This window comes from Leifsonia sp. 10L418 (assembly GCF_056395445.1).
Map to the genome: position 1 here is coordinate 1 of NZ_JBFTJN010000008.1, position 55,896 is coordinate 55,896.

Genomic DNA, 55,896 nt, shown 5'->3' on the forward strand with positions numbered 1-55,896 from the left:
CCCGACGGGATGGCCTGGTTGGGGATGGCCTGGTTGAACCTGTTCGGGCCGGCCGCCGACGTGCTGGCCGCGTTCACCCGGGTCGACGAGATCGCCCGGCGCCGGCAGCACCCGACCGACCCGCGCACGCTGGCCCAGCTGCGCGCCGATGTCGCGGTCGAACTGCTGCACGACGGGGAACTGTTCGAACCGGGCGAACTCAATGCCGAACTGCAGGCCCTGCTCGAGGAGGCCCGCGCCGACCGCGCCGGCACCGGGGCCGGCGGGACCGTCGGCAGTGCGGGTGGCCGGAAGCCCGTCCGGGCCACGCGGCGCCGGAGGCCGGGCCGCGGCATCCGCCCCACCGTGATCGTGACCGTGCCCGTGTTCACCCTGCTCGGTCTCAGCGAGGAACCGGCCACCCTTGACGGCTACGGCCCGATCGATGCCGACACCGCGCGGGAACTCTGCGCGCAGGCGCCGTCGTTCCTCCGGTTGATGGTGCACCCCGAGACCGGCGTGCCGCTCTCTCTCGGAACTGAGCACTACCGGGTGCCCACAGATTTGAAAATCTGGTTGCACACCCGCGACGGCACCTGCCGGGGCGTGAACTGCGGCCAACCCGCCGCGACCAGCGAGATCGACCACACCATCGCCCGCGCTTTCGGCGGACCGACAGACGCCATCAATCTCGCCCACCTCTGCACACCCTGCCACCGGCTCAAGCACGCCAGCACCTGGCATCCGGTCCAGCAAGGCGACGGCATCATCGCCTGGACCTCACCCACCGGCCGCGTCTACACCACCCGGCCCGCGCTCGATCTGCCCGGCACCAGCCTGCCTCAAGCCGGGTTGCCCGAAGATCGCCCGTCCAGCGCCAGTGGAAGTGACCTGCCCACAGAAGTAGATCGTGAGCCGGAGCCGCCGCCTTTTTGAATCCTCGCTCCGTGAATCGTGAGGAATTCAACCATTCACGCGCACCCCACGTCAGCGCACCGCACGTCAGCGCGCCACGAGTCCGCGCCGCAATCTCGGTCTGCAGCGACGGGCGCCGGCCGCGGCCGACAACTCGCCGTCATTCTTGCTCCCTTCCGTTCGACCGAGGCTGCGTAGAGTGTCAGCATGACTCAGCGACGCGCACTGTTCGGGTGGAAAGTCACCCGTCTCCTGTTTGCCAGCGGTGTGTTCGCGATCATGCTGGGAGCTCTGCGGCTCGTGCTTGAGCAATCTCCGGCCTACTTCTGGCTGATCCTGGCCGGGATCGCCTTGATGACACTCGCGACGCGAGGCCAATGGGACAGCCGGTCGAGCGGCCGCAATCGGTCCGTTCTGGGATTCCGTGCGCGCCCCGCTGATGACGACCGCCGCAGCGTTCCGCCGAAGAACTGATCCGGTCAATCCGCTCCAAGCGGCAGACGCCCGATTCCGTAAACTGTTCAGGTGGCTGAGACACTGAACACAGACGACATTCACGATGCCGAGTCGACGGGCGCCGAGTTGCACGCAGCCCAGAGCGAAGCGGTGCAGCTGACGACACGAATTCTCGAGCTGCGCGAGGCGTACTACGAGAAGAGTGCCGCCATCGCCTCTGATGAGGAATACGACACTCTCATGCACCGGCTCGAAGAACTCGAGCGACTCTTTCCCGAACTGCAGAGCCAGGACAGCCCGACTCAAACCGTCGGCGGCCGCGCCCAAGCCCTGTTCGACCCGGTCGAGCACGCCGAACGGATGCTGAGCCTGGACAACGTGTTCAGCATCGAAGAATTCGAATCCTGGGCGGCCAAGGTCGAGCGTGACGCCGGTCGTGCGGTGCACTATCTCTGCGAGCTCAAAATCGACGGCCTCGCGATCAACCTGCGCTATGAGAACGGCATCCTGGTCACCGCAGCGACGCGGGGCGACGGCGTCGTCGGTGAAGACGTCACCGAGAACATCGCACTCGTGCCGGGGATTCCGAAGCGATTGAGCGGCAGCGGGCATCCGCCCCTCGTCGAAGTACGCGGCGAGGTTTTCTTTCCCGTCGCATCATTTCGCGAGCTCAACGCCGAGCAGGCGGCGGCCGGTGAACGCGTGTTCGCCAATCCGCGCAACGCCGCAAGCGGGTCGCTGCGCCAGAAGGCTGAGAAGAAGAATCCAGATCAGCTGCGCATCATGCACGCTCGCCTCGGTCGACTGCGGATGCTCGTGCACGGCATCGGTGCCTGGGAGCGTCCGCCGGTCAGCGCGCAGTCCGAGGTCTACGAATTGCTCGCCACCTGGGGTTTGCCGATCAGCACGCACTACCGCGTGACGGAGGCGGCCACTGAAGCCGCAGAGTTCATCGCCTACTTCGGCGAGCACCGGGGGAGCGTCGAGCATGAGATCGACGGCATCGTCATCAAAATCGACGAACTCGCCCTGCACGCCGAACTCGGAGCGACTAACCGTGCGCCCCGCTGGGCCATCGCCTTCAAGTACCCGCCGGAGCAGGTGAACACGAAGCTTCTCGACATCGTCGTTGGCGTCGGCCGCACCGGCCGGGCCACGCCCTACGCGGTGATGGAGCCGGTACACGTGGCAGGCAGCGTCGTTCGGCAGGCCACCCTGCACAATCAGGATGTCGTCAAGGCGAAAGGTGTGCTGCTCGGCGACACGGTGGTACTGCGCAAGGCCGGCGACGTCATCCCCGAGATCCTCGGCCCGGTCGTTGAGCTGCGCGACGGCTCCGAGCGCGAGTTCGTGATGCCCGAGTTCTGCCCGGAATGCGGAACGGCGCTGCGTGCGATGAAAGAGGGCGACGTCGATCTGCGCTGCCCGAATGCAAAGAACTGCCCGGCCCAGGTGCGCGGGCGCGTCGAGCATGCCGGATCCCGGGGCGCACTCGATGTCGAGGCATTGGGCGAGGTCGCCGCTGCGGCGTTGACCCAGCCACTTGAGCCGGCCGAGCCTCCACTGCACACCGAGGCCGGTCTGTTCACCTTGCGCGTCGAAGACCTCTTCCCCGTCACGGTGGTTGTGCGGGATGCCGAGACCGGTTTGCCGAAGCTGGGCGAGAACGGTGAGCCGAAGACGGACACCCCGTTCCGCCGCAAACGCAAGAAGACCGGCAAGGATGCCGACCCGGCATTCGATCCGGATGCCGCCGAGTTCGCCGGAGACGAAGATTCCGTTCCGTCGAAGAACGCACTCGAGCTGCTCGCAAACCTCGAACTGGCCAAGACCAAGCCGCTCTGGCGCATCCTCGTCGCCCTGAGCATCCGCCATGTCGGGCCCGTCGCCGCCCGCGCCCTGGCCGGGCACTTCGGTTCGCTCGACGCGATTCGGGCTGCATCCCGGGAGGAACTGGCTGAAGTCGACGGGGTCGGCGGAATCATCGCCGATGCCGTGCTCGCCTGGTTCGACGTCGACTGGCACCAGGACATCGTTGCCGAATGGGCGAACGCCGGCGTTCAGTTCACCACGCCCGATCATCCGGGCCCCGGAGCTGCAGCGGCAGCCGGCGGTGTGCTGGCGGGTCTCACCGTGGTCGCCACTGGGTCGCTCGAGGGCTTCACCCGCGAAGGAGCCCAGGAAGCGATCATTGCGGCGGGCGGCAAGTCGGCATCGAGCGTGTCGAAGAACACCGACTTCGTCGCGGCCGGCCCCGGCGCAGGGTCCAAGTTGACCAAGGCTGAACAGCTCGGTATTCGCGTGCTCGATGCTGACGGCTTCAGGATTTTGCTGGCCAATGGACCGGCCGGATTGCCCTCGACAGACTAGTCCGTCTGTCCCCTTATATGCCCCCAGGAAGGGGGGCGATGGTGCCGGATTAGGGGTATATTCCCTCACTAGGCTGAGACCACTAGGTGTTGTGCCTGGGCTCGAGCCAATGGCGTGCTCGATGTGTACGAGGGGACGTACTCGAGTTTGCTGGTCAACTTGGCAGCTGTAGTTGCAGTCTCGCTGGCCTTCGGTGGAATGGTCGATGCGGACTCGGTCCCTCGCGTGCTCGAAATTAGGTCATCACCGTCGGTAGCCACCCAAACTCTCGCCCTGCATTCATCGGCGCGCGGTATGTCAGTCGGAGGTTCGCTGGCACTCCCCATCGTCTCTCCGATGCTTCCATCGCGTACCAATGTCGGCAGTGCCGCACTCGGGTCGACCACCGGCGCACGACTCCTGAATGACCTGACGCAACTCGGTGCCAACGGGATCTCCGCCTTCTTGACTGCCTACCCGTCGAAGGTTGACGCACTTCTCGCCTCCCCGCCGGCCGCGGCCGCCGTCAGCGGGTGGTGGCGAGACCTCGGAACCAGCGACCAGAAGGCGTGGATGTCTGCAGCGCCGCGGGTTGTCGGAAACCTGGACGGCATCCCGGTTCGTGATCGCAGCGCCGCCAACCTGCGGTATCTCACGGAGACCGACGCCGACATCCGCGAACAACTGACCAGCGACTTGCCGCCGGGCGAGCAGACCGGATTGACCCGAGAACTGTCAGTACTCGGCCAGGTGAAGCTGGCTGTCGAAGACGGGGCCGGGCACGCGTCCCGCTATCTGATGCAGCTCGATCCGACCGACGGAGGCCGGGCAGCGGTCGTCATCGGCAACCCCGACACAGCGGACTTCGTCACCTACTTGGTGCCGGGGATGAACTATGGCGTGCAGGAGCAGCTGGTCAACTGGTCAGACACGGCCGAAGCGCTCTACGCCGAGCAGAAACGGGTGCTGCGCGAACGTGCCGATCCGACGACGCCGGCCCAGAGTGTCGCCACCATCGCCTGGATCGGCTACGAGACTCCCGATCTCTTCACCGTCGGCGGTTTGGACCGCGCTGAGATCGGGGCCGACCAGCTGGAACATGCGATCAACGGTCTGCGCGACGTCCGCGGAGACAACCAGCCGTTCCTCAGCATCATCGGACACTCCTACGGTTCCGTCGTCTCGCTCGTCGCCCTGGCGCGCGGCTCACTCAGCGTCGATACCTTCACGATTGTGGGCTCGCCCGGCAGCGCGTCGCAATCGGCCGCCGACCTGAATGTGGCTGGGGGCGAAGTATTCGTGGGGGAGGCCGACTGGGATCCGGCGGTCAACAGCGGGTTCTTCGGCAGCGACCCCGGGGCTTCGTCCTACGGCGCCCACCGTCTGGGCGTGACGGGAAACCGAGATGCCGTGACCGGTAAATGGTTGAATGCCTCGTTCGGTCACAACGACTACTTCACGCCCGGAAGCGAGTCTCTGCACAACATGGCGCTCATCGGCACCGGCAATGCGAAACAGGTCACCGGCAGCTCCGAATAGAATTGACGGATTCACTCGACGAACCCGTACGGAGACACATGTCTGAAATCACGGCCGAGCAGGTGGCCCATCTGGCCAACCTCGCCCGGATCGACCTCAGTCCAGAAGAGATCGCGAATCTCACCGCTGACCTTGGCCAGATCGTCGACTCCGTCGCCAAGGTGACCGCCGTCGCCACGCCCGACGTTCCTGCGACCAGCCACCCGATGCCGCTGACCAACGTCTTCCGCGAAGATGTCGTCGTTCCGTCGTTGACCGTCGAGCAGGCGCTCTCCGGTGCTCCGGCGCGCGACGGCGACAAGTTCCGCGTGCCCGCAATCCTGGACGAGGAGTAACCATGACCGACCTGATCACCCTCTCCGCCGCAAACCTCAGCGATCTGCTCGCCGACCGTTCGGTCAGCGCCGTCGAGGTCACTCGCGCGCACCTCGACCAGATCGCCGCAGTCGACACCGATCTTCACGCGTTCCTGCATGTTTCCGCGGATGCCGCCCTCGCCTCGGCAGCGGATGTTGACGCCCGTCGCGCCGCCGGAGTCGCCCTCGGACACCTCGCCGGCGTTCCGATCGCCATCAAAGACGTGCTCGCGACTCGCGACATGCCGACGACCTCCGGATCGAAGATCCTCGAGGGCTGGATTCCGCCCTACGACGCGACTGTGGTCGCGCGTCTGCGCAAGGCCGACCTGATTCCGCTCGGCAAGACGAACATGGACGAGTTCGCGATGGGCTCGTCGACGGAGCACTCGGCATACGGCGTGACCCGCAACCCGTGGGGTCGTGACCGCATTCCCGGTGGTTCCGGCGGTGGCTCGGCCGCCGCAGTTGCCGCCTTCGAGGCGCCGCTCGCCCTCGGAAGCGACACCGGCGGATCGATTCGTCAGCCCGCGGCTGTCACCGGCTCCGTCGGCGTCAAGCCGACCTACGGCGGAGTCTCCCGCTATGGCGCGATCGCGCTGGCCTCCTCGCTCGACCAGGTCGGCCCGGTCTCCCGCACGGTGCTCGACTCTGCACTGCTTCACGATGTGATCGGTGGGCACGACCCGCTCGACTCCACCTCACTCACCGACTCCTGGCCGTCGATGACCGCTGCGGCTCGCGCCGGCCTCGTCGACGGTGCCCTCAAGGGCGTCAAGATCGGCGTGGTGAAAGAGCTGAACGGTGAGGGTTTCCAGGCCGGTGTGAAGCAGCGCTTCACCGAAACCCTGGCGTTGCTCGCCGCCGCCGGCGCCGAGATCATTGAGGTCAGTGCGCCGAACTTCGAATACGCCGTCGCAGCGTACTACCTGATCCTCCCGGCCGAGGCTTCGAGCAACCTGGCCCGTTTCGACTCCGTGCGTTTCGGCATCCGTGTCGACCCGGGCGAGGGACCGATGACGAGCGAGCGCGTGATGGCCGCCACCCGCGAGGCCGGCTTCGGCCCCGAGGTCAAGCGCCGCATCATCCTCGGCACCTACGCCCTGTCGGCCGGCTACTACGACGCCTACTACGGCAGTGCGCAGAAGGTGCGCACGCTGATTCAGCGTGACTTCGCCGCAGCGTTCAGCCAGGTGGACGTACTCGTCTCCCCGAGCGCCCCGACCACCGCGTTCAAGTTCGGTGAGAAGCGCGAAGACCCGATGGCCATGTACCTCAACGACGTGACCACCATCCCGGCCAACCTCGCCGGCATCCCCGGCATGAGCCTCCCGATCGGGCTCGCGCCCGAAGACGGTCTGCCGGTCGGCCTGCAGATCATGGCTCCGGCCCGCGAAGACGCCCGTCTCTACACGATCGGCGCGGCAATCGAACGGCTGCAGGAGTCGACCTGGGGCCACACCCTGCTCAGCCAGGCACCGGCGTTGTCCGGTACCACCCTGACCCACCCGGCATTTGCAACTGAAGGGGGAGCCCTCTGATGCGGAAGGCTGAACTGATGGACTTCGACAAGGCACTCGAGCTGTACGAGCCGGTGCTCGGCTTCGAGGTGCACGTCGAACTCAACACCAAGACCAAGATGTTCTGCGGCTGTGCCAACGAATTCGGCCAGGGTGCCAACACGAACACCTGCCCGACCTGCCTGGGCCTGCCCGGCGGCTTGCCGCAGGTGAACCAGAAGGCGATCGAGTCGAGCATTCGGTTGGGCCTCGCCCTGGGTTGCGAGATCGCGGAGACCTCGCGGTTCGCCCGCAAGAACTACTTCTACCCCGACACGGCGAAGAACTTCCAGACGTCACAGTACGACGAACCGATCGCCTTCGACGGTTCACTCACGATCGAGCTCGAAAGCGGTCGTCAGATCACGGTCGAGATCGAGCGTGCCCACATGGAAGACGACGCCGGAAAGCTCACCCACAAGGGCGGCTCAACCGGTCGCATCCAGGGCGCCGACTACTCGCTCGTCGACTACAACCGTGGCGGCGTGCCCCTCGTCGAGATCGTCACCCGCATGATCGAGGGCGGCGAAGCGGACTCACCCGAGATCGCCAAGACGTACGTCGCAGCCGTGCGCGAGATCGTCAAGGCGCTTGGCGTCTCGAACGCTCGCATGGAGGAGGGCAACGTGCGCTGTGACGCCAACGTTTCCCTGCGTCCGCGCGGCTCTGACAAGCTCGGCACGCGCACCGAGACGAAGAACGTCAACTCGCTGCGTTCGGTCGAGCGCGCGGTGCGCTACGAGATCCAGCGCCAGGCCGCTGTGCTCTTCGCCGGTGGGACCATCACGCAGGAGACACGCCACTGGCACGAGGACACCGGCATCACGAGCGCGGGCCGCCCCAAGTCTGACGCCGATGACTACCGCTACTTCCCTGAGCCCGACCTGCTCCCGATGGCGCCGTCCCGTGAATGGGTCGAAGAGCTGCGCGCCACTCTGCCCGAGCCGCCGGCTGCTCGCCGCAAGCGGCTGCAGGCGGACTGGGGATTTGCGAACCTGGAGTTCCAGGATGTTGTGAACTCGGAGCTGCTGGACGCCGTCGAGGCCACCGTCGCAGCCGGCGCCGGAGCACAGTCGGCCCGCAAGTGGTGGACGGGTGAAATCGCCCGCCTGGCTAACGCCGCCGGTGTCGCCTCCGACACGCTTGTCGATCCCTCGCAGGTTGCCGCGCTGATCGCACTCGTCGACGCAGGTACGTTGACCGATCGTCTGGCCCGCCAGGTGCTGGAAGGCGTCATCGCCGGTGAGGGAACCCCGGCCGAGGTCGTGGCCTCCCGTGGACTGGCCGTTGTCAGTGATGACGGCCCGCTGATCATTGCCATCGACGAGGCTCTCGCCTCGCAGCCTGATGTGATGGAGAAGATCCGCGATGGCAAGGTGCAGGCCGCCGGTGCCGTGATCGGCGCCGTGATGAAGGCGATGCGCGGCCAGGCCGACGCCGCCCGCGTGCGCGAGCTTGTTCTTGAGCGGGCCGGGAGCGCCGAGTAGCAATGTGGAGACGAAACGGCTCGACTGATTCGAGCGCGGCAACGCCCGCCGGCACCGGTTTCGGTGTCGGCGTGCAGGTTGTGGTGCACCTCGACCGCACCCGCTTTCCCGACTCGGAGATCAGCGACCCGATCGGCGTGATTGTGGCGCCCGGCGAAATGGCCGGAACGGCCTTCTTCGCTGCGGTGAGCACGCGGGAGCCGATCTGGGAGGTTCAATTCCACGAGCCGTTCTTCGCCCTGGACGGATCCGGGCCGCACGAATCGGTCAAGGTGCCGGAAAGCTTGCTGTCGATCGCGCCCGAGGCGTGACTGACGTGATGGCCGACCGTATTCCGAGTTCTGCTGAGATTCGCCGGTGGCGTCGCTATCTGGCCGATGAGCAGGCCGAGGCGGCGGTCTATCGCGACCTCGCCGGTCGGCGCACCGGCGAGGAGCGCGACATCCTGTTGGCTCTTGCCGAGGCAGAGGGCCGTCACGAGCAACACTGGCGAACCCTGCTCGGCGACAACGTCGGTGCGCCACGCAAGGGTGCTGTGCGCACCCGGTTTCTCGGCTTTCTGGCCCGTCGATTCGGGTCGGTCTTCGTCTTGGCTCTCGCGCAGCGCGCCGAGTCACGGTCGCCCTATGAAGCGGATGTCGACGCGACGGACGCCATGGCCGCCGATGAACGCATCCACGAAGAGGTTGTCAGAGGCTTAGCCGCCCGTGGGCGCAAACGTCTCTCCGGCACGTTCCGTGCTGCGGTGTTCGGCGTCAACGACGGACTGGTCAGCAACCTGGCCCTCGTGCTCGGCATCGGTGCGACCGGGGTTCCCGCCTCGACCGTGCTGTTCACGGGAATCGCCGGCCTGCTGGCCGGCGCACTCTCGATGGGTGCGGGGGAGTACGTCTCCGTGCGGTCTCAGCGCGAGCTGCTCGAGGCATCGTCACCGAACCCGGACACGCAGAGTGCGCTTCCGCATCTCGACTTGGCGGCGAATGAGTTGACCCTCGTCTACCGCGCGCGGGGCATGTCTCCTGAGGAGGCGGCTCAGCATGCGGAGGAAGTGTTGCGAAGCGTTGCGATGGCGACCGGTTCAATCGGTGTGACCGCTGGCGGGGCGCCTGCCACGGAGGTCGTCGACGAACACGAAGCGATCGGAACCGGGATGAGCGCCGCTCTGTCCAGTTTCTGCTTCTTCGCCTCCGGTGCATTGCTCCCGGTTCTGCCATACCTGTTCGGTATGCAGGGAATCGCAGCGATCATCGTGGCTGCAACTCTCGTCGGTATCGCCCTGCTCGGTACCGGTGCCGTCGTGGGACTGCTTTCGGGAGCACCGCCATTCAAGCGTGCGCTGCGCCAGCTGGCCATCGGTTTCGGTGCGGCTGGTGTGACCTACGTTCTCGGTTTGCTGTTCGGCGCTGAACTCGGCTAGTCACCCGGCCTGCTCGGACCACACCCGGTCGTCACGCCCGGTCAGGGCCAGCAGCCGAGACTGGAGCGGTGCGTCGTCGGGCAGCGGAACCGGCGGCGCATACAAGCCACTGGCCAGCAACGTGTCCTTTTGCGGTTCGAACACCGTCCACACTGCGGCGACGAGCTGCTCGTCAAGGGTTTCGTCGGCTGCGGTGGCTCGGGCCAGATCCCAGCTGTGGATGGTGACTTCTGACACCTGCTCACGCAGGTAGTCCTCGGCCGTCACCGTGTCATACGCGAGCTGAACCGAGGCATCCGGCGGCGTCGACTGCCACGCTTGGGTCGCAAGGGCGGAGTGTTTGTGCCATTCGGCGGCAAGATCTGCTCCGAGCGGAGCGAGTTCCCGACGTGCCTCACGCTGGTTCAGCCCGCGCAGCAGTGGTGGAATCCACTGTTGCTCGATGATGACGTGCCGCACCAGGTCGCGAACGCTCCACTCCGTGTCGGGAGTCGGCGCGCTCCAATCCGTGATCGCAGCAACGCGATCGGAGAACTCTCGATGTGCTTGCGTTTGTAGTGTCAACCAGTCACTCGACATGGGTGTTTCCTCCGCGCTCTTCTGCCACTCTCGATTAATCTTGCCTGCTCCAACGGTCATCGCGCGCTGGGCATTCCCCCTTTCGCGACTCTCCAGGAGTTCGGGTTAGGGTCGCAGTATGAGCAAACAAGATGGGCGAGGCAGACAGGTCTCTGCGCACTCCGTCGATGACAGCTCCGCCACAATGTTGCACATCGACCTGGATGCCTTCTTCGCGTCGGTCGAACTGCTCGATCATCCTGAATTGGTCAACAAACCCGTCGTCGTCGGACACCGCTCCGGACGCTCCGTGGTGACCGCCGCCAACTACGTTGCCCGCCGATACGGTGTGAACTCGGCCATGCCGATGTCGGTTGCCCTGCGCCGCTGTCCCGACGCCGTCGTTCTCGAACCGCATTTCGAGCGCTACAAAGCGCTCTCGCAGCAGGTGATGCAGATCTTCGGCGATGTGACCCCGCTCGTGGAAGTCCTCGGCATCGACGAAGCATTTCTCGACGTCGCCGGCGCCCGACGGTTGCACGGCAGCCCGGCCGAGATCGGTGCGCTGATTCGACGGCGTGTGCAGGCCGAAACCGGGTTGACCTGTTCGGTCGGGGCCGCATCCACCAAGTTCATTGCCAAACTCGCCTCCGGCCGGGCCAAGCCCGACGGCCTGCTGGTGATCCCCGCCGAAGAAACCCTTGATTTCTTGCATCCGCTGCCGGTGTCGGCGATGTGGGGAGTCGGCGCCAGCACCGAAGAGAGCCTGACCCGGCTTGGGTTGCGCACCATCGGTGACATCGCCAACACCCCGCTGTCAGTCTTGCAATCCTCGCTGGGGGTCGCGTCCGGACAGAAGCTGTTCGAATTGTCCTGGGCGCGCGACCCCCGCCAGATCTCGCTCGAACGCGAAGAGAAGAGCATCGGCCACGAGGTCACGTTCGAACACGACGTGACGGATGTCGACCGGTTGCGCAGCGAGATTCTGCGCCTGTCCGACGAGGTGGCGGCCCGGCTCCGCCGCGCGGGCTTGGTGGGTCGCACGGTCGTGTTGAAGCTTCGGTACACCGACTTCAGCACGGTGTCCCGGTCCCGCACGCTGGCGGAATCAACGAATGTCGGGCGGCGGATCTACGAGCAGGCGGTGGCGAGCTTCGACACCCTTGCGCGTTCCGGCATCCGTGTTCGCCTGATCGGTGTGCGCATCGAACAACTCAGTGACGGAGACGGCACCGGGATGGGCCTGTGGGACCCCGACGAAGACTGGCGAGAGGCCGAGCTGGCCGTCGACTCGTTGACTGCCCGGTTCGGCCGGGGCACTGTGCGACCTGCCTCACAGGTGAAATCTTCACGCCAGCCTGGGCCGAGGGAGTAGCCTGAACCGCATGACTAACCTCGTTGTGAAGCTTGCAGAGAACATCGGCACCATGGGTGTGAAGTCCGCCTACGGCGAGCCGGTCACCATCGACGGTGTCACGATTCTTCCGGTGGCCTTCGTGCAGTTCGGTTTCGGTGCCGGTATCGAGGGTGACGGCGACGCCGATGCTGAGGCCGAATCGGCCGGCAGCGGCGGAGGAGGCGGCGGCCTGTCGGTGCCTGTGGGTGCCTATGTCACCGAGAACGGTCGCGCGCGTTTCGAACCCAACCTGATCGCCCTGTTGGCCGTCGGCATCCCGTTTCTCTGGGTCGCCGGACACACGGTTTCCCGGGTGATCCGCGCCTTCAAGCGCTAGGAGTTCTTTCCCGGTCGACGCAGTCGAAGCAGTCGACGATTCTGCCACCGTTGACGCACCCAAAGCGGAATGTGCCACGTTCCGTGAACCGGGAGTCCCTGGTGCTGGCGACGCCGGCGACGAATGAACGACCGCATCAGCACCAGCATCAGCACGGCCAAAACCGGTAGTACGAGCAAGCTCATGCGGCACGCTCCATCGGAGCGGTGTCGTTGCGCGCGCCCATTCCGACTGACCTCATCTCAGCAATTCTAGGCGGCGGTATAGTGGGGAGTGAACACGGGAGTCCGGTGAGCCGGGCTGAGAGGAAGCTTCTCAAGCTTCGACCGTCGAACCTGATCTGGATCATGCCAGCGCAGGAAGGCTTCTCTAACCCGTGCCCTGTATTAATCTACGGAAAGGGCACGTACAGTGCACGCATCAACAACTCTTCACACCCCGTCGACGAATCGTAAGCCGCGCTCGTTGCGCTGGCGTGTCGTCGACATCGTCGTCGCCAGTGTCATCGGTGTGGCCAGCGGCCTCATCTTCGTCGTCTGGAATCAGGCATCCAACCCGCTCAGCGCAGTGCTCAGCCCGGCGCTACCCGGCCTGCAAGCCCTCCTCGGAGGCGGTTGGCTCTTCGCCGCAGTGCTCGGTGGACTCATCATTCGCAAGCCCGGCGCCGCGCTCTTCACCGAGCTGCTCGCCGCCGTCGTCTCCACCTTGGTCGGTGGAAACGAATGGGGTGTCCTGACCCTGGTCTCCGGCGTCGTGCAGGGCCTCGGTGCCGAACTCGTCTTCGCGTTGTTCCTCTACGCCAACTACCGCTTGTATGTCGCGATTCTGGCCGGTGCCGGTGCGGGCCTCGCCCTCGCCATCAACGACCTGCTGCTCTGGTACCCCGGGGCGAGCAGCGAGTTCAGTGTTGTCTACGTGATTTCTGCTGTTCTTTCCGGCGCGATTTTTGCCGGTTTGCTCTCCTGGCTGGCCATGCGTGGATTGGCCCGAACCGGGGCACTCAACCGGTTTGCCGCCGGGCGGCAGATAACGCGCGAGGTTTAGCGCGCAGCTCATGACATCACCATCGTCACAATCCTCGGTCGCGGGCGCGTCAGTCGACGCCCGCGGCTGGGGTTGGCGTCACGCCGGGCGCCGCGCCTTCGCCGTCTCGGGACTCGATCTGCGGATCGAGCCGGGCGAACGCGTCTTGCTGCTCGGCCCATCGGGTGCCGGCAAGTCAACGCTTCTGCACGCCCTCGCCGGCGTGCTCGGCGGCGACGAGGAAGGCGAACAGACGGGCGAGCTGCGTATCAATGGCAGCCAGCCCGACGCCGCGCGAGGTCAGGTCGGGCTGGTGCTTCAAGATCCTGACTCCCAGGTCATTTTGGCCCGGGTTGGCGACGACGTCGCGTTCGGCTGCGAGAACCTCGGCGTGCCCCGTGACGAGATTTGGCGCCGGGTGGCCGACGCCCTGCACATGGTCGGCCTCGATCTTCCGCTGAATCACCCGACGTCGCGCCTCTCCGGTGGGCAGAAGCAACGCCTGGCCCTGGCCGGTGTGCTGGCCATGCGGCCGAGCCTGGTGCTTCTGGACGAGCCGACGGCGAACCTCGATCCCGACGGTGTGCGCGAGGTGCGCGATTCCGTGGCCCGGGTGCTCGAGTCGACGGCGGCCACATTCGTCGTCATCGAACATCGAGTCGACGTCTGGCGGCATCTGGTCAACCGCGTGATCGTGCTGGATGCCGGCGGGGGAGTCGCTGCCGACGGTCACCCCGATGAGGTGCTCGCGACACAGGCCGAACGACTGGCTGCGGCCGGCGTGTGGGTTCCCGGCATGAAGCATGCCCTGCCGGTGCGGCAACGGAAGCCGAGCAGCAGCACGCTCGCGCCGCTGCTGACGGCTCAGAATCTCGCGGTCTCCCGCGTGAAGGGTGTCGAGGTGGCCAGCGCCATCGACCTCGAGGTGCAGCCGGGTGCGGCGCTGGCCTTGACCGGGCCGAATGGTGCCGGCAAATCAACGCTCGCGTTGACCCTGGCCGGGCTGCTGAAGCCGAGCTGCGGTTCCGTCGTGGCGAGTCCGGACCTCGCCCACGGGGCATCCGCGTCGCCGATCGAATGGAAGTCACGTCAACTGTTGACCCGGATCGGAACGGTGTTCCAAGACCCGGAACACCAGTTCGTGGCGGGGACAGTGCGCGCCGAGCTCTCGGTCGGACCGAAGGCGCTTGGCATTGCCGACGCCGAGATCGCGATACGGGTCGACCGTCTGCTCGGTCGACTGCGGCTCGATCACCTGGCCGAAGCGAACCCGTTCACGCTGTCCGGAGGCGAGAAGCGTCGCCTCTCGGTGGCGACGGTTCTGGCCAGCGCGCCCCGCGTTCTCGTGCTCGACGAGCCGACGTTCGGGCAGGACTTTCGTACCTGGCAGGAGATCGTCGTCTTACTCACCGAGTTGCTGGATGAGGGCACAGCGCTGGTCGCCGTATCCCACGACCCCGAATTCGTCGCTGCGCTTGCCGACGAACAGTTTCGTCTGGGCGCCCCGGTACCGGCGGAGGCCGACCGATGACCGCCATCGCGCCAACGGTCGAGTCACCGACGCTCCGGGCAATCGACCGAGTGAACCCGGTGGCCAAGCTCGCTGCCGCCCTGGTGCTCGCCGCAGTTCTCGTGCTCACCATCGACTGGGTGTCGGCGGCTGTCGCCCTCGTATGCGAGCTCGTGCTCTTTCTCTGGGTGGGTCTCTCAGCCCGAACGTTCTTTTCCCGTACCGCGCTCGTCTGGATCGCTGCTCCCGCCACCGGACTCACCACGCTGCTTTACGGCAAGGCCGCGGGAGCCGAGTACTGGTCGTTCGGTTTGATTCACATCACTGACGGCTCCATCGGTCTGGCGATCGCGACGACATTGCGGGTGCTGGCCATCGGTCTTCCCGCCGTGGTCTTGTTCATCACCGTCGACCCGACTGACCTCGCCGACGGCCTCGCGCAGGTCGTCAAACTTCCCGCCCGGTTCGTGCTGGGTGGTTTGGCCGGATTGCGTCTGGTCGGTCTCTTCATCGACGATTGGCGCGCTCTGGAGCTGGCGCGCCGAGCGCGAGGAATAGCCGACGGGCATCTGCTGCGCCGTCTCGCCGGTCAGGCGTTTGCTTTGCTGGTGCTGTCAATTCGTCGGGGCAGCAAACTCGCCACCGCCATGGAGGCACGCGGCTTCGGAGCCCCGAGCGTGCGCACCTGGGCCCGGCCCTCGCCATTCGGCTGGCGAGAATGGGCTCTGATCGCGCTCGGGTTCGGCATCGCGATGCTGGCAGCCGGGGTGTCGATTGCAACGGGAAGTTGGAACTTTGTCCTCGCCTGATTCACTGTTGCAGTCAGGGTCCGATGCGACAGGGTCCGATGCGCGGCTGGCGGAAACCACCTTCGCGGCCGAGGTGCTCACCTCCGCGGCGACCGCCCCGCCGACGGCGGTGGTGCTCATCGACGGGCCGAGCGGCGCCGGAAAGTCCACCCTTGCCGATCAGGTCCTGGCGGGGTGGCCCGGAGAACGCCGACCGACACTCGTGCGTCTCGACGACATCTATCCCGGCTGGGGTGGGCTGGATGCCGGAATCGAACACCTCGAGCGGCATGTGCTCGCGCCGCGGCGCGCGGGGCGCCCGGCCGCATGGCAACGCTTCGACTGGACCGTCGAGGCGCCGTTGGAATGGCACACCGTCGACCCTCACCTGCCGCTCATCGTTGAGGGGTGCGGAGCGTTGGCCAGAGCCCACACCGCGCTGTCCGACATCAGAGTGTGGCTCGACGCCGAAGACCAGAGCCGCAAACGTCGTGCCATCGCGCGCGATGGCGAGCGATTTCTTGCCCATTGGGACGAATGGCAGCAGGAATGGGAAACCTACTACGCACGAGAAGACCCTGCCCGCCAGGCGACGGTTCAGTTCTTCGCACCCAGCTGAGCAAAGAGAATTCGGCGTGACAGGCCCGTCTGACCCCACACAGGACTAAGTTGGTGCCATGACAGCACCAGATTCAGACAGCGTGGTCTACATCGCCGAGTTCCTCGACGGCCCCCTGGAGGGGCAGACCGATTCGCGCGTCCTCGTGCGGGGGGTCGCCGAGCCGCGCATCAGCATGGTGGCAGCGGTTGACGGGATGGAATCGCTCTTCTGGTACGACAAGGGCGACCAGAGGGATGTTCAGGGCCGACTGCACGTGCGCTACAGCTTCGATCCCGGCGACAGCGACCCGGTCGAATCGAATCACGAGCAGGACTAGGGCGTCGGTTCCGTAGCTCGGCTCACTGCGATTGAACTCATTGTGATTGAAGTCACTGCGATTGACGTCACTGCGATTGAATGAACGCGGTGATCACCGGAATCGGGTTGAGCAGACGCCAACCGGGTCCGGGATCGCGAAGGGTGCCGTCAAGAACCAGCGGCGCAGAGACGTCAGGACTACCGGCGCTCTGCGCCAGTTCGACGGTGCCGACCCGTTGGCCGGCGCGTGCCGTTGTCACGCGGTCGACTGTCGCCACTGCTTCGCCGCTCGCCGACTGCTGCCAGCCGAGTCGCGTCTTCGTTGTGCCGACCACGCCTGAAGCGGTCTCACCCCACGGCGTGTCGAATCGGGCGTAGACGTCGCCGGCACTCACCACCGGCTGCAGGGCGATACCGGTTCGAGCGCTCGTCATCAGGGCCGTGAGGTCGGCCGTGAGCGTGTCGTAGTCAGGCTCGCCGAGAAATGCTCCCGACAGGGTGAACTCGGTGTCGTCGCTGCCGACCGTTGCCGTGAAAAGCAGACAGACGCCGGCAGCATCCGTGTAGCTACGTGACAGGGTGTGCACGCCGTCGACCAGCACGGTTGCGGTCGTGTTGTCGATGCCGCTTCGGTCGGCGAGTGTCGATTCAGGATTCTGGAGAATCTCGGCGATTGTCGGGTCGGCAGCTGCGAGGCCGGCAAGCCGGGCGAGATCGGCGGCCGTGCCGGCGCTGGCTTCGTCGAGTCCGGTGGCGTCGACGACGACGGTGTCATCGAGTCCGTGGGCAGTGAGCCAGTCGGATGCGGCGGCGTGATACTTCTCGAGGGAGCCGAAGGCCCAGCGTGCGAGCGTATCGGCGTGATTGTTGCTGGAGGCCAACAGCACAGCCTGCAGAATCTCCCGCTCGGTCCAGACCTCGCCGGGATAGACCGAGACGGTGCGCGCGCCGGCGGCGGCATAGTCAAGATAGCCCTGGAAGTCAGCATCGGTTGCCGCGAACGAGTCACCGGGTTCTCCCGGTGCGAGCGGATGCGCGTCGAGCGTGACGAGTGCGGTGATCAATTTCGCGGCCGAGGCCATGGGGAGCGACGTCGCGGAGCCCGCGGTTGCGATCGGATCACCGGACGCCGCCGGCGACACTGCCACGATCGCGCTGGCGCCTGCGGCGGGGAGTGCCGGGGGAGAGACGTCAACCGGCGCCTGGGGAGGCGTGACGAGCGTGACAGACGCTGCCGGGAGCGGGCCGAGAAGTGTTGCCGGGCCATAGACGCCGGCGCCCAGAATGACCACGGTTCCGCCCAGAACTCCGAGGAAGCGTCCCACGCGAAAAGTGCCCATGACTCACGCTAACCGAGGAGAGGTCAACCCCAGCCGAGGTCGTGCAGCCTGTCGTCGTCGATCCCGTAGAAGTGAGCAATTTCGTGCACGAGAGTGATGTGAATCTGGTCACGCAGCTCGTCCAACGACTCGCAGAAGGCCAGGAGCGACTCGCGATAGAGAATGATTCGATCGGGCATCTCACCGAAGCCGTATTGACCACGTTCGGTGAGCGCAACGCCGTCGTACAGGCCGAGCACGTCGAGTGTTCCGTCTTCCGGGCGATCCTCGACCACGAAAACCACATTGTCGAGACCGTCGACCATGTCGTCGGGAAGAAGATCGAGTTCGTCGACGACGAGGCGTTCGAATTCGTCAGGCTCAAGCTGCAGCATCCGTTTAGCTTCTCACGATCGGTGCGACGCGCGAACCTGCTTGCATCGTGCTTGCGAAAAACAAAAATCGCTCCTGATTCTCATCAGAAGCGTTCTTTTTTGGAACTTCATTGTTTTTTTGGAACTTCATTGGGGTGAGTAACGGGGATTGAACCCGCGACCTCCTGGACCACAACCAGGCGCTCTGCCAACTGAGCTATACCCACCATGTGTTGTTCTCCACCTCTCGGTGAAGGCAACTCAAGAATACTATTACATCTTTGGAGTGAAGTTGTTCACTACCTCGGCTGAAATGGCCTTCGCCTCGTCAGTTGAGGGTCCGGGATCGCCCACGAACAGGGCTTTTCTGTAATATGCCAATTCTCGAATTGATTCAAGAATGTCTGCGAGAGCGCGGTGACCACCGTCTTTTGCAGGAGCCTGGAAGTACACGCGGGGGTACCAGCGACGCGCAAGTTCTTTGATCGACGACACGTCAACGTTGCGATAGTGCAGGTGATTGTCGAGGCGAGGCATGTAACGCGTCAAGAACGAACGGTCGGTGCCGATCGAGTTGCCGGCCAGGGGAGCCTTCTGTTCGGCCGGGATGAACTTGAGGAGGTACTCGAGCACCTGGTACTCGGCCTCTGCGGTGGTGACGCCGTTCGGAATCTCTTCGATCAGACCGGAGGTCGTGTGCATGTTGCGCACGAAGTCGCCCATCTGCTCCAACGCCGAGGGGTCGGGCTTGATGACGATGTTGATTCCCGGGTCGACCAGATTGAGGTCGTAATCCGTGATCACGACGGCGATCTCGACGAGCTCGTCTGTTTCAAGATTGAGGCCGGTCATTTCGCAATCGATCCATACCAACCGGTCACTGCTATTTGTCATGTCCCCGAGTCTAACGGGGGGTGCAGACAGTCCCGGCGGGCTCGGTGTCACAGTGAGCCGGCGCGCTTCGTAGACTTGAGGTAATGCGGGCAGTTGTTGCCCTCGTCATCGGCTAAGGAGCTGCGATGGACCTGATTCTCTTCTCGTCGTCATTCTGTGAGCCGTGCGCACAGACGCGTGCCGTGCTGGCCGAGGTGGAGCGGGTCGTCCCCCAGGCGACGGTCATCGAGTTCGACGTGGCCCGCGACAACGCCGAGGCCGAAGCGCACGGCATCCGTTCGACGCCAACAGTTCTCGTGCGTGACGCATCGGGTGCCGAAGTGTTTCGAGCGGTCGGGGCTCCCACTCTCGATCAGGTGCTTGTCGCGGCCGCAAAAGCGCTCTAGGAGACGGCAGCCAGTCCGCCGTGGATTCGCTGCAGACTGTGCTGGTAGCGCTCCTTGCGAATCTGCGCGTGCATCCACTGCTCGGCGACTCGCACCTCGTTGAGCGCGCGCACTGAGGCCATGAATTCGTTGAACTCGTGCAGTGTTCCGAAGGTGATCGTGGCCACGATGTCGAAGCGCCCGACCGTGCGCGCCATGAACTCCAGGCCCGGCTCGCCCTCAACGAGAGCAACCAGTCGGTCATAAGAGCCAACGGTGCTGAAACCGAAGCCGAAGACAAGCTCGCCTTCGAGGCTGATGCGGCGGCGCACCAATCCGATTTGCATGGCGCCGGTCTCGGTCAGACGGTTCAGGCGAGTTCGGCATCCGCTGATCGAGAGGCCCACCTGCTCGCTGAGTTCGGCATAGCCCATACGCCCGTCCTGCTGCAGGAGCTCCATCAGGTGCAGGTCTGCTTCATCGAGCCCGAGGTCGACGGTCTGCGGCTCTTCGCCGAGAAAGAAGCTCTTCAGCATTCGTTCATAGATCATCACGTGCACTTCAATCACGCCGGGTAGCGAGCGGATGCTGTGCACATCGGAGTGCAATTCGGCCATGCTCGCGGTGTGCAGCTCGGCGATCAGTTGATAGTTGCCGGCGATCTCGGAGACGAAGACCGGCGAGTTCAGCTCACAGATGCGCTCGGCAAGCTCACCCATATCGCCCTCGGCACGGAGCGTGAGGTGCGCCAGCACCGTGAGCCCGAGGATGCGGGGGTGGATGGCCGCGACAACGCGCACGTCGCCGGAGCTGAGGAGCGGGTTGAGGCGTTTGGCGATGTTTGTGCGATTGGTGCCCAGCTGTCGAGCGATGTCGCTAAACGACGCCCGACCGTCACGCCTCAAGTGCGCCAATGCCTGTTCGGTGAGTTCGTCCACGTGTGAACAGTACCGCACCTCCCGCCGCCATGCGCCAGGTTTACCTGCGAATCGTGATTCAACGGTTGAATCAACGTTGCGTAGCGCTTAATGCGTTGCGGTTTTGCACTTGATCGTTGGTTTTCGTGCAATGTTGTTTTGACAAGTCGGTTTGAAAAACACACAATGGTCGTTACCACCTCACAGCATCAACTTTTCACGGGGTGGATTCCTACGCATTCAATGGAGAAGCAATGAAGAAAACTATGATCGGCCTTGTCGCAGGTGTTTCAGCGGCATTGCTACTGAGCGGTTGCGCCGCAGGTGCGACGAACGACTCGAAGCCCGCGGAGAATTCCGGTGCAGAGTCGGCCGCGCCAACGGGGCTTGTCAACGAGGGATTCTTCACGGCCTGCATCGACCCCGAGTACCCGCCGCTGGAGTACTACGCAGATTCGACCGGTGGTGACATCATCGGCTTCGACGCCGATGGCATCCGTGCCGTTGCCACGCACTGGGGTGTCGAGCCCAAGTTCGAAGTCACCTCGTTTGACGGCCTCATGCCGGGGCTGCAGTCGGGAAAGTGTGACGCAATCTTCGGCGGTCTCTACATGAGCGAAGCGCGCTTGCAGATTGCCGATGCGTCGGCCGTGATGAATGCCGGCCCGGCCGTGCTCGCCGACCCGAAGCTGGCCGCGAAGCTGGAGAAGCCCGAAGACCTCTGCGGGCTCAAGGTCGTCACCCAGTCGGCCTCGAGCAACTCCGCCAGCGTCGCCGCGCTGAGCGAGAAGTGCGTCGCCGACGGCAAAGACGCCATCGCACACACCGACTACCCCAAAACCGCCGAGACCGTTCTTGCCGTGATCAATGGCAAGGCCGACGTTCTGGTCGAGACCAATGTCGCGGCGGCCTACATGGCCACGCAGAACAAGGGCAAGCTCCAGGTTGCCAGCAACGTGTTCCCCCCGGACACCACCTTCGGCGTGTTCACGAAGAAGGACAGCGAGCTCACTCCTGCTGTCGCAGCAGCACTCGACGCAGTTCGCGAGAACGGTGAGTTGGCCAAGGCGGCCGGCAGCTACAACCTCGACGTCTCCATTCTGGACGTTCCCTAACCAGTCCCTTGGGCGGGGTTGCCGGGCAGACCGGCGACCCCGCACCACCTAGGAGTCAATACCCATGCTTTTTGATCCTCAGATCTTCTTCGAGCAGCTCTTCAACCCCGCCTATCTCTGGGGCGCCCTCCTCTCGATCAGCGTCGCAGTGTGCTCGCTCGTCATCGCCACCGTGATCGGATTCTTCCTGGCCGTCGGCCGCACGTCGAAGAAGGTCTACGTGAGCGCACCTTCCGCGCTCTACGTCTGGTTCTTCCGGGCCCTTCCCGCGCTGCTCGTGCTGCTCATCATGTGGAACGCGCTTCCCCAACTGATCCCCGCGTTGCGCGCCGACTGGTACACGCCGTTCATCGCGGCATCCATCGGGCTCGGGCTGGTCGAAGCCGCGTTCATGGCCGAAATCATCCGTTCGGCGCTCAACAGCGTCGATGACGGCCAGGAGCTGGCCGCCCGCGCACTGGGCATGAAGCCCGCATCGGTGATGCTGAAGGTCGTGCTTCCGCAAGCCATCCGAACAGCGTTGCCTCCGACCGGAAACGAGTTCATCGGACTGATCAAGTACTCGTCACTCGCTTCGGTCATCTCCCTGCGCGAGCTGCTCACCACGGCTCAGATCGGCGTGAACATCACGTTCCGCTATGCCGAGTACTACACCGTCGCGATCATGTACTACCTGGTCATCGTGACAATCATCACCCTGATTCAGAACCGTGTTGAGAAGAAGTTCCTCTGGACCTCACGCGGTGTGAAGAAGACCATCCGACCGGTCACGATGAACACTCGGGCCATCGCCAGCCTGAAGATGACCAGCCTCGAAACGAAGGGTGCGAAGTCATGAGCACCATTACATTGGACACCGCGGTCCTCCCGACCCTCCAGGTCGCAGACCTCCACAAGGCCTACCACGGCAACGAGGTGCTGAAAGGCGTCGAATTCGCCGTCAACAAGGGCCAAGTGAAGGCCGTGCTGGGCCCGTCGGGTTCCGGAAAATCGACGATGCTGCGGCTGATGGCTCTGCTCGAGCCGGCCGACCGGGGCACTATCTCCCTCAACGGCACACGGATCGGAGCTTCAGAGCACAGCGGCAAGATCCTGCACCACGCCGAGGGCAAGCTCGCGGTTCAGCGCCGGGACATCGGGATGGTCTTTCAGAAGTTCAACCTGTTCCCGCACCTCACCGCGGTCGAGAACGTGATGATCGGTCTCACCAATGTGCAGCGGGTGCCGAAGGTCGAGGCCCGCGAACGGGCCTACGCGATGCTGACCAAAGTCGGCCTGGCCGATCGTGACGGCCACTTCCCGTCGGAGCTGTCCGGCGGTCAGCAGCAGCGTGTGGCGATCGCCCGCGCACTCATCTTGAACCCACAGGTGATGCTTTTCGACGAGCCGACATCCGCTCTTGACCCCGAGCTCGTCGGGGAGGTGCTCGAGGTGATGGAAGATCTTGCAGCAGCAGGCATGACGATGATCGTCGTCACGCACGAGGTGCGCTTTGCCCGCCGTGCCGCCGACGAAGTGACGCTCTTCGACGGTGGAGTCATTGTCGAGCAGGCCGCGCCGGAGGAGTTCTTCGAGAACCCGCAGCACGAACGCACCAAGAAGTTCCTCAGCCATGTCCACTAACCCGGGCATCCGCCCCCGAGCGGTCTACACCGATCTCGACGACACCGACTTTTCGGCCGGAATCGCCCTGCTCGACAGCCATGGTTTCGACGTCACCTACCTCGATTCGCGCGATCGGGAAGTGATTGTTGCGGGGGCAGAGGATGCCGTCGCCCTGTTGGTGGGGTACGCCGAGATCACCCGGGACATGATCGAACGGATGCCTAGCATCCGGGTCATCGCACTCATGTCGATGGGCTTCAACAACGTCGACGTCGAGGCTGCTGCGGAACACGGAATCTGGGTCACCAACATTCCCGGTGCAGCGACCGAAGAGGTGGCCACCCACGCGCTGGCGTTAGCCCTTCACGGTGCGCGCGGTCTGTCGTTCTACGGCCAGGCGACGCAGGGCGGCGGCTGGAACCTGCGTGACACGATTGTGCCGCAACGACTCAGCGAGACCACACTGGGCCTGGTGGGCTTGGGCAAGATCGGTTCGAAGCTGGCCGAGCTTGCTCGACCGCTCTTCGGCGAGATCGTCGGCTACGACCCGATGCTGCCCGACACGGCCGAAACTCGTGAGCGTTTGGCCGCGATCGGTGTGCGCAGGGCGCCGCTCGAGCACGTTCGCGCCGAGGCTCATGTGCTGTCACTCCACCTCCCGTTGCTCGAATCCACCGCGAATATGGTGGATGCCGAGTTTCTTTCCGCCATGCAGCAGGGCTCGTACCTCATCAATGTGAGTCGTGGGGGACTCGTCGACAGTGCGGCGCTGGCCGCCTCACTCGACGCAGAACACCTCTCGGGTGCCGGGCTCGACGTGCTCGACGTGGAACCGCCGCCCGCCGATCACCCGTTGGTCTCGCATCCGCGTGTGCTGCTGACGCCGCACATCGCGTACTGGTCGGGCCGCACGGATGCCGAGTATGTACGCCAGCAGGCCCGGAACGTGGTCTCGTGGGCCGAGACGGGTGCACCCGACAGTCCCGTGGTCATCGTGTCCGAGCCGAAATCCGCGGCGCCGCTCGTCAGCACGCTCGCTCGCCAGCTAGCCACCTAACTACCCGGGTGGGCCGATAGGCGCCCATCGACCATTTCCTTTCATTTCTTCGACCCGACGTTTGGAGTACTCCCATGCGGAAACTCGCCACATTCGAAACAGCTTTCACCGACTACTTTCCGCGGATTGTGACCTCCCGCGCCGTGCACACTCTCGACGCCGAGAACACCGTTGCCAATGCCTTTTTGATCTTCGCCGGTCAAATCGCGAGGGTGGGCACCCTTGACGAATGCCGAACTGCAGCAGCGGCGATCTCGCCGACGGCGCCGGTGATCACCGACTTCGGAGACCAGATCGTGGTCCCGGGATTCATCGACGCCCATGCCCACCCGCTCATGCTCGGTCAGATGATGAGCTGGGTCGATTGCGGCCCGGAGAAGGCATCGAGCATCCCCGAGATCGTGGCGCTGCTCACCGAGGCGGCCGCCCGCATTCCGAATGGCCTTCCGGTGCGCGGCTACGGCTACGAGCAACGCAACCTGGCCGAGAAGCGGCATCCGCTCCGCAGCGAGCTCGATCTCGTGGCGACCGATCGTGAGGTGTATCTGATGAATGCGTCGGGTCACGGCGGTGTCGTGAACACGTTCACCCTTGACGCCAGCGGAATCACCCGGGACACCCCCAACCCGAAGGGTGGCGAGTTCTTCCGCGACGCCGACGGTGAGTTGACCGGTGAGCTCTCGGATGCCGCCTGCAACATCCTGACCGGCGTGCAGGGGGTGAAAATCGGTCACCATGGCCCCAACTTTCACCTCGGTGATGCACCCGAAGAGCACGTGCGTCAGCTCAGCGTCGCGCAAGAGAATTTCTTGCAGGGCGGCGTCACGACGATCGGTGACGCGCAAGTGACCAAGCGCGAGTTCGACATGTACCTGCGCTTGGCGGAACAGAATCAGCTCAAAACGCGTATCTCGATGTATCTGCTCTCGCACCTGCTCGATGAGGCCATCGACACCGGACTCCACGGTGCGTTCGGAAACTCGCACCTCAGCTTCGCCGGCATCAAGTTCTACGCGGACGGCACACTCGGCGGCTGGACGGCATACTTTCCCGACGGATACGTGGGTGACCCGTGTCGCACCGGACAGCTCTATCACGAACCCGCCGAATACCAGGCGCTGATCAGCCGGGCTCACGCGGTGGGGCTGCAGACGGCGACACACGCCCAATCGCCCACCGCGATCGAGATGGTCATCAGCTCGCTGGAGGCGGCCCTCGCCGAGAATCCGTCGGCTGACGCCCGTCACCGCATCGAGCACTGCGGGCTGCCGACGCCCGAGCAGATCGCGCGCATGGCGGCGGCCGGCATCCACCCGGTCAACCAGCCGCAACACCACTTCAACTGGGGCGAGGGCGTCGAACAGGCCATCGGAACGCCCGGCGAGCGCTTCAACCCGCTCGGTGAGTTCGCTGCGGCCGGCGTGCACGTGACGATCAGTTCGGATGCGCCGGTCGCCGATCCGCGTCCGTTGGAGGCGATTCAGGCTGCCGTGAGTCGCGTCACCCGTCGTGGCAACCAATTGGGCGGTGATGACCTGGCCATTACCCGCGAACTCGCGCTTCGCGCCCACACCATCAACGCGGCGCACACCCTCGGCCGGGAGGCGGAGATCGGCAGTATTGAGGTGGGCAAGCGTGCCGACTTCGCTGTGCTGGAACGCGACCTCTTCGAGTGCGCCGTCGACGAAATTTCGACCATCGCGGTAGCGCAAACCTGGGTAGATGGCGTGTGCCACTACACCGCTAAGTAGAGACAAGGGATCCCGTGAACTACTCGGAAGAATCGGCAGAAACAGCCCTCGCCGCAGGGGTCGAACTCGACAACGCCGGGCTGGCCGTGATGACGGTGCTGCGCAACTACGGCGTCGACACGATCTTCGGCATCCCCGGAACTCACAACCTCGAGTTCTATCGTCCGCTGACCGCATTGGGCATTCATCCGGTCACCTCGCGGCACGAGCAGGGCGCCGGGTACGGCGCTGACGGCTGGGCGCAGCAGACCGGGCTTCCCGGTGTGGTGATCACCACGTCGGGGCCCGGCTTGTTGAACGCGCTGTCGGCAGCCGGCACCGCGTACTGCGAATCGCGACCGCTGATCATCCTCTCGCCCGGTGTGGCGGAGGGCGGTGAGTTCGCCGACAACGGTGCGCTGCACGAAACCAAAGATCCGACCGGTGCCGCCGGTGCAATTGTCGAGTGGAGTCGGCGCGTGCACAGCGCAACCGAGGCGGTGCAAGCTGTGCACGACGCATTCACCATGTTCCGCTATGGGCGCCCGCGCCCCGTGCACATCGAGGTTCCGCTGAACATCTTGGAGGGACAGAGCGACTGCCCACCGTCGATGCTCGCCGCGCACGAGATTCGGGCCGCGGCCGGCGCCGTGTACGCCGATCTGCAGCAGGCGATTGCCGCTCTCGACAGCGCAGAGCGGCCCGTGATTGTGGCCGGGGGTGGGTCGCTCCGAGCGGCTGCGCAGCTGACCGCACTCGCAGAACTCCTGGATGCGCCCGTCGTCACCACTCTCAACGGCAAAGCCGCCGTGCCGGAGAACCACCCGCTCTCGCTCGCCTCCGAAATTCGCCTTCCCTCGGTGCAGAAGGTCATCAATGACTCGGATGCCGTGCTCATCGTTGGTTCGAAGCTGGGCGAGGCGGAACTTTGGGGCGGCGTTGTTCAGCCGGCCGGGATTGTCATCCGCATCGACATTCTTGCCACCCAGGTGCAGAAGAACGTGTGCAGTGACATCGGACTCGTGGGGGACAGTAGTGCTGTTGTCGCTCAGCTGCTCGAAGGGTTGCGTGCTGGGCGAGTCGACGCTGATCGCGTTGGCGCTGCGGGGACTGACGACACGGAGAGCCTCGGGACCACATACTCCTCGGCACGCGCCAATGCTCTGGTCAGCGTGCGTGCCGAAGCCATCGCCGAGGCACGCGAGATTTCGCCCGCCCTCTTCGCGGTCGCGTCGGCCATCGCCGACGTGCTGCCGGCCGACGCCATCGTGGGCGGCGACTCGTCGCAGATCACCTATTTCGGCATGTCCAGTGTCGTGCGGCAGGATGCCCCGCACTCGTTTCTTTACACGCCGGCCTACGCGACGCTCGGTTACGGACTGCCGTCGTCGATCGGCGCGAAGGTGGCGAGTCCCGACCGTCCGGTCGTCTGCGTCATCGGCGATGGCGCGCTGATGTTCGCGGTCCAAGAGTTGGTGACCGCGGTCGAACAGCGGCTCGATCTCACCGTCGTGTGCGTCGACAATGGCGGCTACGCGGAGATCAATCAAAACGAGCGCGACCGGGGCATTGAACCGGTCGGCGTGGTGCTCACCCAACCCGACTGGGCGGCGCTGGCCGACGCCTTCGGCGGAACCGGGCATCGGGTAACCGACCCGAGCGAGCTCAGCAACACCGTCGCCCGAGCGATCGCCTCGACCGGCCTGAACCTGGTGCACGTGCCGCTCCACCTCTTTTCTGCGACCTCATGATGGAGAGAACATTGCTCAACACCCACACCCTCGACCACACACTCGATGCCGTCGCCAAAGGAACCGCCGCACGCTGGGTCGATGAGAATATGCCGCGACTCTCGGAATGGCACACCCACATCTGGGAACTCGCCGAGCCGGCCTGGCGTGAATTCCGCTCGGCCGAATGGTACGTGGAGCGGCTCACCGCCGAGGGGTTCACAGTCGAAGCAGGGTCGGCCGGTATGCCGACGGCGTTCAGCGCCGAATGGACGCACTGCACTGGTGGACCCACCCTGCTGACATATGCCGAGTACGACGCCGTTCCCGGAAACAACCAGTCGGCATCCGTCACCGAAGACAGTCGGGAGGGCATGAGCCGGTTTGCCCCTGGACACACCGACCCGCACTCGGCGCTCGGGATCTCCACCTTGGCCGGCCTGTTGGCGACCAAGCATGCGATGGAGCAGCACGATATCGCCGGAACCCTCAAGTACACGGGGGAGCCGGCCGAGAAGATGCACGGCTCGAAGGTGGTGCACGGGCTGCGCGGATACTACGACAACGTGGATGCCATCGTCAGCTTCCACCCCTTCTACATGCTGCCGCTCTGCAACACCGCGCGCTGGGACACCCAGTGCGGGGCCTACTACAGCAAGGTGTATACCTTCGTCTGCGATGAGCCGGAATCGTGGCAGCTGTCGGCCAACCCCAACTCGCCGATTCCCGCGTCGCACTCGGCGGCTCGCGCGCCGGGCGCCAACGTGGCGCTCATGTCGATGTACACGTCGTCGCGCATCATGCAGGATGCCATGCTGCCGAGCTTCGGCGGCTGGAGCCTGAGTGACGCCATCCTGCTCGACGGCCAAGCGACTGCCGACAATCTTCCCGCCCGGGTGGCGCGCATCCAGTACTCCTGGCGCACCCCCAACGTTGAGATGGCTGAGCACGTTCTGGCCGTTCTCGACCGCAACGCTGAGCATGCCGCGCAGATCGCGCACTGCGCGGTCGATGTCACCTGGGTGGCGCGTAGTCGGCCCGGCCGCACGAACCACGTCATGGCCACCGTGCTTTACGACAACCTGGCCGCCGTCGGCGCTCCGAGTTATGGGCCAGAGGCGATCGGCGTCGCGCAGGAGATTCAGCGAAACCTCAGTATCGAGGTGATGGAGAAGCCGTTTCTTGACGAGTGCGAGCAGCTCATCACGCCGCAGGACGCCGAGGAGGCGTTGCGCCAACATCTGGCTCCGTGGCAGCACAACTGGACGAGCGACGACTACGTCGAGATGACGCACTACGCGCCGACCGTGCGTTTCTACGTGTCACGTCCGGCGCTGAAGTCGCCCGCCGGTGCCGGCGCCTACCCCGGCTGGGTGATGAACGCCCTCGGTGGAATCCCCGCCACGATCGACCCAACGATCGACGTGGCCGGTAAGACGATCGCCGGCACCTTCATCGACCTGCTCACGAAGCCTGGGCTCGTTGCGGATGCACGTGCCGAGTTCGACGCGCGCGTCGCGGCCGACCCGATGCCGGCCCTGCTGGCGGCCGATTTCGAGCCGCCGATCGAATTGCCCTGGCCCGACTACCGCACCCGCAACGACGTGCGCAGTTGGGGGTAGCCGGACCGGCGTTGGCTGCTCGGGTCTACTCGCGCGTCGTCAGCGTGTAGTCGCCGTCGGCGCAGCCCGTCACGTTCCAACCGCCGGGAACCGCGACCGTTTCAACGTTCGTGATTCCCTCGGTGGCGACGACGGGCTGCGCCTCGCCGGGGATCCACACGGTCAGTCCGCAACTGCGCTTCGCCGTGCTGCCGGCGAGCGTCAGGTCCGCCTCGTGCCCGGCAAGCGAGGTGAGAACACCGGGCGCCGACTGCGGATATGCGCGACTCAGGATCCGGAGCAGGTCGGCTTTCGGGGGACCGTCGCCTCCGGTGGCGCAGTCTTGCATCATGAGGGCGTTTCCAACGGGCCCGATGCCGTTCTGCGGGTCGCCGCATGCCTGCTTCCACACCCAATAGGCGCTGCCCAGCCGGTGGGCATCCTCGGCGATGGCGTAGCGGTTCATGCGTGCGAGAACATCCGCATCCTCACCCCAATAGCCGTATTCGCCCGACCAGAGTGGGGCGCTGTACTCGTCGGCGACCCGCTGCGCGAGAGTGAACTGACGTTCCAGCGCCACGATCGGGGGAATCCCGAGGTCACGGTCCATGGTGATCGACTCGGCATACATATGCGGCGAGAAGGCGATGTTGCGATCGCTGGTGAACCCGGGCGTCGGGCCGGCGTCGAATCCGAGTCCTGACCAGAGGATGCTCGGCTCCACGAACACAATCTGCGGCGCGCCCGCAGCACGGATCTCCGTGATCGCCCGGTCGTAGAACCGTCCGAGTTGCACCGATGTCGTGACCGGGGCGGTTTCACCGAAACCGGGCTCGTTGAGCAAGTCGAATCCGGCAACCATCGGCTCGTCGCTGAACTGCGCGGCAAGCTTGCCCCAGGTCTCGGCGAGCGCGGTCTGGATGCCGTCGGTGTCGAAGTAGAAATGCTGGAACGCCCGGTTGCCGGCCGGCGAGATGTCGCGCCCGGTGAATTGGCAACGCGGCGCTCCGTCGGTGATCGTCGCCCACTCGGGGGCTCCGTCATATCCCCACATCGGGTCTGTCCCTGGCCGACAGGTGGTTCCCTCTTCCCACGGCCCGTTCCACCAACCGTCCTGGTGCATGTCGAGCACGGTGTAGATGCCGTGCTTTTTCGCCCAGTCGACCGCGTCGGTGATCTTGCCGAGGTATTCCGGGTCGAGTGTGCCCCGTTCCGGTTCGAGCGCCGACCACGAGAGGTTGAGTCGCGCGACGGTGAATCCTTGCGCTGCCATGTCAGCGAAATCCTGCTCCGTCAGCGGCCGGGTCGCCGGCACATCGGGGCGCGCCTGATAGAAGTCCACGAGCTGGTTCACGTTGACACCGCGCAGCAGCACCTGGTTACCGTTGCCGTCGGTGATGATCGATCCTTCGGCGCGCAGGATGCCCGCGGGTGGCGTAGATTCAGCGCCGGCGGCATCCGTCGACGCGGCAGAAGCGATTCCGGTTGACGGAATGCCAATGGCCGCGCCCAGCGCCAGGACGACGGCGGCCGCGGTGGCAAGCTGCCGGGTCCGGATCGAACGCTCCGCGAGGAGTCGGTCTGCGACAACGGCGCCCAGACCGACTATCCAGCCGGCGCAGGCACCGAAGGCGAGACCGTCGGCGACGGCGACGTAGGTGACCATCAGCGGCCAGATGTCGCCGGTGAAGCCGCCGTCGACGGTGAGCCCGATGAGCCCTTGCACCAGGCCCACGACACCACCGGCCACAACAGCCGCCAGCCATCCACCGAGCACTCCGGGAACACGTGAGCGCATCCAGCGCAGGCACAAGGCTGTGGCCCCGGCGATGAGAATCATGGCGATGACCATCGACACGATGCCGCGGTCGGGGCGGGCAACGGGGATGCCCGGCGCATAGGCCGCACCTGTCCACCACAGACCCGCGATCAATGGCGTGACCGCGGCGAAGAGACTGGCAGGTGCCCAAACCGATCCGGGCGTGAGCGACGTGCGTGTCGTCGGGCCGCCGAGCCAGCGGGTGAAGGCGGCGACAATAAGCGCGGCGGGTACGGCCTTCGCGGCCACGAATCCGGCTGCCCACCCCGCGGACGCGAGGTCCCAAGTCATGAAGAAGCAGGCGGCGCCCTGCGCGAGCAAGACGGCGAGCACGACGCCGGCCGTCAGCGTCCAAAAACGTTCGCCCGCTCGAACCGCGACCCACCAGGTGACGGCGAACAACACCGGCACGAACACAAGGTACGGGGCGAGCGGCCACATGCCCCGGTCGAAGCGCAGCTCTGCTCCCGACAAACCGACCAGGGCGAGTAGGCCCGTGGGATCAGCAATCGCCTGGATCAGCACCAGGATGGACATGCTGGCTAGTGCTACGGCAGGACGTCGAACCGATTTCATGACACTCCATCGTGACAATTGCGGGGGTGATGCTGCCCGCATAGCTTTGCCTGTCTTCCGCGGCAGGTCAAACCCGAGCGTCGTTCGATTTCCGACCGTGCCGCTCAAGTGGGTCAAGTGTCCCACTCGCTGAGTGAAAAGCGCAAGACGAAGTCGGCTGCGACTACTTTGGCACGAGACCATTTCCGTGGCTGTGGAGCAGCCGACGGAGTAGGCCGCGTCTCGAAACCACGCGGGCCGATCTCTGAACCTGGGTTGCGTCTGGGGATTGGCCGGCGGAGGTCTCGAGACGCGGGCTCGCTGCGCTCGCACGCTCCTCGACCACCGGCTACCCAATGTGCCCCCGGCAGGATTCGAACCTGCGACCAAGAGATGAGAAGCACCGCGAGAGCCATGCGGCTGTGCAGTGGGAATTTTGTGTGCCCCCGGCAGGATTCGAACCTGCGACCAAGAGATTAGAAGCACCGCGATGGCTTGTCTTATGTGTGTGCCCCCGGCAGGATTCGAACCTGCGACCAAGAGATTAGAAGGCTCCTGCTCTATCCCCTGAGCTACGGGGGCGACCAGTCGAGACTACTACGCCGCCAGGTGAAGGTTCGAATGCAGCGGCATGTCGAAACTCGCAGGGAGAGTGCTCACCTCGGGCGTCCATACCGATCGTTCCTGTCGCACCTCCGGTAGATTGTGAGCCATGCGAGATCTTCAGGCGCGAATCATCGCGGAACTGCACGTTTCACCCCAGATTGATCCGGCCGCCGAGGTACGCCGACGGGTCGGTTTTCTGAAGGACTACCTGTTGCGCACCGGCGCGTCAGGCTTTGTACTCGGCATCAGCGGAGGCCAGGATTCGAGCCTCGCCGGACGCCTGTGCCAGCTCGCCGTCGAAGAACTTGAGGCATCTGGTCGGCCGACCACATTCGTGGCGATTCGACTTCCCTTTGCGGTGCAGCACGACGAAGACGACGCCGTGCTCGCTCTGGATTTCATCCAGCCGAAGTCGACGATCACCTTCAACATTCAGCGTGCGGTTGAGGGGTTCGAAGCGGAATACGCCGACAGTGTCGCAGAGCCGATGACTGACTTCACCAAGGGAAACGTGAAGGCGCGGTCGCGGATGATCGCCCAATACGCGGTAGCCGGCCAGAACGGTCTTCTCGTGGTGGGAACCGACCATGCCGCCGAGGCTGTCACGGGCTTCTTCACCAAATACGGCGACGGCGGAACCGACGTACTTCCGCTGTCGGGCCTCACGAAACGCCAAGGACGGGCGCTGCTCGTCGAGCTTGGCGCTCCGGAGCGCCTCTACCTCAAGCTGCCGACCGCTGATCTGCTCGATGACAATCCCGGACAGACCGACGAAGCGAACCTCGGGCTTCGCTACGAAGACATCGACGATTACCTCGAAGGCCGACCGGTCGATGATGCTGTCGCAGAAGCCTTGGAGGCTCGGTTCCTGGCGACCGAACACAAGCGCCAGGTGCCGGCGTCGCTGTTCGACACGTGGTGGCGCTGAGCCCGAAGGCTCAGCGCGACAACCGAGTCCGAAGGCTACGCGGGGTTGACCGGCAACGGTTCAGACGGAGCCGATCGCACATCGAGCGCCTTCACGTCGTCCAGAAGCTGAAGCGCCTCGGTTGACGTGGTCGCAGGAGATGCGAATGGTCGCGACGCCGACGAAGACTCATCGGTCGAGAACTGGCTGTGGTGCTGCTTCGCAACCCACGCGTCTTGCTCGGCAACCAGCGCGCTCTCCGGGGTAACGCTTTGGGTACCCCACCGGGTGAGATCCGCCTGAAACACCTTGCGCGACTTGCCCGGCTTGTTCTGCCACTCGACGAGGCGGTCACGGAACTCGTGAACCGCCGGCTCAAGCTGGTAGCCGAAAGTTGCCGAGGTGCGCTTGAGCTCGGCGAGCTGATGCGCAGCCCAGTCCGCGGCGACCGCCGCGCCCTTGATCGGCAGAAGGCGCACCTGGATGTCTGCCTGGCCGACGGCCCGGTCAGCCAAGACCTGCTCCTGTGGAGTCAGGGAGTTCCACACCGACGCTTCGGTCGCTGCGTCGACGAGAGCGCCGATCGCTGCGACTTTCTGCTCGCGATCGCGCTGGGCGATCAAGCTTTTGAGCGTCGCTCGCGAGATCCAGGCCGAGAGAACCCCGGCAAGAATGATCGCAAGAACGAACAGCACTGTGCTGAAGAAAACGGGCTCAGTGCTGACATCGGTCAACCAGGCATAGAAACTATTCCACCAGTACATGTGCCGCACTTTACCGGTGCTCATACCTATTCGGGGGGAGCCCCTGCGGCGTGCCACATCCGCTGGTGTTCAGAACCGGATCAGCGAAAGCAGTCTGCGGCGTCATCGAGACGCCAGAACGTTCCCACCTCGATAGCGCGACTCGCAGCGGTGAGCCGGCGGGCGGTAAAGCTGTCACCGCGGGGGTCGCTGCGCCGCTCGATGTGGCCGAGAACGGATCCTGATCGATGCGTCACTCGCCAGAGACCCGCGCGAATGGGAACGAGGGTGATGGTGCTCGTGCGCGCCAGGGTGGGCGATGAAACCATGGTTACTCCGAACGTCAGCGGCCGAGTGTCGTGTGAATGTCACGCTAGGCGTGGCCACTGACATCCGGGTCGGCAGGTTCAGCGCAGCTTCGTCACCGTCACATCGCGGCGGGCCAGGTCAAGATCGATCGTCTTGCCGGCGCGGGCTGTTTGAGCCACCACGATGCCAGCGAGCACCAGCAGAACCCCCAGAAACTGCACGCCGTCGAGAGTTTCACCGAGCCACAGAAACGCGAATCCGAAGGCGAAAATGACTTCGGACGCCGAGACAATACCGGCCGCCGTAGCGGTCAACCGGGCAAGCGCCAGGTACGACAGCAGATAGGGAAGGAACGAGCCGACGACACCATTCCAGAGCACGACTCCCCAGAGGGGCACCGTGATGGAGTCGAGGTTTCCGCCTAATGCGGTCGGCGCGGCCAGCACTCCCGGGTCGATAAGCCACCAGCTGCTGAAAAGCAACCAGAACGCGCTGGCGAACAGCATCGACCAGAACGAGACGGCGAGGGGTGTTGCGGATGCGACCTGGCGTTCGCCCACCAGAAAATAGACGGCGAGGCAGAGGGCGGCGAGAAGTCCGGCCACGACGCCGAGTGCAGAAAGCGGGCTCGCCCAGACCTGCGCGACGACGGCCATTCCGACGAGCACCGCAGCGATCGCCACCCAGATGCGGGCCTTCACCCGCTCTTTGAAGATGAAACGCGCGGCAAGGGCAACCAGGAGCACACCGGAGTACTCGAGCATCAAGGCGATGCCGACCGGTAGAAGACTGATCGCGACGGCATAGAACCACTGAATGAGCGCGACGCCGGCAATTCCCAGAGTCGCAAGCGCGAGTAGTTGCCGTCGGTTGATCCGGAACGCGCTCCGATTGGTCAGGAGCAGCGCGACTCCCGCGAGGACGGCGATGATCGTCACGCGGGCAAAGGTGAGCTGCGCCGGACTGAGTCCGGCCTCAACGATGACCTTGGTGGTGCTTCCGTTGAGGCCGAACAGCAAAGAGGCTACGAGCGCAAAGACGTAGCCCAACCGCTAATCCAGTGAGGTGCCGTGCACAGCGTGAGGCTCGATGGCGGCAATCTCACCTTCGGTCAACGCCGGGGCGTCGAGCGCTGCGATGTTCTGCTCCAGCTGGCGAACGCTCGAAGCGCCGACGAGCACGCTCGTCACAGCGGGCTGGCGCAAGATCCAGGTGATCGCAAGCTGAGCGAGCGACTGGTTGCGGGATGCCGCGATCGCGTTCAACGCGTTGGCCCGTGCCAGGTAGCTTTCCGACAGGGCTGACTTGTCGAGGAAGTGGCTCGTCGCGATGCGTGAACCGGACGGAACGGCACCGTCGAGGTAGCGGTCGGTGAGCAAACCCTGCGCCAGCGGGGAGAAGACGATGCTTCCCATTCCCAGCTCGTCGATCGTGTTGAACAGACCGTCTTCGCTCTGGCGGTCGAACATCGAGTAACGAGGCTGGTGGATCAGCAGCGGCACCTTGTGCTCGGCCAGCGCGGCATAGGCAGCGCGGGTCTGGGCCGGGGAATAGTTCGAGATGCCGACGTAGAGGGCCTTACCCTGCTGCACCGCGGTCGCCAAGGCGCCCATAGTCTCTTCGATCGGCGTGTTCGGGTCGGGTCGGTGGGAGTAGAAGATGTCGACGTAGTCGAGTCCGAGCCGTCCGAGGCTAGCATCGAGCGACGAGAGCAGGGTCTTGCGGGATCCCCACTCGCCATACGGTCCCGGCCACATGTCGTAGCCGGCCTTGCTGGAGATGATCATCTCATCGCGGTACGGACGGAAGTCCTCGGCGAAGATCTTGCCGAAGTTCGTCTCGGCGGCGCCGGGAGGGGGTCCGTAGTTGTTGGCGAGGTCGAAGTGGGTCACGCCGAGGTCGAAGGCACGGCGCAGAATCGCCCGTTGGGTGTCGATCGGGCGTTCATGCCCGAAGTTATGCCACAGTCCGAGCGACAGAGCGGGCAGTTTCAGCCCGCTTCGCCCCGTGCGGCGGTAGTTCATTGTGGAATAGCGGTCATCATCGGCGGCAAAGGTCATGGCAACACTTTAGGACAGCGCATCCCCACCGTGTTGCAGCCGCTCTGCACACTGACCGCGGCGCCAGGTTGTTCACGGATCGCCGATCATTTCGATCTACCGGATGCGGTGATCGCACACTCGGAGATGCACGACCCGGGTGTGGCAAAACCTGGCACGAGTGGTCGCCTCGGGTCGTGTGTGCCGGGCCGTCGCCTGTCACCCACGCCATTCCGTGCCGGGAGAAGAAATGAGCGACACGATCACGTTGACAGGAATCGTCGGAACGACTCCGACACACATGGTCACAACCAGCGGACTTGCCATCACCTCGTTTCGGCTCGCCTCCGGGCAGCGCCGATTCGATCGCACCCAGAACGCGTGGGTGGATGCCGACACCAACTGGTACAGCGTCTCCACCTTTCGTCATCTCGCCCACAACGTGAAGAATTCGGTGCACAAGGGTGAGCACGTGATCGTGAGCGGCCGCATCCGAATTCGCCAGTGGGAGACTGACGTGCGCAAGGGCACGACCATTGAGGTTGAGGCCGAGAGTGTTGGCCACGATCTCACCTGGTGCACGACGAGTTTTCTGCGCAGCGCGCCGGGACGCAGCGCGACGGCGTCTCCGCACGACTCCGACGTGCTGGGCTCCTCCGCGACGTTCCCTCCGGCCGACACGGTCGAATGGCCGAAGGCCCTGGCAGATGACGAGCCGGACAACGAGCGGGACGATGAGCGGAGTGATGATGACGATGCTGATGAGGATGCTGAGCGGGAGGCTGTGGCCGGCGACGGCTTTCTGCCCGACGAACCGTCGAGCCTGATCACCGTGGTCTCGTAGACTCGGGGAGAGTCGACCGCCACGCGGTCAGGGAGGACCTCGGGTGTCAAGAAACACGCTCTCGAAACGGCGACAACTCGGTGCTGCGGGGGCCGGCGTACTCGCCGCATCGCTGCTCCTGATTGTGTCCGGCTGCAGCGCACTGCCGACGGAGTCAGCGCCGACCGCGAGGCATTCGGCGGCAGCGACCTCGACGCCCAAACCCACCGTGGCTCCCGTTTTCGACCCTGCTGGGGGCGCGAAAGCCAATTCACCCTTCTTCGATCACGTCGCACGCGGGGTGCTCGCGGCCAACCCCGAAGCCGGGGGAGCCGAATTCATCAACGCCCTGAGCGCCGGTGGTTTCGACAAGGCGCAGATGCAGGTCACTCCCGATCGCACCGCCGTCGATCTCGCGGCCGACTCGATTCAGTTCTCTGTGCGCATCGGTGAAGAATGCCTGATCGGTCAGACTGGGCCGGCCACGCAGGGCTATCACAGCATGGTTGCACCAATTCTCGCCACCGGGATGTGTCTCGTTGGCACCACCCGCCAAATAGACTGGTAGACACTATGGCCGAATTTATTTACTCGATGGTCCGAGCGCGTAAAGCGGTTGGCGACAAGCTCATTCTCGACGACGTCACGATGTCGTTCTTCCCCGGCGCCAAGATCGGCGTCGTCGGCCCGAACGGTGCCGGAAAATCAACCATTCTCAAGATCATGGCCGGGCTCGACACCCCGAGCAACGGTGAAGCCAAGCTCTCGCCCGGCTACACCGTCGGCATCCTGATGCAGGAGCCGGAGCTCGACGAGACCAAGACAGTTCTCGAAAACGTGCAGGAAGGCGTTGGCGAGATCAAGGCCAAGGTCGACCGGTTCAACGAGATCTCACTCGCGATGGCCGAGCCCGACGCCGATTTCGACTCGCTGTTGGCCGAAATGGGTGTGTTGCAGGAAGAGATCGATCACGCTGACGCGTGGGATCTCGACTCCCAGCTCGAGCAGGCGATGGATGCCCTGCGCACTCCGCCGGGAGACTCCCCGGTCGCCAACCTCTCAGGTGGTGAGAAGCGCCGCGTGGCGCTGACCAAACTGCTGCTGCAGAAGCCCGACCTCCTGCTCCTCGACGAGCCCACTAACCACCTGGACGCCGAAAGTGTGCTCTGGCTGGAGCAGCACCTCGCCAAGTACCCGGGCGCCGTGCTCGCCGTCACCCACGACCGGTACTTCCTCGACCACGTCGCGGAATGGATCGCCGAAGTCGACCGCGGTCACCTCTACCCCTATGAGGGCAACTACTCGACCTACCTGGAGAAGAAGCAGGAACGTCTGCAGGTTCAGGGCAAGAAAGACGCCAAGCTGTCCAAGCGCCTGGCCGAAGAGCTCGCGTGGGTGCGCTCCAACGCCAAGGGGCGTCAGGCCAAGTCGAAGGCTCGTCTCGCTCGTTACGAAGAGATGGTCACCGAGGCCGAGCGCACCAGGAAGCTCGACTTCGAAGAGATCGTGATCCCCGTCGGACCCCGCCTCGGCGCGCAGGTCATCGACGCGAAGAAGTTGCAGAAGGGGTTCGAGGGCCGTGTGCTCATCGACAACCTGAGCTTCACGCTTCCCCGCAACGGCATTGTCGGCGTCATCGGCCCGAACGGTGTGGGTAAGACCACCCTGTTCAAGACCATCGTCGGCCTCGAGCCGCTCGATGCCGGTGAGCTCAAGGTCGGTGAAACGGTCGAGATCTCCTACGTCGACCAGAGCCGCGGTGGCATCGATCCGAACAAGACACTGTGGGAGGTCGTCTCCGACGGCCAGGACTACATCCAGGTCGGCAAGACCGAAATTCCCTCGCGTGCCTACGTGTCGACGTTCGGCTTCAAGGGTCCGGACCAACAGAAGAAGGCCGGTGTGCTCTCCGGTGGTGAGCGCAACCGTTTGAACCTGGCGCTGACGCTCAAGCAGGGCGGAAACCTCCTCCTGCTCGACGAACCGACTAACGACCTTGACGTCGAAACCCTCGGCTCGCTCGAGAACGCTCTTCTTGAGTACCCGGGTTGTGCTGTCGTGATCACTCACGACCGGTGGTTCCTCGACCGCATCGCCACGCACATCCTCTCGTACGAGGGCACCGAAGAAGACCCGGCGAACTGGTACTGGTTCGAGGGCAACTTCGAGTCCTACGAAGAGAACAAGATCGAACGTCTCGGCCCGGATGCTGCGAAGCCTCACCGCTCCGCGTACCGCAAGCTGACGCGCGACTAGTCTGCAACGATGAAACTGCATGTGCCGATTCGGCTGCGTTGGTCTGACCTCGACGCCTACGGTCATGTGAACAACGCTGTGATGCTGCGCCTCCTCGAGGAGGCGCGCATCCAGGCATTTTGGGCAACCGATGAGCCCGACGGAACCGTTTCCGCGGGCGGCGCGAGCACTGCGGTGCTCGACGGCCGCCCCGGGGCGGCCACGCTAACTCTGATCGCCCGCCAGGAGATCGAGTACCTGGCGCCCGTGCCGTACCTGCGTCAGCCGATCGACATCCGACTGTGGGTGGGCACCCTCGGCGGGGCAAGCCTCGAGGTTTGCTATGAGGTCTGGGGCCCAGCGGGCGACCTGCCGGCCGTGCTCTATGCCAGGGCGAGCAGCACGATCGTGCTGGTCGATTCCGAGACGAGCCGTCCGCGCCGAATCACCGAAGTCGAACGGGAAGCCTGGACGCCGTATCTCGACGAGCCGATTGCGTTTACTCGACGTCCGTCACGCTGAACTCCGCTACCGTAGCGGCGTGTTGCTGAACGAGTTCTCCCAGATGGCTCGGCTTCCCGCCTCACCGATCATCACGGTTTGATAGGTGGCATAACCGCCGATCCCGACCGCGAGCACCGCGATCAGCACCGCGACAACACGCCGGCTGGGCGCGCGGGGCGCACGATCGGTGTCACGTCGAGCGAGTATGAAGTACCCGAGCCAGGATGCGATCGCGAGGATTCCGAGCGCCAACGTCCACGGCCAGAGGCCGCCGGCCAGGCTCGCGTGGGCATCGATCAACGGTGTCTCGGGCACCCGGTCCTTCAGCCACTGGCCGGCCTGAGCGGTGACCGGCACCACGGCGATCACCAGTGCGCCGAGAATCGCCATCACGATGCCGAGGCGCCTCCGGGCCGCAGGCCAGACCGCGAAGAGGATCAGACAGAGTGCGGTCACCGGGATCAGAATGACCACGACGTGGACGAGCAGCACGTGGAGCGGAAGACCACTCACCTCATAGATGTCCATGACGGTCATCCAGCACGAACCGAGTCACCGTCGAGTGTCACGGTGAGCTGAGGCAGCGGCGCAGGTGCCGGCCCCTCTAAGACTTCTCCCGTCGCCGCGTCGTATCGCGAACCGTGGCACGGGCAATCGAACTCGGTCTTGGCCGGGAGCACCACACAACCCTGATGCGTGCAGATCGCGCTGAAGGCGACGACGGTGCCGGCGACAGGCTGAGCCAGCAGGATCGGCGCACCGTCGAGCTCAGCAGAAATCGAACCGCCCACCGGGATGGCTGACAGTTTCGCGACCTCGACCGACGCGCCGGTCGAACCCGCGCTGCCGTCCGAGCCAGACGCATCTCCGGTGGGCTGTGGGGTGTTCGCCGGTCCGGTCTCCGGTGTGGTCGGCGTCGGTGCACAGGCGGCCAGCAGCGCTACAGATCCCACTCCGCCGGCGACGAGTGCGGTTCGGCGTGAGATGTCCGGAAGGTGCGTCATGGTGCTCCTCATCAAGTTCTGCGAGTAAATTGGCACTGCTTCTTATGACAACGGGGTGGATCGCTGTTTGGTTCAGTAAGAGTATCTGAACCGATCCCCGCGGCATCCCGTGTTAATTCTCGGAGGTGTGCAATGGTCGACGATCGGATCGAGCTGTTGCGTGCCATCCACGACGAGCACGCGCCAGCGCTCAGACGCTATGTCGTGAGGCTGACCCGGGACACCGCCTTCGCCGATGACGTCGTGCAGGAGACTCTGCTCCGCGCGTGGCGTCGCCCGCAGATACTCGACCAATCTGAGTCATCGGCACGCGCTTGGCTCTTCACCGTCGCCCGCAATCTGGTGATCGACGAGTGGCGTTCCGCGCGCGCAAATCATGAGATAACGACCGACACTCTTCCCGAACGGGCGAGCGCTGACAAGACCGACGCGGTGCTGGACGCCTGGTTGGTGGCGGATGCCCTGGCCGGGTTGTCCGACGATCATCGGGCGGTCGTCGTGTGTGCGTACTACCAGGGCCGCTCGGTGGCTGAGACGGCCGAAGCACTCGACATCCCTCCCGGAACCGTGAAATCAAGGCTGCACTACGCCTTGCGGGCGATGCGCCTGGCCCTGCAAGAACGCGGGGTGACAGCGCCATGACCCGAGAATTCGACCAATACACCGAATGGGATGCGTCCTATCTGCTGGGCGCACTCTCGCCAGAGGAGAGATGGGAGTACGAGCGGCATCTCGCCGACTGCCCGACATGCTCGCGGTCGTTGGCCGAACTGGCCGGAGTACCCGCGCTGTTGTCGCTGGTGCCCGCGGACCAGGTTTTGTCCGCGGAACAGGAGGGGCCCGCGGATCAGGTCGCGCCCGCGGATCAGGTTGTGACGGATGTCGCATCCGCCGCCGATCCGTCGAGCCCCGCGGGGTGGACGCGACTCCGGGACGCGGCACACGCGGAGCGTCGGCGAACCCGCCGAACCAGGCGGCTGGTCGCCGGCTMGATTCTTGCCGCTGCCGCGGTGCTGGTCAGCGTCGTGCTCGTGGTGCCCGGCCTCCGTGCCCCGACAGTTCAGCCAGAGGCCAATGCCGGGCCCGCTGTCACCCTGACCCAGGTGATGCCGAGCGCGCTGTCTGCTGAGGTGCGGTTGCACTCGGAACCCTGGGGAACCCGCATCGAGGCGACGTGCATCTACGCGAATTCGGGCTCGAATTCCGGCCCGGGTCGGAATTACGGCACGGGCGAGCAGACTTATGCCCTCTACGTGACAGATCGCGAAGGAGTGTCGAGTCGGGTTTCGCAGTGGGCGGCGTCGCCCGGGGCGACAGTTGAACCGGTGGGCACGACCAACGTGACACAAGGCGAGATCGCGAGTGTCGACATCCGTTCTGTGGCCACCGGTCAGGTTCTTCTGAGCACGCAGATCGGGCCGTGACGTATGCGTCGAATCTGGGGCATGTGTCGATTCAGGCCGGTGTCATTCGTATAGAGAGTGACGGGCCACAATGGCCCGGCGCTTCGACAAGGAGGAACACCTCATGCCTCAGTATCTGCTTGCGATGTATCAGCCGGATGGAGTGGTTCCACCGCCTGAGTTTCTGAACAAGGTCATGACCGAGCTCGACGCCCTCAACCAGGAGATCCGCGACGCGGGTGCCTGGGTTTTCACCGGAGGACTGCACCCCGCCGACACGGCCACCGTGCTCCATATGAAGGATGGCGAGCTCCTCACGACCGACGGCCCCTACCTTGAGGGAAAAGAGCACCTCGGTGGGTTCTGGATCATCGACGTGCCCGACCTCGATGCGGCCCTGGCCTGGGCCGATCGGGCAACCCGCGTGACGACGTTGCCGACGGAGGTTCGGCCGTTCCAGGATCTCGCAGAGAGGGGATAGATCATTCCAGCGCCGCCGGAGTCCTCATCTGCGGAGATCGAGCGCGCATTCCGCGCGCAGTACGGGCGGGCGGTGGCCGTGCTCATTCGTGACTTCGGGAGCATCGACATCGCCGAAGACGCGGTGCAGGATGCATTCGTCGCGGCGGTGCAGAAATGGCCGCTCAGCGGAGTGCCGCCGAGCCCGGCCGGCTGGATCATCACCACCGCGCGCAACCGCGCGATTGACCAACTGCGCCGTGAATCCTCCCGCACCGCTCGGTCGGTGGAGGCAGCATATCTCGAGGCGCGGGATCCGCTCACCGAGTCGCACACGGTCGAGGATGAGCGATTACGGCTGATCTTCACCTGCTGTCACCCCGCGTTGTCGAAAGGCGCCCAGGTGGCATTGACGCTGCGGCTGCTCGGCGGCCTGAGCACCGTTGAAATTGCACGCGCGTTTCTCGTCTCGGAGCAGACGATGGCGCAGCGACTGGTGAGGGCGAAAGCCAAAATTCGGGATGCCCGGATTCCGTATCGAGTTCCGACGGCAGCCGAGCTGCCGGCGCGCATCGCGTCGGCCCTGCTCGTCGTCTACCTGATCTTCAATGAGGGGTACACGGCGAGCAGCGGCGACAACCTGATCCGTGAGGAACTCTGCACCGAGGGCATCCGTCTTGGCCGGCTCCTCGTCGAACTCCTGCCCGGCGAACCCGAAGTCGACGGACTGCTTGCCCTGATGCTGCTCATCGATGCTCGTCGTGCGGCCCGCACGACGAGCACGGGAGACCTCGTGTTGCTGGCGAATCAGGATCGAAGTCGGTGGAATCGCGTTCTCATCGCCGAAGGGCAGCAGATCGTGAGGCGGTGCCTGCAGCAGGGGCGACCGGGTCCGTACCAAATTCAAGCGGCGATCAACGCGGTTCACTCCGATGCGTCCACTGCAGAGGAAACCGATTGGCGGCAGATCCTGCGGCTCTATGACCAATTGCAGGAGATCGCGCCGAGCCCGATCGTCGCCTTGAACCGGGCGGTTGCCGTCGCCGAGGTCAACGGGCCGGAGGTGGGACTTGAGTTGGTCGAGCAACTCGACCTGGGCGAGTTCTATCTCTTTCATGCGGTGCGCGCCGACCTGCTGCGGCGTCTCGGGCGCACGGACGACGCGGTGCTCTCCTACGACGCGGCAATCGCTCGCTCCGGAAATGCCGGGGAGCGTCATTTTCTGACGCGTCGACGAGAGTCGTTGGGCAGCCGCGCGACCGAGCAGAACTGAACCTGCGAACGGACCCGCTACTCCTGGTTGCTCGGAACCCGCATCATTGCTTCTTGCGCAACGCTGGCCAGCAGCACGCCGTCCCGGCTGTAGATCGTGCCGGTCGAGAGGCCGCGGCCGCCCTGCGCTGTGGGGGAGTCTTGGGTGAACAGCACCCATTCATCGGCGCGGCCGAAACGGTGCCACCACATCGCATGGTCGAGACTTGCGGCCTTGAGGCCACGCGTGGCCCAGGCCACGCCGTGCCGGCGCAGCACCGGCTCCATGATCGAATAATCGCTGGCGTAGGCCAGTGCGGCGCGGTGAATGTTGGGGTCGTCGGGAAGCGCCTCAAAGGTCTTCATCCACACGGCCTGACGCGAGGTGTGCTCGCCCTCCACCTTGAGGTAGATCGGCGACGGGATGTGACGGATGTCGAACGGGCGTTCGTTGGCCCAGTACCGGGCGATCGAATGGTCGACCAGGTTCAGCGTGGCGGCCGCGGTCGGGAGCGATTCGGGGTCTGGCAGGTCGGAAGGCATCTCGATCTGGTGTTCGAGACCTTCGTCGTCATCCTGGAACGAGGCGATCGCCGAAAGGATCGGCAGCCCGTTCTGATAGGCCTGGGTGCGACGAGTGGAGAACGAGCGGCCATCGTGGATCCGGTCCACCGAGAACGTGATCGGGTGGTTGACGTCACCGGGTCGCAGAAAGTAGCCGTGCATCGAATGCACGTGGCGGTCGTCGGCGACGGTGCGCATCGCGGCGATCAGCGACTGCGCCAGAACCTGTCCGCCGAAAACACGACCATGGGGCATCCACTGTGACGGGCCGGTGAAGATGTCTTCGTTGGTGCGCGCACCCGTGTCGGTGAGATCCAGGGCGGCCAGGAGACCATCTACCGGCTTGTTCATACTGCCTCCTCAGGCTCGCGGCGGGATTGCGTCGTCAACCGCTCGCCACCTTGGTAGTTTAGGAGGAGATGAGCCAATCATTCTCCCTCACAGACTCCCAGTCCCTCGGCGACCTTCAGGTCTACCTCGCGCGCGCAAGCCGGGTCGAGGATGGCTCCGTGCGCCTGATTTCGGCGGCCGGTGTTCTCGCCGTCTACACCGCGATCCTCTATCCGCGCGGTCTGCTCGATTCGAGCCCGACGGTGCTGGCGCTTCGCACCTTCGCACTGAGTGAACCGGTGGAGCTCGATGTCGTTGTTCCGATCCGCTCCCTGCTCGACCGGGTCGCTCGTCTGCACACCGCCGCGACGACGCGCGGTGACGACGCAGACACCCCGGTGAAGATCGCGGTTCCGCTCCAGGTGAGCACGGTGACGTGGGCCGGAATCTCGCCGCCCAAGGGCGGTTGGCAGGCACAGGGACAGACGGATGCAGCGCTGCTGGAATCGGCGGCACGCGTGGGCATCGACGAGGTCGCCTCGGTGATCCCGACCGGAACCGGCGAGCAGATCGTGCAGCGCGTGCGTTCCGAAGTCTGGGGCCGCCCGATCGATGGCCTCGAACACGTTCCGGCCGGAGCAGGCTTCGCCGCGTTCAGCCTGGGCTTCCTGAACGCCGACGAGCCGGTTCAGCTGTTCGAAACCGGCCCGTGGACGCGTCTGACGACGAGCCGTGGGCACATTCTCGTGCGTCGCAAGGCGTGGACGCTCAAGGGCTAACCACTCACGGGCTGGTCAGCCCGGCACCGACGCCGTCGCCAGTAATGCCGCCCAGACATCCGCCCGGGCATGGAACGTGCTGAGGTCACGGCCGAGCAGCGTCTCGGCGAGTTCGACTCGGCTGCGCACGGTGTGACGGTGCACGCCCAGCACCCGGGCCGCCGCATCGAAGGCGCCATTGTGCTCCAGCCAGACGCGCACGGTGTGCAACAGCTCTGAGCCGTTCAGTTCGTCGTGACTGATCAGCGGCAGCAACGTCGCTCGTCCCACTTCACGCGCGTCGGTGCGGGCCAGAAAGGCGAGCACGCCCTGACGCGAAATGTCGTCGAACTCGACGACGCCTGCGTCGCCTTCCTGCGACCGTTCGTGGGCCTGTTCCGCCTGCGCCAGTGCGCGGGGGAGATCGCGGTACTCCGACTCATCCGAGAGCCCGGCGTGAAGGTCAAAGGTGCGACAGAGGTCGTCGACCAGGGTGCGACCGCTGCGGCCGAGAATGAGCACCACGCGATCGTTCTGAGCGGCGAAAAACATGCGATCGGGCTGCTCCTCGACGCGCAGCTCGAGAAACTCGATGATCGCGTCGAGTCGCCCCGCCGGAGCGTCGGTGACGACGAGTTGCACCGGCGCGGAGGGGAGTGGCCCCCACATCTCGGTGGAGATGGTCTCGGCGAGTTCCCGGTTTCCGCCGAGAAGCGCGTGAAGGAGGCCGGCCCGCAGGTGCCCGCGAGCACCGGCGAGCGCATGGTTCTGTTCGAGGGCGAGGCCGGCGAGCGCGATGACCGAGGTGACGACATCCTGGCTCGCCGCATCGAGCTCGCGCACCCCGCCGAGCGCGAGCACCCCGCGCAGCTGATCGCGCCGCCCCAGCGTCTGCAGGGTGAGGGTCTCACCGCCAACGAGAACGGTGGTGCTGGCACGCTGGCCGCGACGGAGCAGGCGGCCGGCCTCGCGTTGCACGGTGTCGAATGACGTGCCGGCCAGGGTGGAGCCGGCGAAGGCGTCTCGCGGAAAGACCCGGTCCAGACTGCCACTGGCATCGAACAGCGCCACCCAGTGGTCGAGTTGATGCGACAGCTCACTGAGCGTGGCGCTCAAGCCGTCGGGCCGCAGCGCGGCGAGCGAGATTGCTCGCTGCGCACTGAGTGCCCAGGTGTGACGCGCATACCGCTCCTCGGCGACCATGTCGGCCGCCGCGCGCACCACAGCGATGAACGGGGTGCGGTACGGCACCTCGACCAGGGGGAGACCGTGCCGGGTGCAGGCGTCGATCAGGCCGTCCGGCGTGCCGTCACGGATGACTTCGGTTCCGAACCCGAGAGCGGCGATGCCCCGGTCGCGCAGGCGCGCCACGTAACCGTCGTACAGCTCGTCGCCGTGCGCTGCGGTAGTGAACTGGGTGCCCGTGGTCAACAGAACCTGGCCGGGTGAGAGAAAAGGCGTGGGGTCGGCGAGGTCTGAACTGTGCACCCACTCGACGGTCTGGTCGAGCGCCGATGCGGGCAGCACCGCGTCGGGAGTCAGCAGCCGCAGCCCCAGATCCGGCTGACTGAAGAGGTGGCGAACGGTGGGTAGCACGGGGATCCCTCCAGTGGATTCCACGCTTGTACAGCGTGGCGAATTGCGACAGCACCACTATACGTTGCGGCAGCACGCCGAGGAGGTGGCGCTCCCTACCATTGCAGGATCGGCATCGTTGCCTTCCGGATGACGGTGCGCATTGCTTTGAGAACTGGAGTAGCCATGACCCTCGTCGATTCCCCCCGCCTCGATACCTCCGTGGAGGTTCCGCTCGGCGGGCCGTCACTGCCACAGGAACGTCGCCTGGTCACCGCCATCCCCGGCCCGAAGTCGATCGAGCGCATGAAGCGCAAGGTCGCAGCCGTGGCCTCCGGTGTGGGAACCACGATCCCCGTCTTCACCGTTGCCGCCGGTGGCGGAGTGCTCGTCGACGTCGACGGCAACTCCCTGATCGACCTCGGCTCCGGCATCGCGGTGACGAGCGTCGGAAACAGCAACGAGCGCGTCGTGGCCGCCGTCACCGCCCAGCTCAACCAGTTCACTCACACCTGCTTCACCATCGCGCCGTACGACTCCTACGTTGACGTGGCCGAGGCGCTCAACCGCCTGACTCCGGGTGACCACGACAAGCGCAGCGCACTGTTCAACTCGGGTGCCGAGGCCGTCGAGAACGCGGTCAAGATCGCGCGCCACTACACCGGCAAGCAGGCCGTCGTCGTCTTCGACCACGCCTACCACGGTCGCACCAACCTCACGATGGCCCTCACGGCCAAGAGCATGCCGTACAAGAGCGGCTTCGGCCCGTTCGCTCCCGAGGTCTACCGCGCACCGATGTCCTACCCGTTCCACGATGGCCTCGACGGCGTCACCGCCGCGAAGAAGGCGATCTCGATGATCGAGAAGCAGATCGGCGCCGCCAACCTCGCTGCCGTGATGATCGAACCGATTCAGGGCGAGGGTGGATTCATCGTTCCCGCCGAAGGCTTCCTGCCGACCCTGGTCGCCTGGGCCACCGCGAACAACGTCGTCTTCATCGCCGACGAGGTGCAGACCGGCTTCGCCCGCACCGGCGACATGTTCGCCAGCAACCACGAGGGCATCGTTCCCGACGTGATCGTCACGGCCAAGGGCATCGCCGGCGGCCTGCCGCTGTCTGCCGTCACCGGCCGCGCCGAGATCATGGACTCCGCTCACGCCGGCGGCCTCGGCGGCACCTACGGCGGAAACCCGCTGGCCTGTGTCGCAGCTCTCGCCACGATCGAAAGCTACGAGCAGGACAACCTGGTGGAGCGCGCCCGGGAGATCGGCGCCATCCTGACCGGTCGTCTGAACGCCCTGCGCGTCAACGACCCGCGCATCGGTGATGTGCGGGGGCGCGGTGCGCTGATCGCCATCGAACTGATCGACCCGGCAACCGGTGAGCCGGATGCCGCGCTCACCAACCGCATCGCCGCCGAGTCGCACAAGCAGGGCGTCATCGTGCTCACCTGCGGAACCTACGGCAACGTGATCCGCTTCCTTCCGCCGCTATCGATCACCGACGAGCTCTTGATCGAGGGCCTCGGCGTTGTCGCCGACGCGCTGGCCTCAGCATGAGCCTGATTCTGCCCGGCCTCGAGATCGCGCCGGAAGCCACGCCCCTCGACGACGCCCGGGTTCAGCTCGCCGACGCGGTGTCGGTACTCGGCTACGACGAAGGCATCTACCAGCTGCTCTCCACCCCGCGCCGCGAAATGACCGTTTCGGTTCCGTTGCGCATGGATGACGGTTCCAGCCGCCTGTACATCGGTCACCGCGTGCAGCACAACTTCTCCCGCGGCCCCGCCAAGGGCGGACTGCGTTACAGCCCGGGGGTGAACCTCGACGAGGTGCGCGCCCTGGCCATGTGGATGACCTGGAAGTGCGCCCTGCTCGACGTGCCCTACGGTGGTGCCAAGGGCGGGATCAACATTGACCCGCGCCAGCACTCCAAGGCCGAACTCGAGCGTGTGACGCGTCGCTACACCAGCGAGATCCTTCCGATCATCGGCCCGGAGCGCGACATCCCGGCCCCCGACATCGGAACCGATGAGCAGACCATGGCCTGGATCATGGACACCTACTCGGTGAACAAGGGCTACACGGTTCCCGGTATCGTCACCGGCAAGCCGATCAGCCTCGGCGGTTCGCACGGTCGTGCCAGCGCCACCTCGCGCGGCGTCACGCACATCGCGCTGGCCGCCCTCGCCCACCGCGGCATCCGTGCCGAGGGTGCGTCGGCAGCCGTGCAGGGCTTCGGCAAGGTTGGTCACGACGCGTCGCTGTTCCTGGCTGAGGCCGGTGTGCGCGTCGTCGGCATCAGCGACCAGTACGGCGCCATTTACAACCAGCGCGGTCTCGACGTTCCCGCGCTCAGCGCGTTTGTGCGTGACACCGGTTCGGTTGTCGGGTTCCCCGGCTCCGAGGTCATTGACGGAACCGCCCTGCTCGAGTTGGACGTGGACCTCCTCGTGCCCGCCGCCGTCGAAGGCGTGCTTCACGAGGGCAACGCCTCCCGGGTGCGGGCCAAGGTCATCGTCGAAGGTGCAAACGGCCCGACCTCCCCGGTCGCCGACCGCATCTTCGAAGCGAACGGTATCCTGGTGGTCCCCGATATCCTCGCCAACGCCGGCGGCGTCATTGTTTCCTACTTCGAGTGGGTACAGGCAAACCAGGCTTATTGGTGGAACGCCGAAGAAGTCGAAGACAAGCTTGCCCAGCGGATGCTTGCAGCCTGGCGTCAGGTCGTCGACTACGCGGCCAAGCGTGAGTTGACGCTGCGTGCCGCCGCCACCATCCTCGCCGTCGAACGCGTCGCCGAGGCCCACCTCATTCGCGGACTCTACCCGTGAGCAAAGGAGTAACACCCGTGTCAGAGAAAGAAATCGCCCTTCTCGCCAAGGTGCCGACCGGTCTGTTCATCGGTGGCGAGTGGCGTCAGAGCAGCTCGGGCAAGACACTGGCGGTGTCCGACCCGGCGACCGGTCTCGAATTGCTCAGCATCGCCGACGCGTCGGTCGAAGACGGCGCCGCGGCGCTGGACGCGGCTGTCGCCGCCCAGGATTCCTGGGCAGCGACCCCTCCTCGCCAGCGTGGTGAGCTGTTGCGCCGCGCGTTCGATCTGCTGCAGGAGCGCAAAGAGGAGTTCGCGCTGCTGATGACGATCGAGATGGGCAAGCCGTACGCGGAAGCCCTCGGCGAGGTCGGCTACGGCGGAGAGTTCCTGCGTTGGTTCAGTGAAGAGGCGGTGCGCATCAGCGGCCGCTACGGATTGAACCCAGAAGGCACCGGCCACATGATCGTGACGCAGCGCCCGGTCGGGCCCTGCTTCCTGATCACGCCGTGGAACTTCCCGCTCGCCATGGCCACGCGCAAGATCGCACCGGCGCTGGCCGCCGGTTGCACCGTCGTCATCAAGCCGGCCGAGCTCACCCCGCTCACCACGCTCTACTTCGTCAAGCTGCTCGAAGAAGTCGGCCTGCCCGCCGGAGTCGTCAACGTCATCACGACGTCGACTTCCTCTGCGGTGTCCGCACCGATCATCGCCGACCCGCGCCTCCGCAAACTGAGCTTCACCGGTTCCACCCCGGTCGGCCAGCGTCTGCTCACCCAGGCCGCGCAGGGCGTGTTGCGTACGAGCATGGAACTCGGCGGCAACGCCCCGTTCGTCGTGTTCGAAGACGCAAACCTCGACAAGGCAGTGGAAGGCGCCATGCTGGCGAAGTTCCGCAACGTGGGCCAGGCCTGCACCGCGGCCAACCGGTTCATCGTGCACGAGTCGATCGCCGCCGAGTTCGGGCGTCGTCTCACGGAGCGTGTTGCCGCGATGAAGATCGGTCGTGGCACCGAAGACGGTGTCACGATCGGCCCGCTCGTCAACGAGGCCGCGGTCGAATCGACTGATGCCCTGGTTCAGGATGCCCTCGGTAAGGGAGCAACGCTCCTGATCGGCGGCGCCCGCCCCGACGGCGCCGGTTCGTTCTACCAGCCGACCGTGCTCACCGACGTGGCCGCAGACAGCCGCCTGCTGAAAGAGGAGATCTTCGGACCCCTCGTCGGCATCACCACGTTCGGCGACGAAGACGAAGCAGTGCGCCTGGCCAACTCCACCGAGTACGGCCTGATCGGCTACGTCTTCACGACCGACCTGGCTCGCGGTCAGCGGATGATCGACAAGCTCGACACCGGAATGATGGGCCTGAACACCGGCCTGGTTTCGAACGCGGCAGCACCGTTCGGCGGTGTCAAGCAGTCGGGCCTCGGCCGTGAAGGCGGTCTCGAGGGAATCCACGAGTACCTCTCGACCAAGTACACGCTGAGCCCGCTTTCCTAGTACCCGCAGTCAGGCTGTCCGGCATTCGGGCAGCCTGGCTGTTTTTTATTCTTTGATTCTTTTCTCATCACCACCATTTCACCGAAGCACCACAGGAGTACACCATGACCACGATTGACCGTGACGTCATCATCATCGGCGCCGGGGCATCCGGCCTCACCGCCGCCACCGAGCTGAAGAAGGCCGGCCTCACGGTCGCCGTGCTGGAGGCTCGTGACCGCGTCGGCGGTCGTCTCTGGACCGACGAAATCGACGGCGCCATGCTGGAGATCGGCGGCCAGTGGGTTTCTCCCGACCAGGACGCGCTCAAGGAGACGCTGGCCGAACTGGGCCTCGAGACCTACGACCGCTACCGCGAGGGCGAGAACATCTACATCAACGGAACCGGTGAACTCAGCCGCTTCGAAGGTGACATCTTCCCGGTCCCGGCGAAGACCGAGCACGAGATCGTCTCGCTGATCGAGAAGCTCGACGTGCTCGTGTCCGAGATCGACCCCGACCGCCCCTGGGCCCACCCGCGCGCGAAGGAACTCGACGAGATCTCCTTCAGCCGCTGGCTCGAGACTCAGACCGACGATGCTGAAGCAATCGAGAACATCGGCATGTTCATTGCCGGTGCGATGCTCACCAAGCCGGCTCATGCCTTCTCGGCGCTCCAGGCACTGCTCATGGCCGCCAGCGCCGGCAGCTTCAGCAACTTGGTCGACGCCGACTTCATCCTCGACGCTCGTGTCGTCGGTGGCCTCCAGCAGGTTCCGATCCTGCTCGCCGAGCGCCTCGGCGACGACGTGCACCTCGGCCAGCCGGTGCGCACGGTGCGCTGGAGCGACGCCGGTGTCACCGCTGTGACCGACGGCCTGACCGTCAACGCGCGCCGCGTGATCATCGCTGTTCCGCCCGTGCTGATCAGCCGCATCTCATTCGAGCCGTCGCTCCCGCGTCGTCAGCAGCAGCTGCACCAGCACCTGTCGATGGGCTTCGTGATCAAGGTTCACGCTGTCTACGAGACGCCGTTCTGGCGTGAAGACGGTCTCTCCGGCACCGCGTTCAGCCCCTACGAGCTGGTGCACGAGGCTTACGACAACACGAACTTCGAAGACCCGCGCGGAACCCTCGTCGGCTTCGTGTCCGATGAGGATGCCGACGGCGTCTTCACCCTGTCGGCCGAGGAGCGGAAGACGCGCATCCTCACCTCGCTCTCGCACTACTACGGCGACAAGGCGCTCAGCCCGGTTGTGTACTACGAAAGCGACTGGGGCAGCGAAGAGTGGACCCGCGGCGCTTACGCGGCGAGCTTCGACATGGGCGGCCTCGCCCGCTACGGCGCTGACCTGCGCACGCCGGTCGGCCCGATCTCCTTCTCCTGCAGCGACATGGCCGGCAAGGGCTACCAGCACGTCGACGGCGCCATTCGCGTCGGCCGTGAGACCGCCGCAGCCATCATCACCGAGCTGCAGGCGTAGACCCGATGCGGATTCTGGTCGGGTACACCGCTAACGATGCCGGGGCCGATGCGCTTGCGCTCGGGGTGCGCCTGGCCAGATCCGGCGGCGCCTCCCTCGACGTCGTCATCGTCTTGCACAGTGAGGAACGGGCAACCCTCGTCCCCACCGATCCGGGCTACGAACTGTATGTGGCCGAGACGGCCGAGCAGTGGCTGCGCGATGCTGCGGCATCCGTTCCGGCGGATGTCGCAGCTCACACGCACGTGGTCTACGCCGAGTCGTTCGCGCAAGGACTCCTTGACGCCGCGCGCGACGATCAGGCCGACATGATCGTCGTCGGAGCCGCCCGCAACGGGCTTCTGGGCCGATTCACAGTGGGGAGCGTCGCGAGCGCACTGCTCCACGCCTCGCACGTGCCCGTCGCATTGGCCCCCGAAGGCACACGCGACCTCGCCGCCGGCCAGGGCGTGAGCCGGGTGACCTGCGCCATCGGCACGAAGATCGGTTCCGAAGTGCTGATGAACACGGCAATCACGGTCGCCCGCACCACGGATGCCCCCCTCCGGCTCGTCTCGCTCGTCGCGGTCGATCTGCCCGGCGGTCTCGACGACCCCCTCGTCTCCCGGCACGGCGCACTGCATGCGCAGGAAGTGCTCGACTACGCCAGCGAGCACCTGCCAGACGGGGTCGAGGTCAGTGCCGGCGTCGCATCCGGTGACAGTATTGAAGAGGCCGTGCGCACCCTGGACTGGGACCCGGCCGAGATCGTGCTGGTCGGATCGAGCCGTCTGGCCAAGCCGAACCATCTTTTCCTCGGTTCCATCGCGGCAAAAATGCTGCGCGAACTGCCGGTACCCATGATCGTGGTGCCACGAGATTCCACCGTCACGGTGGGGAAGTAGACACGAAGTGACAGTACAAGACAACGTCGTCGAAGCCGCTGGACCCGGAGCGGTCAACACCGGTGACTCGGGCGACACGACCGGCACCAAGACTGAGCTCTCCTCCAAAGGGCTGAGCGCAGGCTCGGTCGGCCTCATCGGTGCCATCGTCATCGGAGTCTCGTGCATCGCCCCGGCGTACACGCTGACCGGCGCGCTCGGCCCCACGGTTGCCGAGGTGGGCGTCCACCTGCCCGCGATCTTCCTGATCGGGTTCATCCCGATGTTGCTTGTCGCCTTCGGCTACCGGGAACTCAACCGGGCGATGCCCGACAGCGGTACCTCGTTCACCTGGGCGAGCCGTGCCTTCGGTCCCTGGATCGGCTGGATGGCCGGCTGGGGACTCATCGCGGCGACAATCGTGGTGCTCTCGAACCTCGCGGGCATCGCGGTCGACTTCTTCTTCCTCATGCTCTCCCAGATGTTCGGCAACAACCCCGAAATCGCCGCGCTGGCCAGCAACCCGTTGATCAACGTTGCCACCTGTCTGGTGTTCATCGGTGCCGCGACGTGGATCTCCTACCGCGACATGCAGACGACACAGAAACTGCAGTACTGGCTGGTCGGATTCCAGATTCTCGTGATGATCGGGTTCGGGATCGCGGCCTTCGTGCACGTGGGCAACGGCACCGCCTTCGACGCGACCCCGGTCACCTGGGAATGGTTCAACCCATTCGCCGTCACCTCGTTCTCCGCCGTCGTCGCCGGCCTCTCCCTCTCTCTCTTCATCTTCTGGGGCTGGGACGTCACACTCACGATGTCGGAGGAGACCAAGGGGTCCAGCTCGACCCCCGGCAAGGCGGCCACCATCACCGTCACGCTCGTCGTCGCGCTCTACCTCTTCGTGGCGATGGGCTTGATCGCCTTCGCCGGAACCGGCAGCACCGGCGTGGGACTCGGCAACCCAGACATTCAGAGCAACGCCTTCTTCGCCTTGGCCGGTCCGGTGCTCGGCCCGTTGGCCATCCTGGTGTCCATCGCCGTGCTCTCCAGCTCGGCCGCTTCGCTGCAGTCGACATTCGTGTCGCCCGCTCGCACGCTGCTCGCCATGGGCCACTACGGCGCGTTGGCACCGAAGTTCGCGAAGGTCAGCCCACGCTTCTTCACGCCCGGCTACGCCACCATTGTCTCGGCCATTGTCGCGGCGGTGTTCTACACGGTGATGCGCTTCATCAGCGAAGACGTGCTCTGGGACACGATCACGACACTCGGCATGATGATCTGCTTCTACTACGGGCTCACCGCGTTCGCCTGCGTCTGGTACTTCCGCAAACAGTGGTTCGACTCGGTGCGCAACGTCTTCTTCACCTTCCTGTTCCCGCTGGTCGGTGGCGTGATCCTCGGCATCCTGTTCTTCACCACCCTGATCGACAGCATGGATCCCGACTATGGCAGTGGCTCGAACATCTTCGGTGTCGGCCTGGTCTTCGTGCTCGGCATGGTCATCCTGGTTGCCGGCGGAATCATCATGCTGGTGCAGGCGAAGCTGCGGCCCGCCTTCTTCCGCGGTGAGACGCTGAGCAAGGATGCCCCGGCGAGCATCGGGCGTCGTCGCCGTCGCTAGCGCTCGGTGATCGAGCCGCGCCGGTGATCGAGCCGCTGCGGTGATCGAGCCGCTGCGGTGATCGAGCCGCTGCGGTGATCGAGCCGCTGCGGTGATCGAGCTTGTCGAGATCCGGCCGCCGCCACCGTCTTCGTCGGGCGGGGCGGCGGTCGATGCACGGGGATATGCTGGCGCCAGGTCGGCCATGAGTCGCGCCGGCGGAATCGAGTATCCCTATGTTTACCGTTCGAGTTGAGCACGTAGTCGCCAGTTACGACGCGTGGAAGACCATGTTCGACAACGACCCACTTGACCGACGAGAGTCTGGTGCGAAGTCCTACCGGATCATGCGGCCGGTCGATGACAAGGGTGCAGTCATGATCGACCTCGACTTCGACACGCGCGCCCAGGCGGATGCCATGGTGGTGGCGTTGCACCGGCTCTGGGAGGGGCCGGCCGCCGAGATGCTGGTC

General features: G+C 65.0%; 55 protein-coding genes, 2 tRNA genes and 1 riboswitch (1 of these 58 only partly in view). Of the genes, 41 read left to right on the forward strand and 16 right to left on the reverse strand.

Going from position 1 to position 55,896, the window contains the following annotated elements; genetic code table 11:
• The 9 genes from AC1DCF_RS15030 to AC1DCF_RS15070 form a co-directional block, all read left to right on the forward strand.
• On the forward strand, window positions 1-915 hold a 915-nt coding region (locus AC1DCF_RS15030; protein WP_477211744.1), incomplete at its 5' end, for an HNH endonuclease signature motif containing protein.
• Window positions 916-1,101: 186 nt separating this feature from the next.
• Window positions 1,102-1,368 (forward strand): hypothetical protein, encoded by a 267-nt coding sequence (locus tag AC1DCF_RS15035; protein ID WP_477211745.1) that lies wholly within the window; start codon window positions 1,102-1,104, stop codon window positions 1,366-1,368.
• Between the two features lie 51 nt (window positions 1,369-1,419).
• Window positions 1,420-3,720, forward strand: a complete 2,301-nt coding sequence (gene ligA / locus AC1DCF_RS15040) for an NAD-dependent DNA ligase LigA (RefSeq protein ID WP_477211746.1) — start codon at window positions 1,420-1,422, stop codon at window positions 3,718-3,720.
• A 336-nt stretch (window positions 3,721-4,056) separates the two neighbouring features.
• Entirely contained in the window at window positions 4,057-5,238 is a 1,182-nt protein-coding gene (locus AC1DCF_RS15045; protein ID WP_477211747.1) for an alpha/beta hydrolase, read from the forward strand.
• A 38-nt stretch (window positions 5,239-5,276) separates the two neighbouring features.
• Window positions 5,277-5,573 (forward strand): Asp-tRNA(Asn)/Glu-tRNA(Gln) amidotransferase subunit GatC, encoded by a 297-nt coding sequence (gene gatC, locus AC1DCF_RS15050; RefSeq protein ID WP_441789651.1) that lies wholly within the window; start codon window positions 5,277-5,279, stop codon window positions 5,571-5,573.
• A 2-nt stretch (window positions 5,574-5,575) separates the two neighbouring features.
• Complete coding sequence (gatA, locus tag AC1DCF_RS15055; RefSeq protein WP_441789652.1) at window positions 5,576-7,135, forward strand: Asp-tRNA(Asn)/Glu-tRNA(Gln) amidotransferase subunit GatA; 1,560 nt, start codon at window positions 5,576-5,578, stop codon at window positions 7,133-7,135.
• The gene (gene gatB, locus AC1DCF_RS15060) at window positions 7,135-8,640 is read left to right on the forward strand and encodes an Asp-tRNA(Asn)/Glu-tRNA(Gln) amidotransferase subunit GatB (RefSeq protein ID WP_477211748.1); all 1,506 of its coding nucleotides are present in this window, start codon (window positions 7,135-7,137) and stop codon (window positions 8,638-8,640) included. Before gatA ends, gatB begins: the two co-directional genes overlap by 1 nt.
• A 2-nt stretch (window positions 8,641-8,642) precedes the next feature.
• Window positions 8,643-8,951, forward strand: coding sequence for a hypothetical protein (locus AC1DCF_RS15065; RefSeq protein WP_477211749.1), 309 nt, complete (start codon window positions 8,643-8,645; stop codon window positions 8,949-8,951).
• An 8-nt stretch (window positions 8,952-8,959) separates the two neighbouring features.
• A complete protein-coding gene (locus tag AC1DCF_RS15070; protein WP_477211750.1) occupies window positions 8,960-10,057 on the forward strand; it encodes a VIT1/CCC1 transporter family protein in 1,098 nt (365 codons plus the stop codon).
• Here AC1DCF_RS15070 and AC1DCF_RS15075 read toward each other — a convergent pair whose 3' ends face one another.
• Window positions 10,058-10,636, reverse strand: coding sequence for a TIGR03086 family metal-binding protein (locus tag AC1DCF_RS15075; RefSeq protein WP_441789656.1), 579 nt, complete (start codon window positions 10,634-10,636; stop codon window positions 10,058-10,060).
• Between the two features lie 118 nt (window positions 10,637-10,754).
• Here AC1DCF_RS15075 and AC1DCF_RS15080 point away from each other — a divergent pair, with 118 nt between their 5' ends.
• The 7 genes from AC1DCF_RS15080 to AC1DCF_RS15110 all read left to right on the forward strand — a co-directional run bounded on the left by AC1DCF_RS15080 (window position 10,755) and on the right by AC1DCF_RS15110 (window position 16,607).
• Window positions 10,755-11,990, forward strand: coding sequence for a DNA polymerase IV (locus tag AC1DCF_RS15080; protein ID WP_477211751.1), 1,236 nt, complete (start codon window positions 10,755-10,757; stop codon window positions 11,988-11,990).
• A gap of 10 nt (window positions 11,991-12,000) precedes the next feature.
• Window positions 12,001-12,348, forward strand: a complete 348-nt coding sequence (locus tag AC1DCF_RS15085; RefSeq protein ID WP_477211752.1) for a spore germination protein GerW family protein — start codon at window positions 12,001-12,003, stop codon at window positions 12,346-12,348.
• 278 nt (window positions 12,349-12,626) lie between these two features.
• Window positions 12,627-12,727, forward strand: a riboswitch (TPP riboswitch).
• Window positions 12,728-12,759: 32 nt separating this feature from the next.
• The gene (locus tag AC1DCF_RS15090) at window positions 12,760-13,392 is read left to right on the forward strand and encodes an ECF transporter S component (protein WP_477211753.1); all 633 of its coding nucleotides are present in this window, start codon (window positions 12,760-12,762) and stop codon (window positions 13,390-13,392) included.
• A gap of 10 nt (window positions 13,393-13,402) precedes the next feature.
• Window positions 13,403-14,902: an ABC transporter ATP-binding protein gene (locus tag AC1DCF_RS15095; RefSeq protein ID WP_477211754.1), complete on the forward strand. Its 1,500-nt coding sequence runs from the start codon at window positions 13,403-13,405 to the stop codon at window positions 14,900-14,902.
• Window positions 14,899-15,690, forward strand: a complete 792-nt coding sequence (locus AC1DCF_RS15100; RefSeq protein WP_477211755.1) for an energy-coupling factor transporter transmembrane component T family protein — start codon at window positions 14,899-14,901, stop codon at window positions 15,688-15,690. The genes AC1DCF_RS15095 and AC1DCF_RS15100 overlap by 4 nt, the downstream gene beginning before the upstream one ends.
• Before the next feature lie 7 nt (window positions 15,691-15,697).
• Window positions 15,698-16,288: a nucleoside/nucleotide kinase family protein gene (locus AC1DCF_RS15105; RefSeq protein ID WP_477211756.1), complete on the forward strand. Its 591-nt coding sequence runs from the start codon at window positions 15,698-15,700 to the stop codon at window positions 16,286-16,288.
• Between the two features lie 58 nt (window positions 16,289-16,346).
• Window positions 16,347-16,607 carry a hypothetical protein gene (locus tag AC1DCF_RS15110; RefSeq protein WP_477211757.1) on the forward strand — a complete coding sequence of 87 codons (261 nt, stop codon included), beginning with the start codon at window positions 16,347-16,349 and terminating at the stop codon, window positions 16,605-16,607.
• Between the two features lie 67 nt (window positions 16,608-16,674).
• Here the strand turns inward: AC1DCF_RS15110 and AC1DCF_RS15115 are convergent, their stop codons facing one another.
• The 4 genes from AC1DCF_RS15115 to orn all read right to left on the reverse strand — a co-directional run bounded on the left by AC1DCF_RS15115 (window position 16,675) and on the right by orn (window position 19,175).
• Window positions 16,675-17,928 (reverse strand): D-alanyl-D-alanine carboxypeptidase family protein, encoded by a 1,254-nt coding sequence (locus AC1DCF_RS15115; RefSeq protein ID WP_477211758.1) that lies wholly within the window; start codon window positions 17,926-17,928, stop codon window positions 16,675-16,677.
• A 23-nt stretch (window positions 17,929-17,951) separates the two neighbouring features.
• Complete coding sequence (locus AC1DCF_RS15120) at window positions 17,952-18,302, reverse strand: metallopeptidase family protein (RefSeq protein WP_477211759.1); 351 nt, start codon at window positions 18,300-18,302, stop codon at window positions 17,952-17,954.
• 130 nt (window positions 18,303-18,432) lie between these two features.
• Window positions 18,433-18,508 (reverse strand) — tRNA-His (locus AC1DCF_RS15125).
• Between the two features lie 46 nt (window positions 18,509-18,554).
• Window positions 18,555-19,175: an oligoribonuclease gene (gene orn / locus AC1DCF_RS15130; protein WP_441789667.1), complete on the reverse strand. Its 621-nt coding sequence runs from the start codon at window positions 19,173-19,175 to the stop codon at window positions 18,555-18,557.
• 125 nt (window positions 19,176-19,300) lie between these two features.
• Here orn and AC1DCF_RS15135 point away from each other — a divergent pair, with 125 nt between their 5' ends.
• The gene (locus tag AC1DCF_RS15135; protein WP_441789668.1) at window positions 19,301-19,561 is read left to right on the forward strand and encodes a thioredoxin family protein; all 261 of its coding nucleotides are present in this window, start codon (window positions 19,301-19,303) and stop codon (window positions 19,559-19,561) included.
• On the opposite strand, the gene AC1DCF_RS15140 is transcribed toward AC1DCF_RS15135, so the two are convergent.
• Window positions 19,558-20,478: an Lrp/AsnC family transcriptional regulator gene (locus AC1DCF_RS15140; RefSeq protein ID WP_441789669.1), complete on the reverse strand. Its 921-nt coding sequence runs from the start codon at window positions 20,476-20,478 to the stop codon at window positions 19,558-19,560. The two genes, AC1DCF_RS15135 and AC1DCF_RS15140, sit on opposite strands and share 4 nt — an antisense overlap.
• Before the next feature lie 233 nt (window positions 20,479-20,711).
• On the opposite strand from AC1DCF_RS15140, the gene AC1DCF_RS15145 reads away from it, so the two are divergent.
• The 7 genes from AC1DCF_RS15145 (at window position 20,712) to AC1DCF_RS15175 (ending at window position 29,316) form a co-directional block, all read left to right on the forward strand.
• Window positions 20,712-21,572 (forward strand): transporter substrate-binding domain-containing protein, encoded by an 861-nt coding sequence (locus AC1DCF_RS15145; RefSeq protein ID WP_477211760.1) that lies wholly within the window; start codon window positions 20,712-20,714, stop codon window positions 21,570-21,572.
• A gap of 64 nt (window positions 21,573-21,636) precedes the next feature.
• Window positions 21,637-22,410: an amino acid ABC transporter permease gene (locus tag AC1DCF_RS15150; protein ID WP_441789671.1), complete on the forward strand. Its 774-nt coding sequence runs from the start codon at window positions 21,637-21,639 to the stop codon at window positions 22,408-22,410.
• Window positions 22,407-23,195: an amino acid ABC transporter ATP-binding protein gene (locus AC1DCF_RS15155; protein WP_477211761.1), complete on the forward strand. Its 789-nt coding sequence runs from the start codon at window positions 22,407-22,409 to the stop codon at window positions 23,193-23,195. The genes AC1DCF_RS15150 and AC1DCF_RS15155 overlap by 4 nt, the downstream gene beginning before the upstream one ends.
• Window positions 23,185-24,234 carry a C-terminal binding protein gene (locus tag AC1DCF_RS15160; RefSeq protein WP_477211762.1) on the forward strand — a complete coding sequence of 350 codons (1,050 nt, stop codon included), beginning with the start codon at window positions 23,185-23,187 and terminating at the stop codon, window positions 24,232-24,234. Before AC1DCF_RS15155 ends, AC1DCF_RS15160 begins: the two co-directional genes overlap by 11 nt.
• Before the next feature lie 74 nt (window positions 24,235-24,308).
• A complete protein-coding gene (locus AC1DCF_RS15165) occupies window positions 24,309-25,985 on the forward strand; it encodes an amidohydrolase (RefSeq protein WP_477211763.1) in 1,677 nt (558 codons plus the stop codon).
• Window positions 25,986-26,074: 89 nt separating this feature from the next.
• Window positions 26,075-27,715 (forward strand): thiamine pyrophosphate-binding protein, encoded by a 1,641-nt coding sequence (locus AC1DCF_RS15170; RefSeq protein WP_477211936.1) that lies wholly within the window; start codon window positions 26,075-26,077, stop codon window positions 27,713-27,715.
• Between the two features lie 11 nt (window positions 27,716-27,726).
• The gene (locus tag AC1DCF_RS15175) at window positions 27,727-29,316 is read left to right on the forward strand and encodes a zinc-binding metallopeptidase family protein (RefSeq protein ID WP_477211764.1); all 1,590 of its coding nucleotides are present in this window, start codon (window positions 27,727-27,729) and stop codon (window positions 29,314-29,316) included.
• 25 nt (window positions 29,317-29,341) lie between these two features.
• Here the strand turns inward: AC1DCF_RS15175 and AC1DCF_RS15180 are convergent, their stop codons facing one another.
• Together AC1DCF_RS15180 and AC1DCF_RS15185 are read right to left on the reverse strand one after the other, a co-directional pair.
• Window positions 29,342-31,651: a cellulase family glycosylhydrolase gene (locus AC1DCF_RS15180; protein ID WP_477211765.1), complete on the reverse strand. Its 2,310-nt coding sequence runs from the start codon at window positions 31,649-31,651 to the stop codon at window positions 29,342-29,344.
• Window positions 31,652-32,178: 527 nt separating this feature from the next.
• Window positions 32,179-32,251, reverse strand: a tRNA-Arg gene (locus AC1DCF_RS15185).
• A 130-nt stretch (window positions 32,252-32,381) separates the two neighbouring features.
• Here AC1DCF_RS15185 and nadE point away from each other — a divergent pair.
• Entirely contained in the window at window positions 32,382-33,203 is an 822-nt protein-coding gene (gene nadE / locus AC1DCF_RS15190; RefSeq protein WP_477211766.1) for an ammonia-dependent NAD(+) synthetase, read from the forward strand.
• Window positions 33,204-33,238: 35 nt separating this feature from the next.
• Here nadE and AC1DCF_RS15195 read toward each other — a convergent pair whose 3' ends face one another.
• The 4 genes from AC1DCF_RS15195 to AC1DCF_RS15210 form a co-directional block, all read right to left on the reverse strand.
• A complete protein-coding gene (locus AC1DCF_RS15195) occupies window positions 33,239-33,946 on the reverse strand; it encodes a hypothetical protein (protein ID WP_477211767.1) in 708 nt (235 codons plus the stop codon).
• A gap of 80 nt (window positions 33,947-34,026) precedes the next feature.
• On the reverse strand, window positions 34,027-34,254 hold the full coding sequence (locus AC1DCF_RS15200; protein WP_477211768.1) for a hypothetical protein: 228 nt from the start codon (window positions 34,252-34,254) through the stop codon (window positions 34,027-34,029).
• A 78-nt stretch (window positions 34,255-34,332) separates the two neighbouring features.
• A complete protein-coding gene (locus tag AC1DCF_RS15205) occupies window positions 34,333-35,283 on the reverse strand; it encodes a DMT family transporter (RefSeq protein WP_477211769.1) in 951 nt (316 codons plus the stop codon).
• Window positions 35,284-35,286: 3 nt separating this feature from the next.
• Window positions 35,287-36,294 (reverse strand): aldo/keto reductase, encoded by a 1,008-nt coding sequence (locus tag AC1DCF_RS15210; protein ID WP_477211770.1) that lies wholly within the window; start codon window positions 36,292-36,294, stop codon window positions 35,287-35,289.
• A 229-nt stretch (window positions 36,295-36,523) separates the two neighbouring features.
• Between AC1DCF_RS15210 and AC1DCF_RS15215 the strand changes: the two genes are divergently transcribed.
• From AC1DCF_RS15215 to AC1DCF_RS15230, 4 genes are read left to right on the forward strand one after another with little or no spacing between them, the layout of a single operon-like run.
• On the forward strand, window positions 36,524-37,117 hold the full coding sequence (locus AC1DCF_RS15215) for a single-stranded DNA-binding protein (protein WP_477211771.1): 594 nt from the start codon (window positions 36,524-36,526) through the stop codon (window positions 37,115-37,117).
• A 43-nt stretch (window positions 37,118-37,160) separates the two neighbouring features.
• A complete protein-coding gene (locus tag AC1DCF_RS15220; protein ID WP_477211772.1) occupies window positions 37,161-37,664 on the forward strand; it encodes a DUF6993 domain-containing protein in 504 nt (167 codons plus the stop codon).
• Window positions 37,665-37,669: 5 nt separating this feature from the next.
• The gene (gene ettA / locus AC1DCF_RS15225; protein WP_441789685.1) at window positions 37,670-39,352 is read left to right on the forward strand and encodes an energy-dependent translational throttle protein EttA; all 1,683 of its coding nucleotides are present in this window, start codon (window positions 37,670-37,672) and stop codon (window positions 39,350-39,352) included.
• A 9-nt stretch (window positions 39,353-39,361) separates the two neighbouring features.
• Window positions 39,362-39,853, forward strand: a complete 492-nt coding sequence (locus AC1DCF_RS15230) for an acyl-CoA thioesterase (RefSeq protein ID WP_477211773.1) — start codon at window positions 39,362-39,364, stop codon at window positions 39,851-39,853.
• A gap of 6 nt (window positions 39,854-39,859) precedes the next feature.
• Here the strand turns inward: AC1DCF_RS15230 and AC1DCF_RS15235 are convergent, their stop codons facing one another.
• Window positions 39,860-40,363 carry a DUF2231 domain-containing protein gene (locus AC1DCF_RS15235; protein ID WP_477211774.1) on the reverse strand — a complete coding sequence of 168 codons (504 nt, stop codon included), beginning with the start codon at window positions 40,361-40,363 and terminating at the stop codon, window positions 39,860-39,862.
• Between the two features lie 5 nt (window positions 40,364-40,368).
• A complete protein-coding gene (locus AC1DCF_RS15240; RefSeq protein ID WP_477211775.1) occupies window positions 40,369-40,839 on the reverse strand; it encodes a QcrA and Rieske domain-containing protein in 471 nt (156 codons plus the stop codon).
• Between the two features lie 132 nt (window positions 40,840-40,971).
• Here AC1DCF_RS15240 and AC1DCF_RS15245 point away from each other — a divergent pair, with 132 nt between their 5' ends.
• The 4 genes from AC1DCF_RS15245 (at window position 40,972) to AC1DCF_RS15260 (ending at window position 43,974) form a co-directional block, all read left to right on the forward strand.
• Window positions 40,972-41,481 carry a sigma-70 family RNA polymerase sigma factor gene (locus AC1DCF_RS15245; RefSeq protein ID WP_477211776.1) on the forward strand — a complete coding sequence of 170 codons (510 nt, stop codon included), beginning with the start codon at window positions 40,972-40,974 and terminating at the stop codon, window positions 41,479-41,481.
• Window positions 41,478-42,263, forward strand: coding sequence for an anti-sigma factor family protein (locus tag AC1DCF_RS15250; RefSeq protein ID WP_477211777.1), 786 nt, complete (start codon window positions 41,478-41,480; stop codon window positions 42,261-42,263). The genes AC1DCF_RS15245 and AC1DCF_RS15250 overlap by 4 nt, the downstream gene beginning before the upstream one ends.
• A gap of 103 nt (window positions 42,264-42,366) precedes the next feature.
• On the forward strand, window positions 42,367-42,723 hold the full coding sequence (locus tag AC1DCF_RS15255; protein WP_477211778.1) for a YciI family protein: 357 nt from the start codon (window positions 42,367-42,369) through the stop codon (window positions 42,721-42,723).
• 72 nt (window positions 42,724-42,795) lie between these two features.
• Window positions 42,796-43,974: an RNA polymerase sigma factor gene (locus AC1DCF_RS15260; RefSeq protein ID WP_477211779.1), complete on the forward strand. Its 1,179-nt coding sequence runs from the start codon at window positions 42,796-42,798 to the stop codon at window positions 43,972-43,974.
• A 17-nt stretch (window positions 43,975-43,991) separates the two neighbouring features.
• On the opposite strand, the gene AC1DCF_RS15265 is transcribed toward AC1DCF_RS15260, so the two are convergent.
• Entirely contained in the window at window positions 43,992-44,867 is an 876-nt protein-coding gene (locus AC1DCF_RS15265) for an acyl-CoA thioesterase (RefSeq protein ID WP_477211780.1), read from the reverse strand.
• Between the two features lie 68 nt (window positions 44,868-44,935).
• On the opposite strand from AC1DCF_RS15265, the gene AC1DCF_RS15270 reads away from it, so the two are divergent.
• Window positions 44,936-45,625 carry a DUF8185 domain-containing protein gene (locus AC1DCF_RS15270; protein WP_477211781.1) on the forward strand — a complete coding sequence of 230 codons (690 nt, stop codon included), beginning with the start codon at window positions 44,936-44,938 and terminating at the stop codon, window positions 45,623-45,625.
• A 15-nt stretch (window positions 45,626-45,640) separates the two neighbouring features.
• Here AC1DCF_RS15270 and AC1DCF_RS15275 read toward each other — a convergent pair whose 3' ends face one another.
• Window positions 45,641-47,200, reverse strand: a complete 1,560-nt coding sequence (locus AC1DCF_RS15275; RefSeq protein ID WP_477211782.1) for a PucR family transcriptional regulator — start codon at window positions 47,198-47,200, stop codon at window positions 45,641-45,643.
• Between the two features lie 165 nt (window positions 47,201-47,365).
• On the opposite strand from AC1DCF_RS15275, the gene gabT reads away from it, so the two are divergent.
• The 7 genes from gabT to AC1DCF_RS15310 form a co-directional block, all read left to right on the forward strand.
• The gene (gabT, locus tag AC1DCF_RS15280; protein ID WP_441789696.1) at window positions 47,366-48,739 is read left to right on the forward strand and encodes a 4-aminobutyrate--2-oxoglutarate transaminase; all 1,374 of its coding nucleotides are present in this window, start codon (window positions 47,366-47,368) and stop codon (window positions 48,737-48,739) included.
• Entirely contained in the window at window positions 48,736-50,013 is a 1,278-nt protein-coding gene (locus AC1DCF_RS15285; RefSeq protein WP_477211783.1) for a Glu/Leu/Phe/Val family dehydrogenase, read from the forward strand. Before gabT ends, AC1DCF_RS15285 begins: the two co-directional genes overlap by 4 nt.
• A gap of 17 nt (window positions 50,014-50,030) precedes the next feature.
• Window positions 50,031-51,494, forward strand: coding sequence for an NAD-dependent succinate-semialdehyde dehydrogenase (locus tag AC1DCF_RS15290; protein ID WP_477211784.1), 1,464 nt, complete (start codon window positions 50,031-50,033; stop codon window positions 51,492-51,494).
• A 104-nt stretch (window positions 51,495-51,598) separates the two neighbouring features.
• Window positions 51,599-52,957: a flavin monoamine oxidase family protein gene (locus tag AC1DCF_RS15295; RefSeq protein ID WP_441789699.1), complete on the forward strand. Its 1,359-nt coding sequence runs from the start codon at window positions 51,599-51,601 to the stop codon at window positions 52,955-52,957.
• Between the two features lie 5 nt (window positions 52,958-52,962).
• Window positions 52,963-53,841 carry a universal stress protein gene (locus AC1DCF_RS15300; RefSeq protein ID WP_477211785.1) on the forward strand — a complete coding sequence of 293 codons (879 nt, stop codon included), beginning with the start codon at window positions 52,963-52,965 and terminating at the stop codon, window positions 53,839-53,841.
• A gap of 112 nt (window positions 53,842-53,953) precedes the next feature.
• The gene (locus AC1DCF_RS15305; protein ID WP_477211937.1) at window positions 53,954-55,444 is read left to right on the forward strand and encodes an APC family permease; all 1,491 of its coding nucleotides are present in this window, start codon (window positions 53,954-53,956) and stop codon (window positions 55,442-55,444) included.
• 215 nt (window positions 55,445-55,659) lie between these two features.
• On the forward strand, window positions 55,660-55,896 hold the 5' portion of the coding sequence (locus AC1DCF_RS15310) for a hypothetical protein (RefSeq protein WP_441789701.1). It continues 48 nt past the right edge of the window; only the first 237 of its 285 coding nucleotides appear in the window; it begins with the start codon at window positions 55,660-55,662; its stop codon lies beyond the right edge, outside the window.

Bases quoted from the DNA above. Each gene is read 5' to 3' on its own strand.
- nadE (WP_477211766.1), top strand. From the start codon at position 32,382: ATGCGAGATCTTCAGGCGCGAATCATCGCGGAACTGCACGTTTCACCC.
- AC1DCF_RS15085 (WP_477211752.1), top strand. From the start codon at position 12,001: ATGACTAACCTCGTTGTGAAGCTTGCAGAGAACATCGGCACCATGGGT.
- AC1DCF_RS15165 (WP_477211763.1), top strand. From the start codon at position 24,309: ATGCGGAAACTCGCCACATTCGAAACAGCTTTCACCGACTACTTTCCG.
- AC1DCF_RS15285 (WP_477211783.1), top strand. From the start codon at position 48,736: ATGAGCCTGATTCTGCCCGGCCTCGAGATCGCGCCGGAAGCCACGCCC.
- AC1DCF_RS15065 (WP_477211749.1), top strand. From the start codon at position 8,643: ATGTGGAGACGAAACGGCTCGACTGATTCGAGCGCGGCAACGCCCGCC.
- ettA (WP_441789685.1), top strand. From the start codon at position 37,670: ATGGCCGAATTTATTTACTCGATGGTCCGAGCGCGTAAAGCGGTTGGC.
- AC1DCF_RS15035 (WP_477211745.1), top strand. From the start codon at position 1,102: ATGACTCAGCGACGCGCACTGTTCGGGTGGAAAGTCACCCGTCTCCTG.
- orn (WP_441789667.1), bottom strand. From the start codon at position 19,175: ATGACAAATAGCAGTGACCGGTTGGTATGGATCGATTGCGAAATGACC.
- AC1DCF_RS15295 (WP_441789699.1), top strand. From the start codon at position 51,599: ATGACCACGATTGACCGTGACGTCATCATCATCGGCGCCGGGGCATCC.
- AC1DCF_RS15120 (WP_477211759.1), bottom strand. From the start codon at position 18,302: ATGCTGCAGCTTGAGCCTGACGAATTCGAACGCCTCGTCGTCGACGAA.
- AC1DCF_RS15270 (WP_477211781.1), top strand. From the start codon at position 44,936: ATGAGCCAATCATTCTCCCTCACAGACTCCCAGTCCCTCGGCGACCTT.
- AC1DCF_RS15070 (WP_477211750.1), top strand. From the start codon at position 8,960: ATGGCCGACCGTATTCCGAGTTCTGCTGAGATTCGCCGGTGGCGTCGC.
- AC1DCF_RS15150 (WP_441789671.1), top strand. From the start codon at position 21,637: ATGCTTTTTGATCCTCAGATCTTCTTCGAGCAGCTCTTCAACCCCGCC.
- AC1DCF_RS15170 (WP_477211936.1), top strand. From the start codon at position 26,075: ATGACGGTGCTGCGCAACTACGGCGTCGACACGATCTTCGGCATCCCC.
- AC1DCF_RS15300 (WP_477211785.1), top strand. From the start codon at position 52,963: ATGCGGATTCTGGTCGGGTACACCGCTAACGATGCCGGGGCCGATGCG.
- AC1DCF_RS15145 (WP_477211760.1), top strand. From the start codon at position 20,712: ATGAAGAAAACTATGATCGGCCTTGTCGCAGGTGTTTCAGCGGCATTG.
- AC1DCF_RS15110 (WP_477211757.1), top strand. From the start codon at position 16,347: ATGACAGCACCAGATTCAGACAGCGTGGTCTACATCGCCGAGTTCCTC.
- AC1DCF_RS15265 (WP_477211780.1), bottom strand. From the start codon at position 44,867: ATGAACAAGCCGGTAGATGGTCTCCTGGCCGCCCTGGATCTCACCGAC.
- gatB (WP_477211748.1), top strand. From the start codon at position 7,135: ATGCGGAAGGCTGAACTGATGGACTTCGACAAGGCACTCGAGCTGTAC.
- AC1DCF_RS15210 (WP_477211770.1), bottom strand. From the start codon at position 36,294: ATGACCTTTGCCGCCGATGATGACCGCTATTCCACAATGAACTACCGC.
- AC1DCF_RS15100 (WP_477211755.1), top strand. From the start codon at position 14,899: ATGACCGCCATCGCGCCAACGGTCGAGTCACCGACGCTCCGGGCAATC.
- AC1DCF_RS15075 (WP_441789656.1), bottom strand. From the start codon at position 10,636: ATGTCGAGTGACTGGTTGACACTACAAACGCAAGCACATCGAGAGTTC.
- AC1DCF_RS15115 (WP_477211758.1), bottom strand. From the start codon at position 17,928: ATGGGCACTTTTCGCGTGGGACGCTTCCTCGGAGTTCTGGGCGGAACC.
- gatA (WP_441789652.1), top strand. From the start codon at position 5,576: ATGACCGACCTGATCACCCTCTCCGCCGCAAACCTCAGCGATCTGCTC.
- AC1DCF_RS15180 (WP_477211765.1), bottom strand. From the start codon at position 31,651: ATGTCCATCCTGGTGCTGATCCAGGCGATTGCTGATCCCACGGGCCTA.
- AC1DCF_RS15230 (WP_477211773.1), top strand. From the start codon at position 39,362: ATGAAACTGCATGTGCCGATTCGGCTGCGTTGGTCTGACCTCGACGCC.
- AC1DCF_RS15255 (WP_477211778.1), top strand. From the start codon at position 42,367: ATGCCTCAGTATCTGCTTGCGATGTATCAGCCGGATGGAGTGGTTCCA.
- AC1DCF_RS15160 (WP_477211762.1), top strand. From the start codon at position 23,185: ATGTCCACTAACCCGGGCATCCGCCCCCGAGCGGTCTACACCGATCTC.
- AC1DCF_RS15235 (WP_477211774.1), bottom strand. From the start codon at position 40,363: ATGGACATCTATGAGGTGAGTGGTCTTCCGCTCCACGTGCTGCTCGTC.
- AC1DCF_RS15095 (WP_477211754.1), top strand. From the start codon at position 13,403: ATGACATCACCATCGTCACAATCCTCGGTCGCGGGCGCGTCAGTCGAC.
- AC1DCF_RS15155 (WP_477211761.1), top strand. From the start codon at position 22,407: ATGAGCACCATTACATTGGACACCGCGGTCCTCCCGACCCTCCAGGTC.
- AC1DCF_RS15245 (WP_477211776.1), top strand. From the start codon at position 40,972: ATGGTCGACGATCGGATCGAGCTGTTGCGTGCCATCCACGACGAGCAC.
- AC1DCF_RS15215 (WP_477211771.1), top strand. From the start codon at position 36,524: ATGAGCGACACGATCACGTTGACAGGAATCGTCGGAACGACTCCGACA.
- AC1DCF_RS15080 (WP_477211751.1), top strand. From the start codon at position 10,755: ATGAGCAAACAAGATGGGCGAGGCAGACAGGTCTCTGCGCACTCCGTC.
- AC1DCF_RS15240 (WP_477211775.1), bottom strand. From the start codon at position 40,839: ATGACGCACCTTCCGGACATCTCACGCCGAACCGCACTCGTCGCCGGC.
- AC1DCF_RS15045 (WP_477211747.1), top strand. From the start codon at position 4,057: ATGCTTCCATCGCGTACCAATGTCGGCAGTGCCGCACTCGGGTCGACC.
- AC1DCF_RS15135 (WP_441789668.1), top strand. From the start codon at position 19,301: ATGGACCTGATTCTCTTCTCGTCGTCATTCTGTGAGCCGTGCGCACAG.
- gabT (WP_441789696.1), top strand. From the start codon at position 47,366: ATGACCCTCGTCGATTCCCCCCGCCTCGATACCTCCGTGGAGGTTCCG.
- gatC (WP_441789651.1), top strand. From the start codon at position 5,277: ATGTCTGAAATCACGGCCGAGCAGGTGGCCCATCTGGCCAACCTCGCC.
- AC1DCF_RS15200 (WP_477211768.1), bottom strand. From the start codon at position 34,254: ATGGTTTCATCGCCCACCCTGGCGCGCACGAGCACCATCACCCTCGTT.
- AC1DCF_RS15195 (WP_477211767.1), bottom strand. From the start codon at position 33,946: ATGTACTGGTGGAATAGTTTCTATGCCTGGTTGACCGATGTCAGCACT.